54 protein-coding genes, 1 tRNA gene and 1 pseudogene (1 of these 56 only partly in view) are annotated in these 56,388 nt (G+C 65.7%); 23 read left to right on the top strand and 33 right to left on the bottom strand.

The window, feature by feature from the left end:
- On the top strand, positions 1–47 hold the 3' end of the coding sequence (locus ABZ677_RS09520) for a zinc-binding dehydrogenase (protein ID WP_358368685.1). Its footprint begins 808 nt before the window's first position; 47 of the gene's 855 nt are visible here — the last part of the coding sequence; the start codon falls outside the window, past its left edge; its stop codon occupies positions 45–47.
- A 12-nt stretch (positions 48–59) separates the two neighbouring features.
- On the opposite strand, the gene ABZ677_RS09515 is transcribed toward ABZ677_RS09520, so the two are convergent.
- The 3 genes from ABZ677_RS09515 to ABZ677_RS09505 all read right to left on the bottom strand — a co-directional run bounded on the left by ABZ677_RS09515 (position 60) and on the right by ABZ677_RS09505 (position 2,965).
- Entirely contained in the window at positions 60–950 is an 891-nt protein-coding gene (locus tag ABZ677_RS09515) for an alpha/beta fold hydrolase (protein ID WP_358368682.1), read from the bottom strand.
- Between the two features lie 12 nt (positions 951–962).
- Complete coding sequence (locus ABZ677_RS09510) at positions 963–1,982, bottom strand: PDR/VanB family oxidoreductase (protein ID WP_358369169.1); 1,020 nt, start codon at positions 1,980–1,982, stop codon at positions 963–965.
- 83 nt (positions 1,983–2,065) lie between these two features.
- Complete coding sequence (locus ABZ677_RS09505; protein WP_037195510.1) at positions 2,066–2,965, bottom strand: metal-dependent hydrolase; 900 nt, start codon at positions 2,963–2,965, stop codon at positions 2,066–2,068.
- A 115-nt stretch (positions 2,966–3,080) separates the two neighbouring features.
- Here ABZ677_RS09505 and ABZ677_RS09500 point away from each other — a divergent pair, with 115 nt between their 5' ends.
- A complete protein-coding gene (locus ABZ677_RS09500) occupies positions 3,081–3,596 on the top strand; it encodes a hypothetical protein (RefSeq protein ID WP_052048032.1) in 516 nt (171 codons plus the stop codon).
- 141 nt (positions 3,597–3,737) lie between these two features.
- On the opposite strand, the gene ABZ677_RS09495 is transcribed toward ABZ677_RS09500, so the two are convergent.
- Complete coding sequence (locus tag ABZ677_RS09495) at positions 3,738–4,205, bottom strand: alpha-isopropylmalate synthase regulatory domain-containing protein (RefSeq protein WP_358368678.1); 468 nt, start codon at positions 4,203–4,205, stop codon at positions 3,738–3,740.
- A gap of 228 nt (positions 4,206–4,433) precedes the next feature.
- On the opposite strand from ABZ677_RS09495, the gene ABZ677_RS09490 reads away from it, so the two are divergent.
- The gene (locus ABZ677_RS09490; protein ID WP_032378585.1) at positions 4,434–5,636 is read left to right on the top strand and encodes an ATP-binding protein; all 1,203 of its coding nucleotides are present in this window, start codon (positions 4,434–4,436) and stop codon (positions 5,634–5,636) included.
- A gap of 7 nt (positions 5,637–5,643) precedes the next feature.
- On the opposite strand, the gene ABZ677_RS09485 is transcribed toward ABZ677_RS09490, so the two are convergent.
- On the bottom strand, positions 5,644–6,828 hold the full coding sequence (locus ABZ677_RS09485) for an alkane 1-monooxygenase (RefSeq protein WP_358368675.1): 1,185 nt from the start codon (positions 6,826–6,828) through the stop codon (positions 5,644–5,646).
- A 167-nt stretch (positions 6,829–6,995) separates the two neighbouring features.
- Here ABZ677_RS09485 and ABZ677_RS09480 point away from each other — a divergent pair, with 167 nt between their 5' ends.
- Both ABZ677_RS09480 and ABZ677_RS09475 read left to right on the top strand, forming a co-directional pair.
- The gene (locus tag ABZ677_RS09480) at positions 6,996–7,850 is read left to right on the top strand and encodes an alpha/beta hydrolase (protein ID WP_094635037.1); all 855 of its coding nucleotides are present in this window, start codon (positions 6,996–6,998) and stop codon (positions 7,848–7,850) included.
- A gap of 28 nt (positions 7,851–7,878) precedes the next feature.
- Positions 7,879–8,727 (top strand): patatin-like phospholipase family protein, encoded by an 849-nt coding sequence (locus tag ABZ677_RS09475; protein WP_358368671.1) that lies wholly within the window; start codon positions 7,879–7,881, stop codon positions 8,725–8,727.
- Positions 8,728–8,736: 9 nt separating this feature from the next.
- Here the strand turns inward: ABZ677_RS09475 and ABZ677_RS09470 are convergent, their stop codons facing one another.
- Both ABZ677_RS09470 and ABZ677_RS09465 read right to left on the bottom strand, forming a co-directional pair.
- On the bottom strand, positions 8,737–9,645 hold the full coding sequence (locus tag ABZ677_RS09470; protein WP_358368668.1) for an amidohydrolase family protein: 909 nt from the start codon (positions 9,643–9,645) through the stop codon (positions 8,737–8,739).
- Positions 9,632–10,396: a dienelactone hydrolase family protein gene (locus ABZ677_RS09465; RefSeq protein ID WP_358368665.1), complete on the bottom strand. Its 765-nt coding sequence runs from the start codon at positions 10,394–10,396 to the stop codon at positions 9,632–9,634. Before ABZ677_RS09465 ends, ABZ677_RS09470 begins: the two co-directional genes overlap by 14 nt.
- Positions 10,397–10,457: 61 nt before the next feature.
- Here ABZ677_RS09465 and ABZ677_RS09460 point away from each other — a divergent pair, with 61 nt between their 5' ends.
- On the top strand, positions 10,458–11,435 hold the full coding sequence (locus ABZ677_RS09460; RefSeq protein WP_358368662.1) for an NADPH:quinone oxidoreductase family protein: 978 nt from the start codon (positions 10,458–10,460) through the stop codon (positions 11,433–11,435).
- A 35-nt stretch (positions 11,436–11,470) separates the two neighbouring features.
- Here the strand turns inward: ABZ677_RS09460 and ABZ677_RS09455 are convergent, their stop codons facing one another.
- Both ABZ677_RS09455 and ABZ677_RS09450 read right to left on the bottom strand, forming a co-directional pair.
- Entirely contained in the window at positions 11,471–12,841 is a 1,371-nt protein-coding gene (locus ABZ677_RS09455; RefSeq protein ID WP_255137794.1) for an AarF/UbiB family protein, read from the bottom strand.
- Positions 12,838–13,401 (bottom strand): TetR/AcrR family transcriptional regulator, encoded by a 564-nt coding sequence (locus ABZ677_RS09450; RefSeq protein WP_170945814.1) that lies wholly within the window; start codon positions 13,399–13,401, stop codon positions 12,838–12,840. The genes ABZ677_RS09455 and ABZ677_RS09450 overlap by 4 nt, the downstream gene beginning before the upstream one ends.
- A gap of 65 nt (positions 13,402–13,466) precedes the next feature.
- On the opposite strand from ABZ677_RS09450, the gene ABZ677_RS09445 reads away from it, so the two are divergent.
- On the top strand, positions 13,467–14,123 hold the full coding sequence (locus ABZ677_RS09445) for a DUF998 domain-containing protein (protein ID WP_094635042.1): 657 nt from the start codon (positions 13,467–13,469) through the stop codon (positions 14,121–14,123).
- On the opposite strand, the gene ABZ677_RS09440 is transcribed toward ABZ677_RS09445, so the two are convergent.
- The gene (locus tag ABZ677_RS09440; RefSeq protein WP_094635043.1) at positions 14,106–14,885 is read right to left on the bottom strand and encodes an enoyl-CoA hydratase-related protein; all 780 of its coding nucleotides are present in this window, start codon (positions 14,883–14,885) and stop codon (positions 14,106–14,108) included. The two genes, ABZ677_RS09445 and ABZ677_RS09440, sit on opposite strands and share 18 nt — an antisense overlap.
- Positions 14,886–14,964: 79 nt before the next feature.
- Between ABZ677_RS09440 and ABZ677_RS09435 the strand changes: the two genes are divergently transcribed.
- Positions 14,965–15,038: transfer RNA gene (locus ABZ677_RS09435), tRNA-Met, on the top strand.
- A gap of 52 nt (positions 15,039–15,090) precedes the next feature.
- On the opposite strand, the gene ABZ677_RS09430 is transcribed toward ABZ677_RS09435, so the two are convergent.
- From ABZ677_RS09430 to ABZ677_RS09410, 5 genes are all read right to left on the bottom strand, one after another.
- Positions 15,091–15,729, bottom strand: a complete 639-nt coding sequence (locus ABZ677_RS09430; RefSeq protein WP_037194867.1) for an LON peptidase substrate-binding domain-containing protein — start codon at positions 15,727–15,729, stop codon at positions 15,091–15,093.
- Positions 15,726–16,640: an alpha/beta fold hydrolase gene (locus ABZ677_RS09425; protein ID WP_358368657.1), complete on the bottom strand. Its 915-nt coding sequence runs from the start codon at positions 16,638–16,640 to the stop codon at positions 15,726–15,728. The genes ABZ677_RS09430 and ABZ677_RS09425 overlap by 4 nt, the downstream gene beginning before the upstream one ends.
- Positions 16,641–16,739: 99 nt before the next feature.
- Positions 16,740–19,313, bottom strand: coding sequence for an alpha/beta fold hydrolase (locus ABZ677_RS09420; RefSeq protein ID WP_358368654.1), 2,574 nt, complete (start codon positions 19,311–19,313; stop codon positions 16,740–16,742).
- Positions 19,314–19,496: 183 nt separating this feature from the next.
- Positions 19,497–22,019 (bottom strand): FtsX-like permease family protein, encoded by a 2,523-nt coding sequence (locus ABZ677_RS09415; RefSeq protein ID WP_358369166.1) that lies wholly within the window; start codon positions 22,017–22,019, stop codon positions 19,497–19,499.
- Positions 22,020–22,087: 68 nt separating this feature from the next.
- The gene (locus tag ABZ677_RS09410) at positions 22,088–22,822 is read right to left on the bottom strand and encodes an ABC transporter ATP-binding protein (protein WP_037194862.1); all 735 of its coding nucleotides are present in this window, start codon (positions 22,820–22,822) and stop codon (positions 22,088–22,090) included.
- Between the two features lie 75 nt (positions 22,823–22,897).
- On the opposite strand from ABZ677_RS09410, the gene ABZ677_RS09405 reads away from it, so the two are divergent.
- On the top strand, positions 22,898–23,662 hold the full coding sequence (locus tag ABZ677_RS09405; protein ID WP_037195492.1) for a deoxyribonuclease IV: 765 nt from the start codon (positions 22,898–22,900) through the stop codon (positions 23,660–23,662).
- Here ABZ677_RS09405 and ABZ677_RS09400 read toward each other — a convergent pair.
- The 5 genes from ABZ677_RS09400 to ABZ677_RS09380 form a co-directional block, all read right to left on the bottom strand.
- Positions 23,640–24,335 carry a hypothetical protein gene (locus tag ABZ677_RS09400; protein ID WP_141216979.1) on the bottom strand — a complete coding sequence of 232 codons (696 nt, stop codon included), beginning with the start codon at positions 24,333–24,335 and terminating at the stop codon, positions 23,640–23,642. The genes ABZ677_RS09405 and ABZ677_RS09400 overlap by 23 nt on opposite strands.
- Before the next feature lie 106 nt (positions 24,336–24,441).
- Positions 24,442–24,918, bottom strand: coding sequence for a DUF309 domain-containing protein (locus tag ABZ677_RS09395; RefSeq protein ID WP_094635047.1), 477 nt, complete (start codon positions 24,916–24,918; stop codon positions 24,442–24,444).
- 36 nt (positions 24,919–24,954) lie between these two features.
- Complete coding sequence (locus tag ABZ677_RS09390; RefSeq protein ID WP_094635114.1) at positions 24,955–26,127, bottom strand: multidrug effflux MFS transporter; 1,173 nt, start codon at positions 26,125–26,127, stop codon at positions 24,955–24,957.
- A 154-nt stretch (positions 26,128–26,281) separates the two neighbouring features.
- Positions 26,282–27,226, bottom strand: coding sequence for an aldo/keto reductase (locus ABZ677_RS09385; RefSeq protein ID WP_358368649.1), 945 nt, complete (start codon positions 27,224–27,226; stop codon positions 26,282–26,284).
- 51 nt (positions 27,227–27,277) lie between these two features.
- Positions 27,278–28,210: a DNA-3-methyladenine glycosylase 2 family protein gene (locus ABZ677_RS09380; RefSeq protein ID WP_358368646.1), complete on the bottom strand. Its 933-nt coding sequence runs from the start codon at positions 28,208–28,210 to the stop codon at positions 27,278–27,280.
- Between the two features lie 176 nt (positions 28,211–28,386).
- Here ABZ677_RS09380 and ABZ677_RS09375 point away from each other — a divergent pair, with 176 nt between their 5' ends.
- The 4 genes from ABZ677_RS09375 to ABZ677_RS09360 all read left to right on the top strand — a co-directional run bounded on the left by ABZ677_RS09375 (position 28,387) and on the right by ABZ677_RS09360 (position 32,902).
- Positions 28,387–29,580, top strand: coding sequence for an MFS transporter (locus ABZ677_RS09375; protein ID WP_037195488.1), 1,194 nt, complete (start codon positions 28,387–28,389; stop codon positions 29,578–29,580).
- Positions 29,581–29,699: 119 nt separating this feature from the next.
- The gene (locus ABZ677_RS09370) at positions 29,700–30,293 is read left to right on the top strand and encodes a ribonuclease H (protein ID WP_358368643.1); all 594 of its coding nucleotides are present in this window, start codon (positions 29,700–29,702) and stop codon (positions 30,291–30,293) included.
- A gap of 189 nt (positions 30,294–30,482) precedes the next feature.
- Positions 30,483–31,892 (top strand): hemolysin family protein, encoded by a 1,410-nt coding sequence (locus tag ABZ677_RS09365; protein WP_082323828.1) that lies wholly within the window; start codon positions 30,483–30,485, stop codon positions 31,890–31,892.
- Positions 31,889–32,902, top strand: a complete 1,014-nt coding sequence (locus ABZ677_RS09360) for a hemolysin family protein (RefSeq protein ID WP_358368640.1) — start codon at positions 31,889–31,891, stop codon at positions 32,900–32,902. The genes ABZ677_RS09365 and ABZ677_RS09360 overlap by 4 nt, the downstream gene beginning before the upstream one ends.
- 9 nt (positions 32,903–32,911) lie before the next feature.
- On the opposite strand, the gene ABZ677_RS09355 is transcribed toward ABZ677_RS09360, so the two are convergent.
- The 4 genes from ABZ677_RS09355 to ABZ677_RS09340 form a co-directional block, all read right to left on the bottom strand.
- Positions 32,912–33,799, bottom strand: coding sequence for a pirin family protein (locus tag ABZ677_RS09355; RefSeq protein ID WP_037194851.1), 888 nt, complete (start codon positions 33,797–33,799; stop codon positions 32,912–32,914).
- Positions 33,796–34,248, bottom strand: coding sequence for a MarR family transcriptional regulator (locus tag ABZ677_RS09350; RefSeq protein WP_358368636.1), 453 nt, complete (start codon positions 34,246–34,248; stop codon positions 33,796–33,798). Before ABZ677_RS09350 ends, ABZ677_RS09355 begins: the two co-directional genes overlap by 4 nt.
- Positions 34,235–35,326 carry an LLM class flavin-dependent oxidoreductase gene (locus ABZ677_RS09345; protein ID WP_037194848.1) on the bottom strand — a complete coding sequence of 364 codons (1,092 nt, stop codon included), beginning with the start codon at positions 35,324–35,326 and terminating at the stop codon, positions 34,235–34,237. The genes ABZ677_RS09350 and ABZ677_RS09345 overlap by 14 nt, the downstream gene beginning before the upstream one ends.
- An 85-nt stretch (positions 35,327–35,411) precedes the next feature.
- Positions 35,412–35,786, bottom strand: coding sequence for a hypothetical protein (locus ABZ677_RS09340; RefSeq protein WP_094635053.1), 375 nt, complete (start codon positions 35,784–35,786; stop codon positions 35,412–35,414).
- 539 nt (positions 35,787–36,325) lie between these two features.
- Between ABZ677_RS09340 and ABZ677_RS09335 the strand changes: the two genes are divergently transcribed.
- Entirely contained in the window at positions 36,326–37,363 is a 1,038-nt protein-coding gene (locus tag ABZ677_RS09335; protein WP_176460674.1) for a GGDEF domain-containing protein, read from the top strand.
- Here ABZ677_RS09335 and zapE read toward each other — a convergent pair.
- On the bottom strand, positions 37,302–38,357 hold the full coding sequence (zapE, locus tag ABZ677_RS09330) for a cell division protein ZapE (RefSeq protein WP_358368632.1): 1,056 nt from the start codon (positions 38,355–38,357) through the stop codon (positions 37,302–37,304). The genes ABZ677_RS09335 and zapE overlap by 62 nt on opposite strands.
- Before the next feature lie 60 nt (positions 38,358–38,417).
- On the opposite strand from zapE, the gene ABZ677_RS09325 reads away from it, so the two are divergent.
- Positions 38,418–38,978 carry a TetR family transcriptional regulator gene (locus ABZ677_RS09325; RefSeq protein ID WP_358368630.1) on the top strand — a complete coding sequence of 187 codons (561 nt, stop codon included), beginning with the start codon at positions 38,418–38,420 and terminating at the stop codon, positions 38,976–38,978.
- An 11-nt stretch (positions 38,979–38,989) separates the two neighbouring features.
- Positions 38,990–39,488: pseudogene (locus tag ABZ677_RS09320) on the top strand (glycerophosphodiester phosphodiesterase family protein); the annotation flags it as partial.
- Positions 39,489–39,564: 76 nt separating this feature from the next.
- Here ABZ677_RS09320 and ABZ677_RS09315 read toward each other — a convergent pair.
- On the bottom strand, positions 39,565–40,452 hold the full coding sequence (locus tag ABZ677_RS09315; protein ID WP_037194846.1) for an oxidoreductase: 888 nt from the start codon (positions 40,450–40,452) through the stop codon (positions 39,565–39,567).
- A gap of 35 nt (positions 40,453–40,487) precedes the next feature.
- On the opposite strand from ABZ677_RS09315, the gene ABZ677_RS09310 reads away from it, so the two are divergent.
- Positions 40,488–40,697: a DNA-binding protein gene (locus ABZ677_RS09310; protein WP_037194845.1), complete on the top strand. Its 210-nt coding sequence runs from the start codon at positions 40,488–40,490 to the stop codon at positions 40,695–40,697.
- Between the two features lie 12 nt (positions 40,698–40,709).
- On the opposite strand, the gene ABZ677_RS09305 is transcribed toward ABZ677_RS09310, so the two are convergent.
- On the bottom strand, positions 40,710–41,516 hold the full coding sequence (locus ABZ677_RS09305) for a pentapeptide repeat-containing protein (RefSeq protein ID WP_358368626.1): 807 nt from the start codon (positions 41,514–41,516) through the stop codon (positions 40,710–40,712).
- Between the two features lie 32 nt (positions 41,517–41,548).
- Positions 41,549–43,186 (bottom strand): 2-isopropylmalate synthase, encoded by a 1,638-nt coding sequence (locus ABZ677_RS09300; protein WP_358368624.1) that lies wholly within the window; start codon positions 43,184–43,186, stop codon positions 41,549–41,551.
- Between the two features lie 222 nt (positions 43,187–43,408).
- On the opposite strand from ABZ677_RS09300, the gene ABZ677_RS09295 reads away from it, so the two are divergent.
- From ABZ677_RS09295 to ABZ677_RS09275, 5 genes are all read left to right on the top strand, one after another.
- Positions 43,409–44,062 (top strand): FCD domain-containing protein, encoded by a 654-nt coding sequence (locus tag ABZ677_RS09295; RefSeq protein WP_358368621.1) that lies wholly within the window; start codon positions 43,409–43,411, stop codon positions 44,060–44,062.
- A gap of 95 nt (positions 44,063–44,157) precedes the next feature.
- A complete protein-coding gene (locus ABZ677_RS09290) occupies positions 44,158–44,940 on the top strand; it encodes a putative protein N(5)-glutamine methyltransferase (RefSeq protein ID WP_037194840.1) in 783 nt (260 codons plus the stop codon).
- Between the two features lie 45 nt (positions 44,941–44,985).
- Positions 44,986–45,687 (top strand): type 1 glutamine amidotransferase domain-containing protein, encoded by a 702-nt coding sequence (locus ABZ677_RS09285; protein ID WP_037194838.1) that lies wholly within the window; start codon positions 44,986–44,988, stop codon positions 45,685–45,687.
- A 108-nt stretch (positions 45,688–45,795) separates the two neighbouring features.
- Entirely contained in the window at positions 45,796–48,123 is a 2,328-nt protein-coding gene (gene lon, locus ABZ677_RS09280; protein ID WP_358368617.1) for an endopeptidase La, read from the top strand.
- A gap of 111 nt (positions 48,124–48,234) precedes the next feature.
- Positions 48,235–50,100, top strand: a complete 1,866-nt coding sequence (locus tag ABZ677_RS09275; RefSeq protein WP_037194833.1) for an ABC transporter ATP-binding protein — start codon at positions 48,235–48,237, stop codon at positions 50,098–50,100.
- A 36-nt stretch (positions 50,101–50,136) separates the two neighbouring features.
- Here ABZ677_RS09275 and ABZ677_RS09270 read toward each other — a convergent pair whose 3' ends face one another.
- The 3 genes from ABZ677_RS09270 to ABZ677_RS09260 all read right to left on the bottom strand — a co-directional run bounded on the left by ABZ677_RS09270 (position 50,137) and on the right by ABZ677_RS09260 (position 54,959).
- On the bottom strand, positions 50,137–51,129 hold the full coding sequence (locus tag ABZ677_RS09270) for an iron-siderophore ABC transporter substrate-binding protein (protein ID WP_358368615.1): 993 nt from the start codon (positions 51,127–51,129) through the stop codon (positions 50,137–50,139).
- Positions 51,130–51,215: 86 nt separating this feature from the next.
- Positions 51,216–52,430 (bottom strand): lipase family protein, encoded by a 1,215-nt coding sequence (locus ABZ677_RS09265; RefSeq protein WP_358368612.1) that lies wholly within the window; start codon positions 52,428–52,430, stop codon positions 51,216–51,218.
- Between the two features lie 225 nt (positions 52,431–52,655).
- Entirely contained in the window at positions 52,656–54,959 is a 2,304-nt protein-coding gene (locus tag ABZ677_RS09260; protein WP_358368609.1) for an ATP-dependent DNA ligase, read from the bottom strand.
- 59 nt (positions 54,960–55,018) lie between these two features.
- On the opposite strand from ABZ677_RS09260, the gene ABZ677_RS09255 reads away from it, so the two are divergent.
- On the top strand, positions 55,019–55,447 hold the full coding sequence (locus ABZ677_RS09255; protein WP_032396781.1) for an SRPBCC family protein: 429 nt from the start codon (positions 55,019–55,021) through the stop codon (positions 55,445–55,447).
- Positions 55,448–55,544: 97 nt separating this feature from the next.
- Here ABZ677_RS09255 and ABZ677_RS09250 read toward each other — a convergent pair whose 3' ends face one another.
- Complete coding sequence (locus ABZ677_RS09250) at positions 55,545–55,958, bottom strand: HNH endonuclease signature motif containing protein (protein ID WP_358368606.1); 414 nt, start codon at positions 55,956–55,958, stop codon at positions 55,545–55,547.
- On the bottom strand, positions 55,915–56,388 hold a 474-nt coding region (locus tag ABZ677_RS09245), incomplete at its 5' end, for a DUF222 domain-containing protein (protein ID WP_358368603.1). The genes ABZ677_RS09245 and ABZ677_RS09250, both read right to left, overlap by 44 nt.

Here is a 56,388-nt window from a genome sequence, read left to right as displayed (position 1 = left end):
GGGAGCGAGCCCCACGCACCCGTCACAAGCTGGTACTGGTCCCCTGACCCACCAGCCCATCAGCCCAGCGAGTCGATAAATTCCTTTGTCAGTCTGGCGATGTCGTCGGCATGGGAGATCGGCGACCAATGCCCCGCCGGAATGTCGTTGCGCGTGAGGTTCTTCACCCACTTGCCGGTGTCGTCGTAGTGATACGGACTCACTGCGACGTCCTCGGTGTTGACGATGAGGTGCACCGGGATGTCGATGTACCGCTCGCGTGGATTGCCCAGGAGCGGAATGATGTTCGCGCGGTACAGTTTGGTGCCGTTGGTGGCATCCGACCACAGCGTGGGGTTCTGAGTGACGAGCTTCGGGTCGACTCCCGAGAACTCCTGGAGGAACGCAGGCCAACCCTTGGCGAACTGCCGCTTGATCCGCAGCGTGGAGAGCCCGGGGATATGGAAGGTGACGGTGTACCACGACGCGCGGACCTGGGCGAGCACCTGCTTGATACCGGTGAGCGTGGGTCTCCGAAGCCGCGACTGCGACCACTTGCCGAGGTGATCGAGGTTCGGACCGGAAATGGATGTGTAGGAACGAATTCGGTCCTTCGCCTGCGGTTGAGCCGCGGCTTCCCAGACCTCCACGGCACCCCAGTCGTGAGCGAGCACGTGAACCGGGGCGTCGGGGCTGACGGCGTCCGCGACAGCGTAGAAATCCGAGGCCAGACGCGCCAACTTGTACGCCGACTGCTCGGCGGGAACCGAGCTTTCGCCTGCACCGCGGGAGTCGTAACTGATCACCCGGAAGCGGTCCTCGAGCTGGGGCACGATGTGGCTCCACAGCTCGTGGGTATCGGGCCACCCGTGGACGAGGACGATCGGGTCACCCTCGGGGTTGCCGCTCTCGAACACCGCCAGTCGGATTCCCTCGTTGACGACCGTCGTACGAACCGCATTGCTGCTCAACAGTTTTCCGTTCTATAGATCGAGTACGAGGCGCGCGCTGCGTGCGCGGGAGACGCAGATGAGCATGTGATCGCGTTGCTCCTCCGGCGTCAACCGTGTTTCGAGGTGCTCGGGTTCGCCCGAGAGCACACGAACCTTGCAGGTGCCACAGAAGCCCTGCTGGCACGAGTACGCGATGTTGGGCTTCTGCTGCTTGACCGCCGTCAGCACGGAGGCGTCGGCGGCGACGTCGAGCACGGCACCCGTGCTGATCAGCTGCACCTCGAACGGCGTGCCGTCGAGGATCGGCGGCGGGCCGAAACGCTCGAAATGCAGTGCGGTGGCGGGACTCTGGCGGAAGTCGCGGCGGACGGCGTCGAGCATGGGGGTGGGGCCGCAGCAATAGACGGCACCGCCTGCCGGGGCGCGCTCGAGCAGTTCGCCCTCGGTCGGGTAGCCGTACACATCGTCGGTGCGAACGAACACGCGGTCCGATTCCCAACTCTCGATTTCCTCGAGGAAGGGCATCGTGTCGCGGGAGCGACCGCAGTACACGAACTGCCAGTCCATGCCGAGAATCCGTGCCGCACGGACCATTGCAATGATGGGGGTGATACCGATTCCGCCCGCGATGAACAGGGCGCTGCCCTCGCCGACGAACGGAAACCCGTTGCGCGGCCCGCGGACGGTGACCTCGGTGCCCGGCTGCAGCCCGTGCATCTCGATGGATCCGCCTGCGCCGGTGGGGATTCGGCGCACCGCGATGCGATAGGAACTACGGTCGGATGGGTTGCCGCACAAGGAGTACTGCCGGCGGCGGCCCGAGGGTAGGTGCAGATCGAGGTGACAGCCCGGATGCCAGATCGGCAGCTGCTCCCCCGTCGGCGACGCGAGGGTGAGAGCGGCGACATCGTTGTCCTCCGCGATGATCTCGCGCTCGGTGACGACCAACTTCAGCGCGGAATCGGGATTGTGGCCTGCCACGGCATCGTTGTACTCCGCACCGGCAGCCGCCTGCATGTACCCGTTGAGGAACGTACCGAGCAGCTGCATCGAGCGGTCGGGACGTGCTCGTCCGCGCAGGTCGGGCGGTGCATCCTTGGGAAGCAGCCGCGGGACGCGTCGTGCGTTGAGCTTCACCGTGCCGCAGCCTGCGCGGCAGGCGAGGACGCGAGGTACCGGACTGCCTGTGCGGTGGAGCCTTCCTGGCTGGGGTGGTACGACTTCTTGAGGTAGCGCGACATGCTGCGGCCGACGTGCGTCAGCGCGGGAAGGGTGCCGCGTTTGACCGACTTCCGCCACAGAGCCGACCGAGGCTTGCGCACGGACTTGGGTGCAGACTGCAGCTCCGGATCGTTCTTCATCAGGAAGATGATCCCGCGCATCCAGATGTAGGCCATCAACGGCACGACCACCACGAAGGTGCGCAGGCGACGGACCTCGCGCTTGTCGAAGTAACGGAGCGTGTCGTATGCGACCGAGCGGTGCTCGACTTCTTCGGCACCGTGCCAGCGCAGCAGATCGAGCATGGTGGGGTGAATGCCCGCGCGATCGAGACCGTCGGCGTTGAGCACCCAGTCGCCGAGAAACGCCGTCACGTGCTCGATGGCGGCGATCAGGGCCAGTCGCTCGACCAGGTTGTTCTTCGAGCGCAGGCTCGTCACCGAGTCGGATCCGAGGACCTTGCCGAAGGCCCACTCCATCTGATCGGTGAACGGTGTCGGGTCCAGGCCCTTGGTCTGGAGGTGCACGAGCACGCCGGTGTGCGCCTCGGCGTGAACGGCTTCCTGCCCGATGAAACCGATGACGTCGTCGCGCAGCTTCTCGTCGTCGATGTACGGCAGAGCTTCCTTGAAGGTGTCGACGAACCAGTGCTCGCCGGCCGGAAGGATCAGGTGCAGCACATTGAGTACGTGCGTGGTGTACGGATCGCCCGGCACCCAGTGCATCGGCAGGTCGGTCCAGTCGAACTTCACGTTCCTGGCCTGCAGCATCACTTCGCCGGGATCCGACGCGACGGTGTTCCGTTCGGTCATCGAGCCCACCTCCTCCACATCCGCATGTGTGGCCGATGCCACAGTGCGCGCTTTAGTATAAACACCAGTTACAGGTAAAAGGAACCGTGTCGGCGTCGAGTGAGAGACTGCTGTGATGACCGACCCCTCCCCAGCGGCTGTTCCCCCGAGCACCGTCCCCATCACCTGGCCTGCCGAATGGCCCGCCGAGGTGCGACGGATCGCCGATGCCACGAACGATGCCCTCGCCGCTGTGGCGGCGCGGGCTCCGATCGCGTTCGACGACGCCGTCGAACTTCTGGGCCGCTCGGACTCGGCACAGGCCGGTCGAGTGCATGCCGAAATGGTACGCACGTTGCTCGAAGAGGTATACAGCGATGGATTGACCGGCGAGAACGTTCAGGAGGTGCTGGGCCGAACCGTGCGCGCCGCGGACTGGCTGCCGAATCTGGACATCGCCGGGTTCGTCGAGGTGCTCACCGGGGCCCTGGGTGTTTCCGACGTCGAAGAGCAGTCGCGCATGAGGCCGCGTCCGGCGCATGCGTTGCTGGTGGTCGCGGACCTTCTCGCGGTGCGCCGCGGCCGCGCCGAGACCTATCTGCGGTACGCACTGGCCGAAGTGCGCCGAGCCGAGACAATCGAGATGCCCTAGCGAGATCTTCGCCTGTATTGCGTAAGTGCTAGACAGGCGAAGAAAGCGCTACCGATGCAGGACGTGTCGTCGAACTCGAAGTAGTGGACACTTTCTGGCGGTTTTTCGTCCCCAGCTTCGAGTTCGCGGCGTCGGTCGGGGCTACCGATGCAGAATGTTCGCTCCGGCGATGACGGCCCGGACGGCCGACAGGGTTGCGTCGGCCTCGATGGCCATCGACCATTCGCGGCGACCGTCGTGCTCGGCCAGGACGAAGGTGGCGGTCTCGTCGCCGATGATCTGCTGGTGGAACGAGAGGATCTCGATGCGGAATCCGGCGTCGTGGAGCATCGACGTCAATGCTTCGATCGGCCCGTAAGTCGTTGCCGCACAAGCGATGATCGTGTCGCCGACGCCGAAGGTCGCGTCGAAAGCAGTCCTCCCGCCAGTTGCACTGTCGGCAGTCCATGACCCCAGTCGCAGCGGTCCGGTGGTGGGCGAGAAGCGGTCGGCGAAGTGTGCCCACGACATATGTTGCCAGGTGATCTCGTCGCGCATCGTGCGCGGCAGGGCACAGCCGAAGCGGGCATGGAACGGATCTGTGTCGAAAGTGGAAGCAAGTGAATTCATGAGGGTGGTCTTCCGAATGTGAAGGGAGGACCGAGAGAGCACGACGACCCGCAGCGAGGGGTCGGTCCGAATCAGACCCCGCTACGGCGGCGTACTACGAGAATGCGCTTCACACCCCAGAAAGTAGCCCTTCGTCGCAGCCGCGCGCAAGTATCGAGTGAATTCCGATCTCTAGGACACGAACTAGATGTCCGCATATATCGCACGATTCGTTGTAACTTTGGCCCCATGGACCCCGTGCGTAACCCCTACGCTCCCGGCGCCGGCCAGCGCCCACCCGAGCTCGCAGGCCGAAAGAAGCAGCTCGACGCCTTCGACGTCGTGCTCGAACGCATCACCCGCGGCAGACCGGAGCGCAGTGTCGTACTCACCGGGCTGCGAGGCGTCGGGAAGACGGTATTGCTCAACCAGCTCCGATCCGCGGCCATCGCCCGCGGATGGGGCACCGGCAAGATCGAGGCTCGGCCGGACCAGGAACTGCGTCGACCGCTGTCGTCGGCGCTGCACATGGCGGTCCGCGGCATCGCGGCCTCGCATCGCGATCCCGAACGCGTCGACGAATTCCTCGGTGTGCTCAAGGCCTTCGCCCTGCGCTCCACGGCCGACAAGGGCATGCGGGAGCGGTGGCAGCCCGGCATCGACGTTCCGGCGAAGACCGGCCGTGCCGACTCCGGCGACATCGAGATCGACCTCGTGGAACTGCTGCTCGACGCCTCCGCGCTGGCCGGAGACGTGGGCGTGGGCATCGCCATCTTCATCGACGAGATGCAGGACCTGGGTCCCGCGGACATCTCCGCACTGTGCGCCGCCTGCCACGAGCTCAGTCAGGACACCGCGCCGCTGATCATCGTCGGGGCGGGGCTGCCGCACCTGCCTGCGGTGCTGTCGGCGTCCAAGAGCTACTCCGAGCGCCTCTTCAGCTACCACCGGATCGGCCGACTCGAACGAGCCGCGGCCGACCTGGCCCTGATCGCCCCGGCCGATCGCGAGGACGTCGAATTCACCCCCGACGCGCTCGACGCGCTGTATGCGGCCGCCGACGGTTACCCGTACTTCGTGCAGGCCTATGGCAAGGCGACGTGGGATCTCGCGGCCGACACCCCGATCACCGTCGAGGACGTGCGCGTCGCCGCTCCGACGGCGGAAGAGGAACTGGCCGTCGGATTCTTCGGTTCTCGCTACGAGCGTGCGACGCCTGCCGAGCGCGAATACATGCGTGCGATGGCCGAACTGTCGGTGGACGACGGCTCGGTGCCGACCTCTGCCGTGGCGACCGAACTGAAGCGCAAGCCGGCGTCACTGTCTCCCGCCAGGGACGGACTGATCAAGAAGGGCCTGATCTACTCGGCCGAGCGGGGCACCATCGCCTTCACGGTGCCGCACTTCGGCCGCTATCTGCGCGCACAGACCGACGAACCAGCAGCGGTCTGACGGCCGCCTAGTGTGCCTCGGCTCGCTCGACGCACAGTCGCTCGAGTTTCCGCACTGCCTTGGGGTCGGAACGGTCGACGTTGACGAGCTCCGGGTCACCGTCGTAGAAGTCGATCAGTCGCTGATCCATCACCTTGCGCCACAGTGGCGGTACCAGCGCGCAGAAGATCATCACCGCGTAGCCGGCCGGTAGCTGCGGGGACTCGTCGACGGTGCGCAGAGCCTGGTAGCGGCGCACCGGATTCGCGTGATGATCGCTGTGACGTTGCAGGTGATAGAGGAACAGGTTGCTCCAGAGGTGATCGCTGTTCCAGCTGTCCCGGTGGGTCGGCTTTCCGTATCGACCGCTGGGGCGCTTCTGTCGCAGCAATCCGTAGTGCTCGAGGTAGTTGGCCGCCTCGTACAGGACGATGGCGATCGCGGCCTGAATCAACAGATACGGCACGATCACCGTGCCGAAGACGGCGATCAGTACGCCGAACAGCAATACGCTCATGGCACCGGCATTGAACAGGTGATTCTTGTGGGTCCACCTCGACATGCCCTGCCGAGCGAGGCGTCGGGACTCGAGGTCCCAGGCCGAGTGCAACCCGTGGACGATCGTGCGCGGCAGAAACTTCCAGAACGACTCGCCGAACTTCGCCGATGCCGGATCGTCCGGGGTGGCAACGCGGAGGTGGTGGCCGTGGTTGTGCTCGACGTAGAAGTGGCCGTAGAGCGTCTGCGCCAGCGTCACCTTGGAGAGCAAACGCTCGCGGAGCTCGCGCTTGTGCCCCAGTTCGTGGGCGGCATTGATGCCGACGCCGCCGACGATGCCCACCGTGATGGCCAGGCCGATTCGCTCGGGAACGCCCAATGGCCCGTGCGCCCACAGATAACAGGCGGCGACGAGGCCCGCGTACTGCAGCGGCAGGAACAGGTACACGCACCAGCGGTAGTACGGATCCTTCTCCAGTGCGGCGATCGCCTCGTCCGGGGGATTGCTGCGGTCCACTCCGGCGAACTTGTCCACCAGTGGCAGTGCGACGCCCATGATCATCAGGCCGAGGGTCCAGAACGCGCCGGGGCCGAGGAGCGACACCAGACCCCAGGCCAGGAACGGGCTGAGGGGAATGATCAACCCCAGCGGCCACAGGTAGCGCTTCGGGTCGCGCCACCGCGGCGACGTTCTAGTGGCGTACTCATCACGCATTCTGGATTCTTCACTCCTGGTCGGTGCCGTGTCCCGATGTACGAGGACAATCGGTAGTGGGGTGTCACAACTACATCGCCCGTCCCACCAGGATAGTTACCCAAGCAAATATTTGTAGGTTGTCCGATGGACCGTCGCACGACCCGCTGCCCTTGTACGGTGACCGAATGAAGCATGTCGAGTCGTCGTTCGTCGGAGTCCACGGAACCCGAATCGTCTACGACGTCTGGACCCCCGAAACCACGTCAACCGGGATCGTGGTGCTGGCCCACGGCCTGGCCGAGCACGCAGGCCGGTACCGGCACGTCATCGAAAGGCTGGGCTCGCTCGGTCTCGTCGTCTACGCGCCCGACCACCGCGGACACGGGCGATCCGGGGGCAAACGGGTGTCGCTGGAGAAATGGTCCGACTTCACCGACGACCTCCACACGCTGTTCGGCATCGCAGCTGCTGAGCATCCCGATCAGCGCACCTTCCTGCTCGGCCACAGCATGGGCGGTGCCATCGCACTGTCGTACGCACTGGACCATCAGGGCGACCTCGACGGTCTGATGCTGTCCGGGCCCGCGGTGGCTCCCAGCGTGGGACAGCCGAAAGCCCTGGTGGCGGTCGGCAAGGTCCTCGGACGATTCCTACCGGCAATGCCCGTACTGAAACTCGACCCCAAGCTCGTCTCGCGCGACAAGAGCGTCGTCGACGCCTACGTCGCCGATCCGCTGGGCTACCACGGCACCGTTCCTGCGGGCCTGGCCGCAGCGATGCTCGGCGTCGGGGAGACCTTCCCCGCGCGGTTGCCGTCGCTGAAGATTCCCGTGCTGCTCCAGCACGGGACTGCAGACGGATTGGCCGATGTCTCGGGCAGCGAACTCGTCGCCGAACTTGCCGGATCCGACGACCTGACCCTGAAAACGTACGACGGGCTGTTCCACGAAGTGTTCAACGAACCGGAGAAGGAGCGCGTACTCGACGATCTCATCGACTGGCTGCGTCCACGTGTACACACCGGCGCTGTAAGTTCCTGACGGATCTTTTCGAAGAAGGAGTACGACCATGACCAGGCGAGCACTCGTATTGGGCGGCGGCGGAGTCGCAGGTATTGCGTGGCAGACGGGTGTCCTACTGGGATTGGCAGAATCCGGAGCCGACGTCACAGATGCCGAGATGCTGCTGGGAACATCGGCAGGCTCCTCGGTGGCAGCGCAGATCTCGAGCGGAACCGCGTTGGCCGAACTGTTCGAGCGTCAGGCAGACGAGGCGAAGCAGGACCACGAACCGCATGCCGAGGCGACCATCGACGAACTGGTCTCCATGTTGGCTCGAGCGGCTCAGAACTCGGACGGCAGTGCCATCGACACTCGCAGGCGCATCGGTGCCGAGGCACTGGCGGCCTCGACGATCACCGAGCGTGAGCGCAGGGCCATCATCGAACGACGGCTGCCGTCGCACTCGTGGCCAAGCCGCGATCTGCGGATCGTCACCGTCGACGCGCTGACGGGCCGGCATCGAGTTCTCGATCGTGGCTCGGGCGTTCAACTGGTCGACGCAGTGGCCGCGAGCTGCGCCATCCCGGGAATGTGGCCCCCGGTGACGATCGGCGATCATCGTTACGTCGACGGAGGTATCCGCGCGAGCGAAAACGCCGATCTGGCAGTCGGTTTCGAGAAGGTGCTGGTGTTCAGAGTCGGCGCACTCGACCTGGAGCACGATCCCTTCGACATCGAACGAGAGCGGCTGGTCAAGGGTGGCTCGAAGGTGGAAGTGATTGCACCCGACGCCGATTCGTCGGCTGCCATCGGACCCGACGCCACCGACATCGCCGTCCGATCGGCCGCGGCCGTGGCCGGACGTGCGCAGGGCAATGCCATCGCCGAGCGTATTGCCGAGTTCTGGGGCGGCTAGAGAACTGCTCTAGCCGAACAGTGCAGCCCCGTTCTCCCAGCACACTGCGCGAACCCAGTCGTCTCCCAGGTCGAGTCGGCTTACTGCCTGCAGGGCGTGCAGATACGGGTACGGAATGTTCGGGTAGTCGCTGCCGAACAGAATGCGATTCTGCAGATCGAGCAGTCGTGGCAGCTCGTGTCTCGGAAACGGTGCGCCCGCCTCCGAGAAGTCCGTGAACGACATCGTGGTGTCCAGTCGAACGTTCTCGTAGCGATCGGCCAGGTCGAGGAAGTCGACGTACTCGGGCATGCCCATGTGCGCGATGATCAACGGGAGCTGGGGGAATCGTTGCAGCAGTGCGGCAATCGGTTCCGGTCCGGTGTGGGTGCCGGGTGCCGGGCCGGATCCGCAGTGGATCACCACGGGTACCTGTGCGTCCGAGAGTGCGCCCCAGACGCCGTCGAGCAGGGGATCGTTGGGCGCATAATTGCCGACCTGTATGTGCGACTTGAAGATTCGGGCACCGTTCGTCAATGCCTGCTCGACGTACTCGGTGGCCCCGTTCTCGGGGTAGAACGTGGCGGTCTGCAGGCAGTCGGGGGTGCGCGCCGCGAAGTCGGCACCCCACGAGTTGAGCCACGCCGCCATCGACGGCTTGTGGGGGTAGATCATCGACGTGAAGTGCCGTACCCCGAATCCTCGAATGACCTGCAGCCGTCGGTCTTCGGCGAAACGATACGAAATGGGCCAGACGCTGCCCGTCAGCGGCCCTGCGCTGTCGAAGTAATTCCACACCTTGTCCATCACGTTCTTCGGCATGAAGTGCGTGTGGACGTCGAACAGTCCGGGCAGCGACAGCTCGGTCCAGAAGGCGACGATACGTTCCGTCTCCTCCGCGAGTTCGGCGTCGGAACGGGGTGGCTCAGCGTGCGACATGGGCGTCGAACCACTCGAGAGTCTTGCCCCAGGCGTCGGCCGCCGCATCGGCGTCGAACACCGCGGGGCGATCGTCGCAGTGAAACCCGTGCTTGCCGTGGGCGTAACGGGTTATCTCGGTGTCGACCGGGGACGTTGCGGTGATCTCGCGCAGCGTTTCCACCTCCTGGAAGGGGATGCCCTCGTCCAGGTCTCCGAAGAAGCCGTGCCAGGGTGTCGCGAGGGCGTCACCCACCGACGCCATCGCGGGGTAACCGAAGCGGCCCTGGGCGATTCCGCCGCCGTAGAACGTCGCTGCCGCACCGAGTTGCCGTCGGACAGCGGTGTGGAACGCAACGGTGCCGCCCATGCAGAAACCGACGATGGCGATGGACGAGGGCTCGAATCCGAGCTCGGCGAGCGTACTCGCCGCCGCGTCGACGTCGGAATCGACCTCGTCCGCGTGCAGCCGCCCGATTGCCGCCATCGCCGAGTCCATGTCCGAGTAAGACAACACGGTCACGCCCTCCTGCCGGTGGAACAGATGCGGTGCGACCGCGACCCAACCGGCGGCCGCGAGGCGGTTGCAGACGTCGACGATGTGATCGGTGACCCCGAAGGCCTCCTGAATGACGATGACGCCGCCGCGGGCGTCACCCTCGGGCCGCACGACGGTGAGGGGAGTGGTGTTCATCCGTCGATTGGAGCACAGCAGGAGTGGAGCCTGCGGAACGACCCATTCGGCCAGCTCTTCGCGCATGCCGGTAGCCACGGTGAGTTCTGTTGTTTTGTACGGTGGCGTGAGGGAACGATCCCGACCGAGAGGACCATTCATGCGCGCGGTACAGATCTCCAGCCTCGACGGACCCGACTCGGTGAGTGTGGTGGACATCGACGAACCCGCCCCGCGTGACGGGTCGGTGGTCATCGAGGTCCATGCTGCGGGCGTCGCCTTTCCCGACGCGTTGCTCACCCGCGGGCTCTACCAGTACAAGCCCGAGTTGCCGTTCGTACCCGGCAGCGAGATCGCCGGCATCGTTCGGTCGGCACCGCCGGAGTCCGGCTTCTCCGCAGGTGATCGAGTAGCCGCACTGACGGGCCTGAGCGACGGTATGGCCGAGGTCGCCGTCGTATCCCCGGACACGGTGTTCGCGCTGCCCGAGTCGGTGTCCCTCTCCGCAGGCGCTGGGCTGTTGTTCAACGACCTGACGGTGCACTTCGCGCTCCGGGAACGTGGCCGTTTGGCGCCGGGCGAGACGGTTCTGGTGCACGGCGCAGCAGGGGGCATCGGAACCTCCGCGCTGCGAATGGCTCCGGTGCTCGGCGCATCTCGCGTCATCGCCGTCGTGAGCACGGAGGCCAAGGCCGACATCGCGCGATCCGCCGGAGCCACCGACGTGGTGCTGGTCGACGGTTGGAAGGACGCGGTCAAGGAACTGACCGGCGGCCGTGGCGTCGACATCGTCGTCGATCCGGTGGGTGGTGATCGGTTCACCGACAGTATCCGCTCGCTCGCACCGTCGGGCCGAATCCTGGTGCTGGGCTTCACCGGTGGCGAGATCCCGACGGTCAAGGTCAACCGATTGCTGCTCAACAACGTCGATGTCGTCGGTGTCGGTTGGGGTGCATGGTGGATGACGCGCCCGGGTTACCTCGCCACCCAGTGGGCCGAGATCGAACCGCTCCTCGCCGACGGATCGCTCAGTGCGCCGGAGCCGTCGGTGTTCCCGGCCGCCGATGCGGCTGCCGCCATCGCATCTCTGGAAAACCGCACTGCGGCAGGCAAAGTGGTGCTCGACTTCACTCACTGACTCAGCACCCGTTGACGCTGTGTCGAGCTGCCGGTTCACTCCGGCAGCTCGACGCCCCTCGCCTCGGCCAGTGCCGCGATCTCGGCGGGGAAAACGTTCTTGAACACGAACGGATCGGTCCCGAGCGCCCAGTTCGGTGCGAGTTCGATGGCGTATCGCTCGAAGTAGCCGAGTTGTTTGGCCACCAGGATCAATTCCTCCGGGCTCGATGTCTTGTACTGCTTGCCCATGTTCACCAGCGCTCGGATGAAGTCCGCCAGGCTGAAGTGCGCGAGAGTTGCCGAGAGCATCGGAGCGAACACCGACTGCAGGATCGCGCCGACCTCGGCGTCCGAACCCATCTGCGGGGCAACGATTCCCAGCCGCTTGACGGTACCGGCGAGCCGGGTGAAGTCGCCGTCGATCACGGTGGCGTGAAACAGATCGAGCAGAAGCGCGCGCCACTGCTCGTCCACCTCGCCCATGACTCCGAAGTCGAGGAATGCCACTCTGCCGTCGTCGAGGACCCACACGTTGCCCGCATGCACGTCGCCGTGGAAGAGGCCGTGCAGCACAAGGGCTTCCATCCAGACCTTGGCGGCGCGGCGGACGATGAGCTCGGACTGCTCTCCTGGCTCGTAGCGGTCGAGTGGGGAGCCGTGCATGCGTTCCATGCAGATGACGCGCCCACCGCAGTAGTCGAGAAACACCTCGGGCGCGGTGACGTGGGCGTTGTCGTCGAACGCACCGATGGCCGCGCGAAAGCTGTCCTGGCGCTTGGCTTCCACGGCGCTGTCGAGTTCGGCGAAGGTAGCGGCGTGCAGGTCGACGATGATCGCCGACGCGTTGGCCGTGGCGAAGAACGGAATGAACTTCTCGAGTCCGCGGGCGATGAGGTACGCGATGCGCAGGTCGATCTTCATGCGGTGGTAGATGCCTCGCCGCTGCACCTTCATGACCACTTCACGGCCGTTGTCGCGGCGCACGCACAGATGCACCTGAGCGACCGAGGCGGACGAGAGCGGTACGTCGTCGAACGAGGAGAACAGGTCGTCGATTCCGCGACCCAGATCGGCCTCGATCACCGCGCGCGCCTGCGAACCGGGGAACGGTGGCACCTCGTCGAGGCAGCGCAGACAGGTATCGGCGAGAACCTTGGGAAACAGTCCGGGCGAGGAGCCCATCAACTGACCGACCTTGACGAAGGTGGGTCCGAGTACGAAGAAGGCGTCGACGACGGCCTCCGAGGCGTGCAGTGGCCACCCGCGCCGTGGCGCGCGCACCCAACGGCCGATCGCGACGAGCTGGAAGTACGCCAACACCGATCCGATGACGATGAGCCGCAGCAGTTCTCGTATTCCGAAAGTCTTCAGCTCGGGTGCCGGCTTCGGTGTCATGGGCTCGGGTGTCACGGCCTCGGGGGTCATACGTGCACCCCCGCAGGCACCCGTGCTGCCGAGGCTTCCAGGCGTGCCAGCAGTCGATCGAACCGCGTTGCATCGTCCGAGGCGCGTGAGAGCACCAACGCGCCCTGAATCCCGGCCACGATCTCCTCGGCCAGTTCGGCTGCCGAGTCGCCGTGTCCCAGCCGGCGCAGTACCGGCGTGAGTGCGTCGATCCAGTGGGTGAAATGCGCTGCGACGCGGCCCGAGAACACCGCACGTTCGAGACCGAGCGTGAACGCTCCGAACAGGCACACCAGACGATTGGACCGGAAGTATCGCGCGGTCTGCTCGAACATCTCGTGGGTGGTCGACGCGGCATCGGTGCCGTGTCGCAAGGGCTCGAACACGTTGTGGTGGAACCACTGCTCGACGTCGTCGAGGACGGCCTCGGCCATCTCCTGCTTTCCACGCGGAAAGTAGTGGTAGAGGCTACCTTTCCCCAGGCCGGTCTGTTTGCTGATGACCGCGAGGGTTGACCCGTCGAATCCGTGGTCGCGGAACACCCCTGCGAGTACCGGCACCACGTCGTGGCGATCGCTCATGAGCCGGTACTGTACCAATCGGTACACGACGGGTGTATCGGGGCTCCGGGAGTGGAGCCTGCGAAATGACCCATCGGGGTCGAGCCGAGATGGGTCATGCAGCTGTGAAGAGAACTACCGTCCTGGCAGCCGGAGCCTTCCTCGTCGGCGGGGTGACGTATCTGGCCGCCGAAGCCGTGGCCGCGCTCGGTTGGACGGACCGGCCGTACAGCTACGCCCGCAACAACATCAGCGACCTCGGAATCCCCGACATCTCGCCGCTGCACGCGGTGATGAACACCGGCTTCGTCGTCGACGGCACGTTGTTCCTCCTGGCGGGGCTGGGACTGTCCGTGCTCTTCGAAGGCCGGGCGCGGTGGATCCTGGCCGGCACCTCCGTTGTGCACGGTGTCGGCAGCATCGTCGTCGGGCTCGCCCACGCCTCGGTCGACGGGGCATCGACGCCCCATGCGGTGGGTGCAGGCATGGCGATCGTCGGCGGCAATCTGGTGCTGCTGGCCGCGGGACGATACGGCGGCCGCGTCGGTGCGCCGCGCTGGTACACCGTGGGCAGTGCGACTGCAGGAGTGGCAGGACTGGTGGGGCTGGCGCTGTTTCTCGCCGACACCGGAATCCTCGGCGGCGGAACATTCGAGCGCATCTCGGTCTACACCATCATCGGATGGGAGATCGTCACCGGCGCAACGATTCTGGTCAAGCGCCGCCTATCCGAACTCGGGTGACTCCTTGGCGAGAAAGGCGCGCACGCCTTCCTTGCCGTCGGCCGACTCGAACGCCTCCTCGAACACCGGCAATGCCCGTCGTGCAGGCAGGCCTGGGGACTCGCCGAACGTGAGCGCGAGGGCGCGCTTGTTCGCCCGAACAGCAGAGCGGGATTTTCGCGCCAGCGCCTGCGCCAATCCCAGAGCCACCGACAAAGACTGTCCGCGCGGAGCGACCCGATTGATCAGGCCCCACTCCAGAGCGGTCTCGGCCGGGATGGGCTCGCCGAGCAACACCAGTTCGGCGGCGCGCGCCTGACCGACCCGCCGCAGCGCACGCATGGACCCGCCGCTGCTGGGGATCACACCGAGGTCGATTTCCGGGAGTCCGAGTCGAGCCCCCTCGTCGGCGACGACGAGATCGCAGCACAGCGCCAGTTCGAGGCCGCCGCCCAACGCGAATCCGTCGATTGCCGCGACCGTGGGCAGCGGTAGATCGTCGAGCATCTCGAGGGTGGCGTTCTCGAGAATGCTCTTGCGGGCGAGTACGTCACCGCCGTCCTGCATCTCGGGCATCTCGGAGATGTCCGAGCCGGCACTGAACACCCGGTCGCCGGTGAGAACGACCGCCCGGACCGCAGCATCGTCGATCAACTCGAGAAGGAGGGCGCGCAGTCGCCGCGTCGCCGGACGGGTCAGTGCATTGACCGGTGGGTTGCTCAGCGTGATCTGCGCGACGCCGGCGTGCGGAAAGGTCAGGACGGGAGAAAGCGCGGTGGTCATACTTCGGAACCGTAGAGCCTGCGGCTGACCTGGCGATTGGGAGACTGCCGAGATGGCATGTAGCGTGGTGAACACCCGACGCGGGGTGGAGCAGCTCGGTAGCTCGCTGGGCTCATAACCCAGAGGTCGCAGGTTCAAATCCTGTCCCCGCTACTACGTACGTCAGGCCCGACATCGATGATGTCGGGCCTGACGTGTTTCTGTCTCAGGGTTGCAATCGGAATTGCACGACGGCGGTGACATTCTCGATGGCGTCGTCGAGAGCGGTCATGCGTGCTCTGGCGTCCGGCGCGGACAGGATGTCGAGTCGATCGGACTGACCCATCGGAATCAGTGCTGCCAGCGACCAGATCTTCTCGGCGGCCGAGATCGGCAGGCCCAGGAAGTCCGGAACACCCGGTGTGGCAACGTTCTCCGCCGATTCGAGTCGGCCGATCAGTTCGTAGAGATCCTCGATCCGCGCCCAGGTGGCGTCGAATTCGGTGTCGGCGATCACCGCGTCCGTGTCTTCGTCCGGCCATGCTCGAACGTCGGCCAGTGGGTACGGGTCGTCCGGCAGCCAGGCGTCGATCCTGATCCGTTCACCGCCGACGCATTCGAGTAGATAGCGGCCGTCGCCGATGGACTCGTGACCGATGATGTGTGCGGTCGTGGCCACATCGTGCCGGACGTCGCCGCCGCCGGCTTCGTGCCCGCGCGCGATGAGTACCACGCCGAAGCTCGGATCGTCCTGCTTCAGGCAGTCGTGCACCAGGGCTTGGTAGCGCGGCTCGAAGATGTGCAGTGGTAGTCGTTCGCCGGGGAGCAGCACGCTGCCGAGCGGGAACATCGGTGTCACGCTCACGGGTGCTGCGACGGAACAGCCGCCGGGGTGATCGCCGCAGGCGCGCTCTTCTCGGTCCGGTTGGAGTCCAGGAATTCGTCGAGCAGTCGGAAGAAGAAGTCCGGCTCGTCGAGCTGGGGAAAGTGGCCGGCGTCGGGAAAGATCTCGACGCGACTGTTCGGAACCTCGCGTCGAATGTTGTCGGCGTGCTTGGCGGGAATCATCCGGTCCTTGCCGCCCCAGACCAGCAGCGACGGAATCGACTCGAACTTCTCGAAATGTTGCTTGGCGCTGACCGTCTGCCCCCGCGGGCCCACCACGGCCCGCGTCGACGCCAGGAACGCCCCACGGGTGGAGCGGTCTGCGACCGACCGGAACGACCTCCAGGTCTCGGCCATGCTGGGTCCCGGCGCGACCGGCAGACCCCATTTGCCCAACTGCGCCAGCGCGCTTTCGGTATTCCTACGGAACCAGTCCGATGCGAGCAGTGGCAACACCAGCTCACTGCCGGGCAGCGTCGCTGCCTTGAGCACCAGGCTCACCTCCGGACCGAGGCCGCCACTGCTGACCAGCGCCAGGCGATCGACTCGCTCGGGAAAGAGATACGTCAGCTGCATGACGATGCCGCCGCCGAGAGAGTGACCGACCATCGGTGCGGAGTCGATGCTCAGGTGGTCCATCAGGTCGCGAATGGTGGCCGCGTGCGAACTCAGCGAGTAGTCGCCGGTCGGCTTGTCGGAGTCTCCGTGCCCGAACAGGTCGGGCGCGATGACCCGAAATTTGTGCGACAGACGTTCGAGCTGCGGGCCCCAGGACCGATGCGATCCGAGCAGGCCGTGCACCAGAATCACGGGCGGGCCGTCGCCCATGTCCACGTATCGCAGGACGTCCTTGTGTAGTTCTACCGACTGCAATTCGTACGATGAACTCATGGTCGACCTCCTCGTCGTGTGATTCCCGGGTCGTCGCGTGGCTCGGTGAGCCTCGGTCACAAACGTACAAGCTGAGCCGACACTGCGACAGACCGTCGGTCAGCGTGCGAGGCCCGCGTCGTCGAAGGTGTTCGTGATCGTCTCGGCCAAGTGCGCGGCCATCGGTTCACGCAACATGTCGACGTGATCCCCGGAGATGTCGACGAAGGTCAACTCACCACGACCGACCGTCTGCCACGACCTGAGTTCCTTGACGTTCTCTGCCGTGCGAACCACGGTCATCGAACCCGACCATGGTGTCGGCACGTGCTTGTTCAACGCCACGTACCCGATGCTTGCGAAAACCAACCATTCCATCGTCGTCGGGTACCTCAGCAACCCGGCGAACTGCATCCGTAGCCAGAGGGCAGCGGTGCCGATGCGGCCGAGGTGGAAGCCTGCGTCTTCGCGCGTCTGAGCCGGCGGAGCAGCCGGAACTTCGCGACCCCCGGGCAACCTGTCCAGCAGATGCCGAAACAGTCGCGTGTCGAGGAGCAGCAGGTGGGGAGTTCCGAGGCCGGAGTCTCGGATCTCCTCCGCCATCGCGATGGCAATCCAGCCACCGAGCGAATGACCGACCAGATGGAACGGGCCCTCGGGCTGGACCGTGCGAACAGCGTCGACGTAGCGCTTCGCGGTTCGCCGAATCGTGCGGTCCGGGCGTCCGCGCTTGCCGCGGCCGTGCGCCTGCAACGCATACACGGGGCGGTCGTCGTCGATGTGTTTGACGAGATTCAGAAACGCCATCGCACCGACGCCTGCTCCGCCGACCAGGAAGATCGGTGCCTTGCTTCCCTCCGTGCGCAGCGGCACGAGCACATCGTGTTCGCCGGTCGTGCGCCGACGCGCAGTTGCCGCGTCCTCGAGGCGGGCATCGACTGTCACGGCCAGCGCTCGAACAGTGGTCGCCGCGAACACGTCCTCCGGCGTCAGATCGATCTTCAGGCTCTCGCGAAGTTGGGACAGCATCGCCGTGGTGGTCAGCGAGTTGCCGCCCAGCGCCAGGAAATCCTCGTCCCGGCCGATCGTGTCCAGCCCGATCGCGGTGCGCGCGGCCTCGGCCACGATGTACTCGGTCGGGCCGACCGCTGTGCGCTCGACGCGTCGATCGGCGGGCTCGGGCAGTGCACTTCGGTCGACCTTGCCGCGTTCGTTTCGCGGCATCGCGTCGAGCGCGACGATGTGGGTGGGCACCATCCATTCCGGCAGCGTCCGGCGCAGTGACGCTCTGATCTCGCCCACGGAGGGTCGCCGACCGGAACGAGCCGAACACACGTAGGCGACCAGGTCGGTATCGGTGCCGGAGGTCCTGCCGATCACCGCTGCGTCGTCGATCTCCGGCATGGCGCGCAGCGCTGCCTCGACCTCGGCCGGCTCCACCAGGTAGCCACGCACCTTGACGGCGTCGTCGATGCGTCCCGCCAGATGCAGTGTCCCGTGTTCGTCGAGTCGTCCCAGATCGCCGGTGCGGTACCGGAACAGACCGTCGCCGAGCGCGGCGAATCGTTGGGAGTCCAGACCGGCACCGCCGAGGTAACCGTCGGCCAAGCAGCTCGACGTCACCCGTACTTCGCCGATCACGTCGGGTGCACACGTCGAACCGTCGGAGGCGACGACCTCGACGAGCTTGCCCGGGATGGGTCTGCCTGCGGGGAGAAAGCCCGACGGCAGCGCTCGCTCGAGCGGGTATTCGCCGTAGGCGACGGCACCGGCCTCGGTGGTCGCGTACCAGTTGACCACCGTCGCTCGGCTGTCGAACCGCCGCCGGAAGCCGTCGGCATCGTCGGAGTGCAGGGATTCCCCGTAGGTGATTACCACCCGCAGCGTCGGTACGGCCCCGCGCCCGCCTGCTGCGTGTTCGGTGGGTCCGTGATCGACTGCGGAGACTGCGCGCAGCAGCGACGACGAGCAGTGCAGCGTCGTCAGGGAATGCGCGGCAGTCCACTCGACGGTGCTGCTGGGGACACCCGACCTGGGGTCGCGGCAGTGCACGGCGGCACCGCTGAGCAGGCCGGCGAACAACGTGTTCAAGCCGGCACCGAAGCTGACCGGAAGCGAGTTTCCGACGCGGTCGTGTGGGCTCAGTGCCAACGCGTTGGCAACCTCGTATGCCTTGGTCAGACACATGCGGTGGCTCAGGATCACGCCCTTGGCGGTGCCGGTGGATCCCGAGGTGTAGTTGATCACCGCGGTGTGGTCGCCCGACAGTGTCGGCAGCGGAACACAGGAGTCCATGGCTGCGGCAACGGTGGCGGAGTCGATCGCCGTCGCGGCTGCTTGGTCGATGATCGTGGCGCGGCGCTCGGCCGGAAGCATGGAGTCGAGCGGCACCAGGGGATGGCCCGCGGCGACGACGGCCAGCATCAGCACGATCGAATTCGTCGTTGCGTCGGTGTCCACGGCGAGCGGCCGAGAATCGGCGGGGAAGAGAGTGGCGATCTTGCGAGCCAGAGAGTAGGCGCGGTGGAGGAGCTCGTCGAAGGTCAGCGAGGTGCCGTCGACGTCGAGTGCGACGGCATCGGGCAGGGCGTGAGCCACCTCGCGGTAGCGGGCCATCAGGGTGTCGCGGCGTTCGGGCCGGCACAACGGGGCCAGAGAAAGTCGGGTCGGCGCATCGATGTCCTGAATCGACATGATTCTCCTTGCACGAGCCCGACCCGTGATGACGGAGTCGGTTTGTGACTCACAAACCGTCTCTGAGACTGTTTTACCGACTCAAAGGTAGACGCGCATGGCCTTTTTACGCAAGCGGAAAACCGGACATTCCACAACAATCGGGTGACGTTGCGGAATGCCCGGTCTGTTTCGGGCCTGTCCCTACAGGTCCGCGATGGCCTCCAACGGCTTCGTGCGTGCGGCTCGCACGGCAGGCCACAGCGCCGCCAACACACCGACGACGGCCGATCCGAGCAGCATCGCCACCACCTGGCCCCACGGCACGGTCATGGTGCCCAGGCCCTCGTCGCGCAGAGTCTGCACGAATCCCCACCCGAACGCGATGCCGAGGACGACGCCCACGATCGCGCCGAACAGTGCGATGAGCAGCGACTCGAGATAGATGATGCGACGAACCTGTGGACGCTGCATTCCTATGGCCCGCAGCATGCCGATCTCCCGACGCCTCTCCACGACCGACAGGGCCAGCGTGTTGACGATGCCGAGCACGGCGATGACAACGGCCAGAGCCAGCAATCCGTACAGCACGGCGAGCAGGGTGTCGATCTGCTGACCCTGGCTGCCCTTGAACTCCTCGACGTCCTGAACCTGGACGACGACGAACGGCGTGGTCGCCGCTTCGAGATCGGTTCGCAGCGTGTCCAGGTCGGTACCGGGCGTGGCCTTGATCAGAACCAGGATGTCGGACCGGGTGATGGACGGCGTCACCTCCTGGTAGATGTCGCCCGAGACGATCCAATTCCCGATGAGCGGATTGTCGGTGAACACACCGGTGACGGTCACGGGGACCGACGCCCCGTCCACGGTGTCGAAGGTGACCTCGGTTCCGACCGTCCATCCGCGGTTGGCCGCTTCGGTTTCCGACACCGAGAATCCGTCGCTGTCCAGGTCTGCCGTGCCCTGGACCATCGACAGCTCGAGCAGTCCCTCGGGAGAGCCGTCGATGGCGGCGCCGTACTCCTCCTGGCCCGCGATGGTGACGAACACCGGGTGCAGTACCGCGGTGCGGTCCACGCCGGTCACCTCTTGTGCAGCGGTCGTGGCACCGGTCGGAACGCCGATCGACTGCGGACCGGAGAGGATGTAGTCCGCCTCGACGCCGGTGTCGACGAGTGAGTCGACGCTGGCCTTGGCAGTGGATCCGAGCACGCCGATGACGGTGACGAGCATGAGGCCGAGCATCAGGGCGAAGGCGGTGGCCGCGGTGCGTCGCGGGTTGCGTACCGAATTGGTCCTGGCCAAGCGCCCGATCGCTCCGAACGGACGGGTGATGACGGCACCGAGCGCGCCGACAACCGGCCGGGACAGCGACGGCGCGGCCAGTGCGGTGGCGACGATCAGTGCGACGGCTCCCGCGCCGACCGTGGCAGCGGCCGCCCCGCCGGTCGACTGCGCGCCGATGATCAGTGCGGCCGCGCCTGCGATTCCCAGGCCGACGCCCACGAACGTCCTGGTGCGCAGGGTGTCGCCCGCAGAGGCGAACTCCTCGCGCATCGCGGCGACCGGTGGAATCTTTGCCGCCCGCCGGGCCGGGGCGTACGCGCTCAGCACGGTGACGACGATGCCGACGGCGAACGCGACGACAACGGTGCGCGGCTCCAGTGCCAACGGTCCCGACGGTAGGCCCAGGTCGAATGCGTTGAGCAGCGCCCGTAGCCCGTAGGCCAGCCCTACTCCGCCGACGAAGCCGAGGACGCTGCCGATGACGCCTACGACCAGAGCTTCCAGGACGACCGATCGGCTGACCTGTCCGCGGCTGGCTCCGATGGCGCGCAGCAGTGCCAGTTCGCGGACGCGCTGAGCGACGATCATCGAGAACGTGTTGTAGATGATGAAGGTGCCGACCAGCAGGGCGATCCCGCCGAAGGCGAGCAGGAAGTAGTTGATGAACGACAGTGCCGACTCGACCTCGGCCTGAGTCTCGGCCTGTACGTCCGCGGCGGTCTGGACCTTCAGATCGGGAAACGCCGCGGCGATCTCGTCACGAAGATCGCTCTGAGTCAGCCCTTGCGCGGCCAGATCGTTGCCCGCGACGTCGATGTACTGCACGTGGGCACCGTCGGTGAACAGCTCGTTCGCCTGGCTCTGCACGAATTGGATTCCGATGTAGCCACCGGATTCGGTTGCCGTCGAATAGATTCCGCTGATCGTGACGTCGGTGATGCCCTTGGACGGCACGAGGACCTGGGTGGCGTCGCCCACCTTCAGTCCCGCGCGCTCGGCACCACCTTCGTTGATCGTGACCTGACCGGGAGCGGTGGGAGCCGAACCGTCGACGAAGGTGGTCGGATCACCGAGTCGTTGGTCGTCCGGGAGGTACGACTCACCGATGGTCGGTGCGCCGCCGGACTGTACGGCGGCACCGTCCGAGCCGAGCAGCACCAACTGCCCGCCGACGTACGGCGACACGGCGCGCACGTTCGGCAACGTCGAGATCGCCGCGATGTCCTCGTTCGGTACGCCGGACGAGCGTGCGTCCTCGGGGCTCACGCGAACGTCCGCGCCCTGCGCGGTATCGGCGAACAGGGAGGAGAAGGTGCGCTGGAGGGTGTCGGTGAACACGAAGGAACCCGCGACGAATGCCGTGCCGAGCACGACGGACAGCACGGTCAGAGCAAGGCGAACCTTATGTGCAGCAAGGTTTCTCAGCGAAACCTTGCGCATGGGATTGCCCGACGCGGCCCGACGTGGGGCCTTGTCGGCGACCGAGTGTTTGGAGGCCGAGTGCGCCATTATCGGACCGTCTCCAGCTTCTTCATCCGCTCGAGTACGGCGTCGGCCGTGGGCGCGTTGAGCTGATCGATGACTGCGCCGTCGGCGAGGAACACGACGCGGTCGGCGTAACTGGCCGCGCGCGGATCGTGCGTGACGATGACGACGGTCTGATCGAATTCGTCTGCGGCAGTGCGCAGAATCGACAGCACCTCGCCGGACGAGCGGGAGTCCAGGTTGCCGGTGGGCTCGTCGCCGAACACGATGTCGGGTCGACCTGCCAGTGCGCGGGCGCACGCCACTCGCTGCTGCTGTCCGCCCGAGAGCTCGCTGGGGCGGTGATCGAGGCGGTCGCGCAGGCCAAGTCGGTCGACCACGGTGTCGAGCCATCCCTGATCCGGCGTGCGGCCGGCGATGTCGAGGGGCAGTGTGATGTTCTCGAGCGCGGTGAGCGTCGGCACCAGATTGAAGGCCTGGAACACGAATCCGATTCGGTCCCTTCGTAATCCGGTCATCTCCTTGTCGGAGAGTGCCGTCAACTCGGTGTCGCCGATGGTCACCGTTCCCGAGGATGCGTTGTCCAGGCCGGCCAGGCAGTGCATGAGCGTGGACTTCCCCGAACCCGACGGGCCCATGATGGCGGTGAATTCTCCGCGAGCGAAGTCGACGCTCACCCCGGACAGTGCGTGGACCTGGGTGTCCCCTGATCCGTAGACCTTCGATACGTTGACCGCACGTGCGGCGATGTCGCTCATGGGTGCCAGTGTTCCAGCGTTCTGCGCCCGTCGCTATCAGGGGAGACCCTGAACACCACCCCTATGATGGGCGTCATGCGCATCGGAGCCCACGTCCGCGACAGCAGCGACCCTCTCGGCACGGCCGAGGCCCTCGGCGTCGACCTCGTCCAGATGTTCCTCACCGATCCGCAGAAGTGGAACAAGCTCTCCCCGCACCCTCAGGGCGAGGCGTTGCTGACCGGCGACGTCGACGTGGTGGTGCACTCGTCCTACGTCCTCAATGTGGCGAGCCTGAACAATCGGATCCGTATTCCGTCGCGCAAGGCCGTCATCGAGCAGGCCGCTGCTGCGGCCGAGATCGGGGCCATCGGGTTGGTCGTCCACGGCGGCCACGTCCGTGAGGGCGAGGACACTGCCAAGGGAATCGACAACTGGCGCAAGCTGTTCGAGCGCCAAGCGGAGCAGGGCGGCTTCGCGGTGCCGATCTTCGTCGAGAACACCGCGGGCGGAGACTCCGCGATGGCGCGCCACTTCGACGACATCGCCCGGTTGTGGGACGCGATCGGTGAGTTCGGTGCCGGATTCTGTCTGGACACCTGTCACGCGTGGGCCGGGGGCGAGGATCTCGTCGACGTGGTCGACCGAATCAAGGCCATCACCGGACGAATCGATCTGGTGCACCTGAACAATTCGCGCGACGAGTTCGACTCGGCGCGAGACCGGCACGCGAACCTCGGCACGGGAACGATCGACGCCGAGATTCTGACCGCCGTCGCACTGGCTGCCGACGCGCCGGTGATCCTCGAAACTCCCCCCGAGGGGATCGAGGACGACGTCAGGCTGCTGAAGAGCCTGTAGTGGCGAGTGCGAGGCTGTGCACGGCCGCCGACCACAGTCGGATCAGTTCGTCGACGCCGTGCAGGTTCGCAGCCCAGGTGATGCGCGCCGTCGCGGTACCCGCATCGGTCACGGAGATCCCGAAGTCGATGGCGTGATCGCGGCTGGGCTCTGCCAGTGCATCCTCACGCACGATGATCTGAGCTCCTGCGCGCGAGGCCAGCGCGGGATAGTTGCGAGTCAGTGCGTAGTCGCGGCCGCCGTTCGGCACCGAGCCCAGCCGCCTCGAGACGTCGTCGACGAGGTGCTCGCGGAGAGAGGGGACGGCGAGAGCGTCGGTGCGAAGCGCAGGAAGCCGGACCGGGTGCACTGCACCGGTGTTCTCGAGATCGAGGTCGACCAGCACGCCGGCCGAGGAGCCGCGGTGGTTGTTCGCCTGCCACGTGGACACGGCCGAACCCAGGGCCGCGAGCAGCAGAACGCGGCGGCGGTGTGCGCCGTCGGGCAACGCGAACGTCACCGATGCCTGCTCGAATTCCGTCGACCGTTCGGTGAGCAACGGTCGCTCCGCCGGGGTCAGGACTGCGACCCAGTACGGAACCTGTTCGGCTACCTCGGTGCAGAGAGTGCGTCCGAGCTGGGCCGGGCTGATCGTCTCGCGGTGCACGAGTCTGAGCGGTGCGAACACGGTCACGCCGACGAACCCCACTTCCGAAGCAGATTGTCCTAGCCTTACCTAACCTTCACCAGGCTAGCTCGAGTCGGGATCGGACGCCAGGACGCCCCCTGTCGGGATCGGTTCAGTCGATAGCGCGCAGCGCCGGAATACCGGGGGCCACCGGCAACCGTCCGGTCTCGAGCTCGACGAGCAGGCCCTCCGACCAGGTCAGCAGGCCGGTGACGTCGACGTGATGCGGAGGATCGCACTCGAATCCGATGAGTCGGTCGTGTCCCTGCCGGAGCAGCGAACCGGCACCGACGCGATTGCCGCGCATCAGATGAGTCAACCCGACGGCGAGTTGGGCGAGGCCCTGCCACAACGGACGCTCGTCGGGCGAGCAGCTTTTCCACGTGCCCTCGAGTACCTCGTGCGCATGGAACGGCATGTCCGCGTCGAGGAATCTCTGCGCTTCGACCAGAGCAGCAGTGGGAGGAAGCCGGAGGTCGTCGGGCACCCGTGGGGTTCCGTTGCCACCGCGCGCGAGGGGCCGCCCGAGACCGTCACGAGGCCTGGCATTGAGGGGTTTACCGTGCGCATCACGTTCGCGTTCGGCCATGGCGAAAACCCTAGTGTGTGGTGGCCCCCACCGAGCTCATAGGCGCGAAGACGAGCGCGCGGTGATGACACCCAGTGCTACCAGTGCGGCGGCGGAGGTCGCGACCATCGTGGTGGACACGGCCACCGCGTCGTTTCCGAGTGCGCCGACGACAGGCGCAACGATGGCACCGAGCCCGAATTGCGCTGCCCCGAGGAGGGCAGCGGCTCCGCCTGCAGCCTCACCGTGCCGGGACAGCGCGAGCGCAGGCGCGTTGGGCATCACGAACCCGACGGCCCCGAGTACGAACCACAGCGGGACGACGAACCCGGCCATGCCGCCGACCCCGGTGATCGCCAGGACCGTCATGACGGCACCGGCGAACACCGCGAAGGACAGCGCTGTCAGCACGATCTGCACCGGTGCGAAGCGTCCGAGCAGAAGGACGTTGAGCTGGGAAGCCCCGATGAGGGAGATGGCACCGGCGGCGAAGACGATCGCGAACTGCTGCTCGTCGAGGCCGAACTCCTCCTGCAGAACGAACGACGACCCGGCGATGTAGGCGAACAGCGAGGCCATCGCCAGTGCGGCCACCAGGACGAGAACGACGAACTGGGCGTCACGCAGCAGTGAACGGTAGGTGCGCAGTACCGGCAGCACTCCACTGGCGCGGCGACGCTCGGGTGGAAGCGTTTCGCGCAGCGACACGATCGCCAACGTCATCAGAGCAACACCCATGATCGCCAGAGCCGCGAACACGAGACGCCAGGATCCGACCAGCAGCACGGCACCGCCGAGCGATGGGGCCAGCACGGGAGCGACGCCCATGACCAGCATCAGGCGTGAGAGGACGGTCGCGGCGGCGCGGCCACTGAACAGGTCGCGCACGATGGCCATCGCGACCACGGCTGCGGCTGCAGCACCGAGACCCTGGACGACGCGGAGGCCACCGAGAACGGCGATGTTGGGAGCCACGATGCACGCGACCGAGGCCAGGATGTGCACTCCGGTGCCGACGATCAGGGGCAGGCGTCGGCCGACGATGTCCGAGAGCGGCCCGATGATCAGCTGCCCGAGGGCAAGACCGACGAGGGTGCCCGCGAGGGTGAGCTGCACAGCGGACGAGGACGTGTTCAGGTCGTCGGCGATGGCCGGAAGGGCCGGCAGATACATGTCGATGGTCAGTGGGCCGAGCGCGATGAGCGCGCCGAGCACCAGGATCACCCGCAGGCGTTCCCTGGACGTCGGCTCGGGGGACGTGTTCGTTGCCGGTGCTTCGGCTACGGCTGTCTCGGCTGCTGACGTGTTCGGTGCTTGGGCCACCCGAGGTTCAGCAACCGGGGCACACGTTCTGTTCCCGGTTGCTGACTACAACTTTCGTGTTCTATGCCACGGCGTCGGACAGTACGGTCAGCTTCTCGACTTCCCGGCTGGTCAGAGCCAGTGCCGGTGCGTCCAGCAGAGCCGGTAGCTGAGATATCTTGCTCGCGCTGGCAATCGGCGCGGTGACTCCCGGCCGGGCCAGCAGCCAGGCCAGCGCGACGCTCGAGATCTCTGCCGAACGGGATTCGGCGATCTCGCGCAGACCCTGCACGACATCCAGACCGGCGTCGGAGAAGTATCCGGTGGTCAGTCGTTCGCGCTGTTTGCCCGCGAGGTCCTCGCGGGTGCGGTACTTGCCGGTCAGGAAACCTGCGGCGAGGGAGAAGTACGGGAACACCCCGAGGTCGTTCTCGACGGCCAGGTTCTGCAGCTCGCCCTCGTAGTCGCCGCGGGCGACCAGGTTGTAGTGCGGCTGCAACGCGATCGGGGCGGCGAAACCGTTCTCCTTCACCAGCTCCAGCCACTCGCGCACCCGCGCGGGGGTGTAGTTCGAGATGGCGACGTGCCGGACCTTGCCCGCTGTCACCAGCTCGTCGAACGCGGCGAGAGACTCCACGAGCGGGGTCTTCTCGTCGTCGTAGTGCGCGTAGTAGACGTCGATGTGGTCGGTTTGCAACCGGCTCAGCGACGCGTCGGCGGCGGCTCGGACGTTGTCCGCGGCCAGTCCGCGGAACTCGGGATGCTGGCTGACCTTGGTGGCGATGACGACGTCGTCCCGGTTTCCGCGGGCTCTGGTCCAGTTGCCGATGATGGTTTCGGACTCGCCGCCGGAGTTGCCGTCGGCGAATGCCGAGTACGAATCCGCGGTGTCGACGAAGTTGCCTCCGCCCTCGACGAAGGCATCGAGAATCTCGAAGGACTCGGCCTCGTCGCTGGTCCAGCCGAAAGTGTTCCCTCCTAGAGCGAGCGGAAAGACATCCAGATCGGAACTACCGATGGCAACCACAGACAAACCCCTTACGTCGGCGAACAACTCGACTGTACGAGCAGTGAGGGCTCAGTGCCACGTGTGATCCACCAGCGCGGTTCGCGGACCGAACTTGGGCTTGGTGGCCTTGCCGCTCAGGTACAGCAGCCGAATCGCGCGATGCCTGTGCGGTGCCAAGGGCTGCAGATACTCGACCATCTCCGCGTCGTCGATCGGTCTCCCCAACAGCGACCAGCCCACCACCGACGCCAGGTGGTAATCGCCCACCGACAACGCGTCGGGATCCCCGAGGGCGCGTTGCGCGGTCTCGGCCGCCGTCCAGACACCGACGCCCGGGATCGCCCGCAGCCTGCGTTGCGCGTCCTCGGGTGTCATTCCCGACGCCTCCTCCAGCCGTCCGGCTGCGCAGGCAGCGCGGACGATGGTCTTGGACCGGGCCGGGTCCACGTTGGCGCGGTGGTACTCCCACGACGGGATACGACGCCACACGTCGGGTGTCGGAAAGACGAACATCGGCTTCGGCGTCGGCCCCGGTGCCTTCTCGCCGAACTTGCTCACCAGGTGGCGCCACGATCCGAAGGCCGAAATTCCGTGGACGCGTTGCTCGATGATCGCCGGGATCAGGGCCTCGAGGACCAGTCCGGTTCTGCCCAGACGCAGGTGCGGTAGTTGCCGATGGGCTTCCTGGAGAATCGGATGCTCCGGTGCGAAGGTGGCTGCATCGTCGTCCGTGCCGAGCAGAGCGGGCACCGCGTCCAACAGTTCGGGTGCGCCGGGGCCCCAGGCTCGAACCTGCGCGCTCGTCGGCGACACCTGCGTCAGGCGGTATGTCACCGGGCCGGAGCTTATCCGCGACGTGCGCCAGATCCCGCCGTCCGGCGTCGACTCGTAGGTGGGATCGCCGCGGCCACGGCGTAGCGGCGACACCGACATCCGCACGTCGAGTCGTTGCTCGGACGTGACCAGGCGCGCGATCCCGTCGGAACCGGCATCGTCGGGCATCGGTTCGTCACCTCCGAAACGGTCGTGGCCATGCGGACCGAGTGGGTCCCCTTCAGGGCTCGGTCGACACTGTTGCAGCGCCGACGGCAAGATACATAGTGCCTCGCTGAGCGCAGGAGTACCGCACGGACTCTCTTGCCGCCTCTGGTCAGGTCGACAGCATCAGGAGGATCTTCGTGGCTCGATCGAGTGCAGCATCGTTCGTCGGAGTCGCCTACGCGTTCGTCGTGGCGATGATGGGTACGACCATGCCGACGCCGCTCTACGCGTTGTACGAGGTCGAATTCGGCTTCTCGGTATTCGTCGTCACGCTGGTGTTCGCCGCGTACGCCGTGGGTGTGCTCGGAGCCCTGCTGGCCTTCGGGCGGTGGTCCGATTCGCTCGGTCGTCGTCCGATGCTGTTGGCGGGGATTGCTTTCGGACTGATCAGTGCCGTGGTGTTCGTGACTGCGGATTCGCTCACGGCCCTGGTGATCGGGCGAGTGCTGTCCGGGTTGTCGGCCGGGATCTTCGTCGGAACGGCGACGGTGACCCTGATCGAACTGGTACCGGACGCGTGGCGGGATCGTGCTCCGGCGATTGCCACGGCGGCCAATATCGGCGGCCTCGGCCTGGGCCCGCTGGTGGCCGGGTTGCTGGCCGAATACCTTCCGCAACCGCTACGCCTGACCTTCTACGTCGACATCGGCCTGCTCGCGGTGGCTGCCCTGGCGGTGTTTCTCGCTCCCGAAACCGTTCGGGTCGCAGCGGGGGCGCGCCCGCAGATGCAACGATTGTCTGTTCCGGCGGACGTCCGTGGCACTTTTCTGCGCGCGTCGATCGGTGGTTTCGCCGGGTTCGCGGTGCTCGGCCTGTTCACCGCGGTATCGCCGGGTTTCATCGCGGGTGTGCTGCAGATCGACAACCATGCCGTCACCGGAGTTGTGGTGTTCGCGGTCTTCGCTTCGTCCGCGACCGCGCAGATATCGATACGCCGGGCCGATCCGACGTCGGCGCAGCGCTGGGGTTGCTTCGTTCTGACGGTCGGGCTGGTGGTCCTGGCTCTGTCGTTGGTACTGACGTCGCTGCCGGTCCTGGTGATCGCGGCACTGCTGTGCGGCATCGGGCAGGGCGTGACGTTCAGCAACGGTATGGCGGCCATCGCCGCGGGGCTTCCGCCGGAACGTCGAGCAGAAGTGACCTCGACGTTTTTCGTGGTGCTGTACGTGGCCATCTCGGTGCCGGTCATCGGGGCCGGGGCTGCGGCGAACGAATGGGGATTGGTGACCGCGGGACTGGTGTTCTCCGCGCTCATCGCAGCGCTCGCGGCGGTGGCGTTCGTGCTGCTCACCCTCGACGGCAGGAAGGCCGGGGCGTCCCACTACTCCTGACCCGGGTGGCGTTGCGCCGGAATCGATTCGCGGTGCCGCACAGTCGATCGTGAAGTACCTCGGTGTTCGTGCGCGAGTCACCCGGAGTTTGTCGGTGCCCCGAAGTAGGGTCTGAGACCGTGATCATCGTGAGTACGGACGGCTCGTGTCTGCGTAACCCCGGCGGAGCAATCGGGTGGGCGTGGGTCAACCACACGGGGCCGAGCAACTCCGGTGGTGAGCCCTCGGGCACCAACCAGGTCGCGGAGCTCAGGGCCCTGCTGGAGGCGGTTCTGGCTCACCCCGGCCCCGAGCCGCTGTTGATCGAATCCGATTCGCAGTACGCCATCAAGTGCGCGTCCGAGTGGCTCGCGGGCTGGAAGCGCAAGGACTGGAAGACAGCGGGCGGTACCCCGGTACGCAACCTGGAGCTGGTGCAGAGCATCGAGCGGGCCATCACCGAACGTGAAGGCCCGGTCCGGTTCCGGTGGGTCCGCGGACACGTCGGCAATCACTTCAACGAAGCAGCCGACGCCTTGGCCGGGGAGGCCGCGCGAGCCGTGGCTGCAGGGGGTGCGGTGTCCCCTGCCGCAACAGCACCCGCGAAGAAGGCACCTGTGAAGACGGCACCTGTGAAAACGGCACCCGCCCCGGCAACTGCCGCCCCGACCGCCTCGGCCCCGACGGCGCGTGAGGCGTCGACGTCCGACGACGCGGTTCCGACGCTGTTCTGATCGCTCATTCCGCCTGGTCGTGAGAATTACGCGCCGGCAGTCGATAGAATCACGACATTCCACTCAATTCGGATTCTCTGACACCGGAGGCGTCGAGCGCACTGTGCACGCCATCGATCCCCCTCGGCCGCCCATGGCCACTGCTTCGTCGGAGGGCACTGCTCCGGCCGTTCGTTGTCGAGTGATCGCATGGTGATCACCGCGATACTCTCCTTGCTTCTCGGCTTCGTGCTCACCGCCGCGATCATCGCGGCCAACGGATACTTCGTGGCCCAGGAGTTCGCCTACATGTCCGTCGACCGGGCGACGCTGCGTACCGGAGCCGAGAAGGGCGACGCGTCGGCCGAGCGAGCACTGAAGGTCACCAAGCGCACCTCGTTCATGCTGTCGGGCGCGCAGCTGGGCATCACGGTCACCGGTCTGATGGTCGGCTACGTGGCCGAGCCGTTCATCGGCGAATCGTTGGGCGAGTTGCTGAGCAGTGCCGGAGTTCCCATCGCGGTGGGTATTTCGATCGGCACGGTGGGCGCTCTTGTGCTTGCGACCGTCGTGCAGATGATCTTCGGCGAGCTCTATCCGAAGAATCTCGCGATCGCCAGCCCCGACCCGCTGTCCCGACGCCTTGCCCGCTCGACGCTGATCTACCTGGCCGCCTTCGGTTGGCTGATCACCTTCTTCGACAAGTCCTCCAACGCGATGCTGCGTCTGCTGCGCGTCGAGCCGGTGCACGACGTGGACAGCAGCGCCACCGCGAAGGACCTGGAGAGCATCATCGAGGACTCCCGCGCGAGCGGGGATCTCACCGAAGATCTCTCGTTGTTGCTCGACCGCATCCTGGATTTTCCGGAGCGCGATGTCGCACACGCGATGATTCCTCGCACTCGGGTGGACGCGGTCACTCCCACCACTGCCATCGGTGAGATGCGGGCGCGGATGGTGCGTGCGCACACCCGGTATCCGGTGATCGGTGACCGTGAAGAGCCGATCGGTGTGGTGCAGCTGGCCGAGGTGTTGGCTGCCGCGCCCGACGACCGGCGTCCGGTCACCGAGATCATGCGGGCACCGCTGATCGTGCCGGAGCTCATGCCCCTGGAGGATGCCCTGGAGTTGTTGTCCAGCACCAAGAACGAGCTGGCCTGTGTCATCGACGAGTACGGCGGATTTGCCGGGGTGCTCACCATCGAGGATCTCGCCGAGGAACTGGTCGGCGAGATCACCGACGAGCACGACGACGAGGACATCGCAGGCGTGCACGATCAGGAAGACGGAGTGTGGCTCATGGACGGCGACGTCCACGTCGACGAGGTCGAACGCACCATCGGTCGCGACATGCTGTTGCCGAGAGGTGATTACGAGACGCTCGCCGGCCTGCTGATCGCGGAGGGCGGGAATCTGCCCGAGGTCGGAGACACGGTGCGTATCGACCTCGCGGTGTTCGGGGCCGACCTGATGGAAGACGAACCGCCGCGTCCGTCCCTCGAAGTGGAGGTGCTCGAGGTGGATCGGCACGTGCCGAGTGAGCTGAGAATCAGACTGCACGAGAACTCACCGGACGGCATCGAGGATTCGCCGGAATCGGACGAGGAGACGGACCGATGAACGCGTGGGTCGTCGTCGCGGTGACGGTACTGCTCATCGCGCTGAGTGCGTTCTTCGTCGTCATCGAGTTCGCGCTGCTCGGTGCCCGCAGGCATCGACTGGAGGAGAAGGCAGGCACGAGCCGATCGGTGCGGGCGGCGCTGCGCGGAATGAACGAGTTGACGATCATGCTGGCGGGCGCGCAGCTGGGCATCACGGCCTGCACCTTCGCGCTCGGTGCCGTCACCAAACCCGCCGTCGATTCCTGGCTCGGTCCGGTGTTCACCTCGTGGGGTGTGCCGGGTTGGTTGGCCGGAACCGCCGCGTTCGCGCTGTCGCTGTTGGTCGTCACCTTCCTGCATCTGGTGATCGGTGAGATGGCCCCGAAGTCCTGGGCCATCGCGCACCCCGAACTCGCTGCCACCATCATCGGGTTGCCGTCTCGGGCGTTCATCCGCCCCTTCCGGCTGTTCCTGGTGTGGGTCAACAAGATCGCCAACACGCTCGTCCAACGGTCGGGAGTGGAGCCGGTCGAGAACGCCGCGGTCGGCGGTCGCGATGCGGAGACCATCCGCAACCTGGTCGAGTACTCGTCGCAGGTCGGTGTGCTGGAACCGGAATTGCAGACCCAGATCACCCGGGTGATCGAACTCGAGACACTGACCGTCGACAAGATCACGGTGCTCGACTCCGAGGCGACCTCGGTGCCGCACGGTGCCACTGTCTCCGATGTGCAGGAGGCGGCGTTGCGCTCAGGTCACCTTCGGGTACTGCTCTCCGACAGCTCCGGCGCGACGCCCGGCGTCGTCCACGTGCGGGACACGTTGCTGGCCGACGTCGGTGAACCGGCCGCCGATTACGCACGGGAGGCCTACTCGGTCGACGGATCGACACCGGTGTACGAATTGCTACGGCAGATGCGAAACCGCAGCGTGCAGCTCGCGGTCGTCGAGACCGGCGGGCAGTTCCTCGGCATCGTCACGCTCACCGACGTCATCAAACGGGTACTGCCCACGGCTCCTGCTGCGTAGCAGAACAATTCAGCCGCGCGGTTGCATCCGGCTGTTGGGTAGCGGAGGTGCGTGCAGTCGAGATCCCGGATAGCCCTCGACGGTGCCGAACTGTTCGCTGCCGCGCTCGTAGGCGGCCCGATACTCGACGACGTCCTCGTGGCTGCGGCCGACGAAGTTCCACCACATGACGATCTGCTCGCCGAACGGCGGTCCGCCGAGCAGCAGCATCCGCACCGGCTCACGGGTCGGATTGTGCAGATCGAGCGTCGAACCGCCCGGTTCGCGGTAGCCGAGATCGGCTGCGGCGAGCACTGTCTCGTCCATCGTCACGGTGCCCTGATCGACGATGACGCCGTGCTCGAACGTCGGGTCGACGTCGAGGGTGACGCGGGCTCCTGCGTCGAGCACGATCTCGGCTCCGAGGAGTGGGGTGAACGTGGCCACCGGCGAGGTCTCGCCGAGCAGTGAGCCGAGGAACACTCGTGCGGTCAGCCCCTGGCTCGTGTGAGTCTGTGGCACGTAGTGCTCGAAAGTCGGTGCGGTGAAACGAGATCGAGCCGGAAGTGCAACCCACAGTTGCATACCGTGCAGAATTTCCGTCTGCGGGGTCGAGGTCTCGGAGTGACTGATGCCGTGGCCGGCCGTCATCAGGTTCAGCTCGCCGGGCCGGACCATGGCGTGTGATCCGACGCTGTCGCGGTGTTCGATCTCGCCGGAGAAGAGCCAGCTGACGGTCTGCAGCCCGGTGTGCGGGTGTGGCGGCACATCCATCGGTGAGGTGTCGGGACCGTAGTGGTCTGCGAAGCACCACGCACCGATCAGCGAACGCTGCCGCTGTGGGAGCGTACGCCGAACCTTCAGTGCGCGTGGACCGCCCAGGGGAACCTCGCGTGGGGTGAGAATCTCGATGGTCATTCGATGCCTGCCTGTGTGGTTCGGAGCTTGGTGCAGAGCCGGTCGAGCTCGGCGAGTTCGTGGCCGTCCAGTGCGCCACCGACCAGTCGTGCGATCTGTGTCGCATGCTTGCGGCCGATCGATTTCTGCAGGTCCGCCCCTGCCTCGGTCAGGCAGATCACCGTCCCGCGCTTGTCCGACGGATCGCTCTGTCGGACAACATAACCCATCGCCGTGAGCCGGTCGCACATCCTGCTCAGCGACGGTTGGCTCAGGAGGATCCGCTCGTTGAGTTCGTGCAGTCGGAGTGCGCGAGTGGGGCTGCTGCTCAAGGTGAACAACACGTCGTACTCGCGCACGCCGATCGGCTTCCAGATGTCCTCGGCGGTGAAGCGTCGCATCAGCGTCACCTGGGAGCGAAAGAGTGACTCCCAGGCATCGACTGCCGCCTCGGTTCTAGATCGAGACACGGGCGTTTCGTTCGGCCAGGGTGCTCGCGTGAGTCGGAGGATTCTCCGGAACACCCTCCGGGCGTCGGGCAGCGAACTCCTTGCGCAGCACCGGCACCACATCTGCGCCCAGGATGTCGAGCTGCTCGAGCACGGTCTTCAGCGGCAGTCCGGCGTGGTCCATCAGGAACAGTTGGCGCTGGTAGTCGCCGAAGAAATCCGCGAAGGCCAGGGTCTTCTCGATGACCTGCTGCGGAGATCCGACAGTCAGCGGAGTCTGTTCGGTGAACTCCTCCATGCTCGGGCCGTGGCCGTACACCGGAGCGTTGTCGAAGTACGGTCGGAATTCGGTCACCGCGTCCTGGCTGTTCTTGCGCATGAACACCTGTCCGCCCAGGCCGACGATCGCCTGGTCTGCGCGCCCGTGCCCGTAGTGCTCGTAGCGTTCGCGGTAGAGGTCGATCAGCGCGATGTAGTGCTCCTTCGGCCAGAAGATGTTGTTCGCGAAGAATCCGTCACCGTGATAGGCGGCGATCTCTGCGATCTCGGGGCTGCGAATGGAGCCGTGCCAGACGAACGGCGGAATGCCGTCGAGCGGTCGCGGCGTGGAGGTGAACCCGTCGAGCGGGGTGCGGAAGTTGCCCTTCCAGGTCACGACGTCCTCGGTCCACAGGCGTCGGAGCAGTTGGTAGTTCTCGAGCGCCAGCGGGATGCCCTGACGGATGTCCTGGCCGAACCACGGATAGACCGGACCGGTGTTGCCGCGGCCCATGATGAGGTCGACGCGTCCCTCGGCGAGATGCTGCAGCATCGCGTAGTCCTCGGCGATCTTCACCGGATCGTTGGTGGTGATCAGCGTGGTCGATGTCGAGAGAATCAGCTTCTCGGTCTGCGCGGCGATGAAGCCGAGCATGGTCGTGGGAGACGACGGCACGAAGGGCGGGTTGTGGTGCTCGCCGGTCGCGAAGACGTCGAGCCCGACGTCTTCGGCGTGCTTGGCGATGGTGACCATCGACCGGATGCGCTCGTGTTCGGTGGGCGTCACTCCCGTCGTGGGGTCGGTGGTGACGTCTCCGACGGTGAAGATTCCGAACTGCACAGTGTGCTCCTACCCGAACAAAGTTCATGCGTTTGCATCGACTGCGTCGTACAACGGTGGGCCGTCACGCGCTATTCCACGTCGTTCACCGGACGAGTGACGCGGTTCCGCTCAGCAGTCGCACGTCGTAGGCCTCGACCGCACCGTGTACCTCGGTCGATCCACCGTGGACCGTGTACAGCACCGCGTAGGAGGTGAAAGTGACGGGTTGGCCGTCGTCGGGGTCGATCGTGACGCGCGGCAACACGACCAGCAGGTGGGTCCGATTACCGTCCGACAGATTTTCGACGACGGTGCGAACCTCGAATCCCAGGTCCGATCGGGTGACGTCGGTGGACTCCAGCGTCTGCCCGCTCAGAACGAGTTGCGCCGCCCAGACGCCGGCGGATCGGTGGGCATCGAGGGTCCCGGTGATGTCGTCGCCGGTGAAGTCGTAGTGGTTCGCTGCTGTGAAAGGCATGGTCACAGGCTATTCCTCGGGTCGTGAAAAATCTTCGGAAAAATTTCCCATCCGGTACCCATCCACCTCGAGGGGGGCTGCGAATGAACAATGAGACACCCGCTACTGCTGTCGCCCCCGACCGCCGTCAGTAGTGGGTGTCTCCCTTTGTCTGTAGGGGGGAAGGCGTGCATCGGTCGTGGAAACGACGGGCGAGCGCTCCGCAGGCCGGGCGAGACCGGATCAGGGGATTTCGGGCGAGCCGAAACGGTGATCGGTACGCTTTCGGACCTGGGCAGTTCGTTTCACAAGGGAGCCCCATGCACGAAGACTTTCGATCGCCCGTAGCGCGGCACAGCGAGCGATCGAATGCGTCCCTACGACCACGTTCGGTGCGGGCGCACGGCGCGACACGGAGTCGCCACCGCAAACGGTCGACCCCACTCCTGCCGCCGAGGTCGATCCCGAGTACCACCGTTCCGCCGCTCGGACCCCAGCCCAGTGCAGCTCAGGTTCTTCGCCACTGGTTCGCTGCTCCGCACGATTTCGACTGGATCTTCGTGCACAAGTCGACTCGTCCGCTGCACCGATTGATCCGAGTCGTGTTCGCCAGCTGTGTGGCCCTGTACGCCGTCGTGTCCATCCTTATGCTGGCCTCGCCGAACGGGCCGACCGGATCGGGTCCTGTTGCCTACGTACTCTTCATCCTGGTTCTGCAGTTCGCCACGATCGTGTGGTTGCTCGTCGGGCCGCTGCCGGATCGTAAGTGGCAGTTGGTGGCGTTCCTGGTGTTCGGCGACGTCGGGCTTGCGTCGGTGATTCTTCTCGATGTACCCACGTCGGCGCTGATCGGCACGTTCCTCTTCGCGCTGACAGGGTCGATGTGCACCTTCTTTCTCGGACCGAGGCTGCTTGTCGCTCACCTGGTGTTCGCCAATCTGGTGATCGTCTACATCGGGGTGGCCGCGTACACGCAGGGTTTGTGGGGGCCGTGGGATGCGATCGCCGCAGTGCTGGTTGCAGGAGGTGCGACGTCGGGTGTCCCGATCTTCGCCCAGATCGCCTGGTCGTTGGTGTGCGAGGACGCACGGCAATCCGAGATCGATCCGCTGACCCGCTTGAAGAACAGACGCGGACTGCAGAATGCCATCGAAGACCTGTGGACGGTCGCTCACGGCGAGCAGCTGGCGCTCGTCCTCGTACTCGTCGACATCGATCGGTTCAAGAGCGTCAACGACCGCTACGGACACGACCAGGGCGACGCCGTCATCGTCCTCGTTGCCGACCGTCTCCGCGACCACCTCGGCACGTCGGGGGTGGTGGCGAGAACAGGGGGCGAGGAGTTCGTAGCCGTCCTCGTCGGCGAGGCAGAACAACTGTGTGAGCTGGTGGCGGAGGTGAGCGGCACTCTGACGAATCGCTCGGATCCGATACCGGTCACAGTGAGCGCCGGCGCCGTCGTGATCGCTCCCGATTCCGATGCGTGGACCGCAGGGGTCGACGTGGTCAACGATGCGACGCGCGTGGCGGACTCCCTCATGTACCGAGCGAAGGCGGACGGCGGAAATCGAACGATGCTCGAGACGATGTGGCCGTAGCCATGTCGGTGCGCACGGAAGATCCCAATTCACTGAGCCTGCTGACCAATCGATCGGTGTCGAGACCCGAACATCCGACGGCGAATTCATCCAGCGGGACGAGGGCGTGGAAGTCGACCCGCACATCGCGGTCGTAGGCGACGTCCACCAGATTCGCGAACCGCTGAGCAGCGAACTCGTCGACAGTCGACAGTGCGGGCACCTCGGTGACGGTCAAGCTGGTTGTCTCCTCGAACAGTCGAAGGTAGTCACCCGTCGAACGAGCGGTGCAGCACAGATCGGCAAAGGTGCGACCGCCGATGCCCGACTGCGGGCCAGTTCGGTCACTCCGCAGGCTCCGCTCCTGCTTTTTCTGGTCACTCCGCAGGCTCCGCTCCAGCTTTTTCTGGTCACTCCGCAGGCTCCGCTCCTGCAGACTCCAACTTCCCGACGCGAATCGCGAACCGCTCGTGCCGGCGGCACGGTAATCGACGGGACCGTCGACGCAGATCACCTCGAGATTTTTCTTCAGCTTCTCGATCGTCGGAACGAAGGTCGGGTGGTACAGCGGATTGGGCAGCAGATCGTCGGGGGCGTAGTTGGAGGTGACGACCAGAGCGACCCCACGGACGAACAGGGCGTCGAGCATCCGCGTGATGAGTCGGGCGTCGCCGATGTCGTGAACGTGGAATTCGTCGAAGCACAGCAGTTCGGCCTGCACTCCGGTGTCGTCCGTCGAGAGGATGTCGTCGATGGCCGCGTCGATCGAGAAGCGGTGCCGAAAGTACGCAGCGTGCAGGTCGCGAAAGAAGGCATGGAAGTGGACGCGCTTCTTCGCGGTTGTCTCGGCACCGGCGAAGTAGGCGTCGAGCAGCCAGGTCTTGCCGCGGCCGACCGGGCCCCACAGGTAGACGCCCTCTGTGCCGGGGGTCGAGAGTACGTCGGCGGCCGATGCTTGGGCGTCGTCGAGGGTGAAGTCGGCGTCGAATGTGTGTGGCGGGGCGATCGGCCTCATGGCTCGAACCGTACGCCGCCATCCTCTACTTTTGTAGAGTGAGTGTGTAGGGTCACGATCATGGATCGCCGAACCGCAATCGCAGATACGGCGCTCGAGGTCATCGCCCGAGACGGCCTGCGCGCACTGACGCATCGGGCGATCGATTCGGCGCTCGACTACCCGGCAGGGTCGACGTCCTACTACTTCCGCACGAAGTCCGACCTGCTGGCGGCGGTTGCCGCCCGACTCGTCGAGCGTTCGCGCGAGACGTTCATGGATATCGCCGGAACCGAGAGTGATGTCGCCACGGTCGTCGCGCGGTATCTTCACGATGCGCTCACTCATCGCATGATCGACCTTCGGGCCCGGTCCGCGTTGATGCTGGATCCTGCTGTCGCGCATGATGTTCGGGACCTGCTCGCTCGGTCCTTCTTCTCACTCGAACGGGCGCGGGCGTTGTTCGTCGATCCCGCGCACGGAGACGGTCTGGTCTCGCTCTGCGAGGGTCTGATGGCCGATGTGATGTTCGGCCGTCGAGTATCGAAAGATGTTGCAGCGCTGCAATTACCGATCTCGGTCTACCTGCAGGGTGCCGGGAGCTCACTGCGAGGGGCCCGGGTGGACACCGACCTTCCGTAGCCTCGTCGAGCATGCGATTCGGTCGGTACTTGCCCCTGGTGTGCGTTCCCCTCGCGGTGTTGACGGGGTGCGGAACGGACTCGGCGGCGGACCCGACCCCGCTCGGGTCGTTCGATCTGCAGGCCCATCGCGGCGGTCTCGGCTTGGTCACCGAGAGCACGATCGAATCGTTCACCAACGCACTGTAACTCGGGGTGAGCACCCTCGAACTGGACACTCGGATCGCCGAGGACGGCATCGCGATCGTCACCCACGACCGCAGGGTCTCGGACAGCAAATGCGTCGATACCGGGTTCGCTCACACCGGGGGATCCCGAGTTTCCGTACGTCGGGAAGTTCGTGAACACACTGACACTCGCGCAGATTCGTACTCTCGATTGCGGAGCCCTACCGCTCACGGACTATCCGGAGCAACGACGCGTCCCCGGCGCTCGCATGCCGACCCTCACCGAGGTGTTGGATCTGGTGAAGTCGGCCGACGCGCCGGGAGTGAAACTCAACGTCGAAACCTACCCCGACCGGGTGCGTGCCGTCATGAGCGAGCGCGGACATCCTCTGCCCGAGCCCGCCCGGTGACGGTCCCTCGTCAGAACGGGTAGCCGACTCCGGTCAACTTCTCGCTGGCGTCCCACAGCTTCGCAGCCAGAGCGGGGTCCTGTGCGGTCTTGGTCATGCTCGCCGGGCCCGGCTTACCGCGCGTCTCGAACAACGACTTGGGGCCGCTGTACGTACCGCCACCCGCAACGTCGACGGCGTAGAGCGTGGGACGTGCTCCGGCACTGGCAGATTGCGAAAAGATCTTCAGTCCGATCGGAGCGAGAGTGGCCAGGATCTTGTTGCTGCCCAGACCGTCGGGGCTCGAGTACAGCTCGGTGGCCGAGATTCCGGGGTGCGCGGCATTGCTGGTGATCTTCAGTCCGGCCTTGTCGATCCGGCGCTGGAGTTCGAGCGCGAACAGGATGTTCGCAAGCTTGGAGTTCGCGTACCCGCGCTGGGGGTTGTACCCACGCTCGAGCTGGAGATTGTCGAAATCGAGCTTGGGGCCCTGCCGGTGCGCGACGGAAGCGATGGTGGTGATCTTCGCGTCCGCAGCGAGCTTGGGGAACAGCAGGCCGGTCAGGGCGAAGTGGCCGAGGTGGTTGGTGCCGAGCTGGAGCTCGAACCCGTCCGCCGTCTCGTTCCGCAATGCAGGCATCATGACGCCCGCATTGTTGATCAGCACGTCGATCGACTCCGGTGCCGACTCTGCGTACGCACGCACCGAGGCCAGGTCGGCGAGGTTCAGGGTGGCGGTGTCGACGGTTCCGCGGGGTGCCTCCGCCGACATCTTCGCCGCGGCGGCATCGGCCTTGTCCTTGTTGCGGCAGGCGAGCGTCACGTGGTCGCCTCGCTTCGCCAACTCCAAGGCGGTGTAGTAGCCGATGCCGGTGTTCGCACCGGTGATGACAACGCGTCTCTGCTTGGTTTCGGGCACGCCGCCAGGCTACCGGTCTGTTTTAGACTTCGCCCGTGAGCAGAGCAGAAGCCGATGGGCATGCGGACTTTCCGAAGGGCACCGGACTTCCCGCGTCTCGGGCATTCCGCGCGGCGGGGTACGCGTGCTTGGACGATCTCGCAGGGGTGCCCGCGGCCGAGCTGACGAAGTTGCACGGTGTCGGCCCGGCATCGCTGACGGTCATCCAGGCTGCGTTGGAGCAGACCGGTCGATCGCTCGGCTGAACCGGTCGAGTCTCAGGCCCAGTGACTCGGACGCGTCACCGATTGTGGGAGTCGCGTCGCCTCGTCACCCTTCGCCGCATCGATCTGGAACTGTGTCGCGAAGATGCTGCCGCGTAGATCCGTACCTCGGAGGTCGGCACCCCGGAGGTCTGCACCGATCAGGTCGGCCAGGCGCAGGTCGGCACCACGCAGGGTGGCCCCGATGAGGTACGTGCCGCGCAGGCTCGCGCCGCGCAGATCCGCGTCGGCCAGTTGTGCGCCGATCATGTCGCGGCCACGGTAGTTCTTCTTCTCGCCCGTCACTTCGGCACGAACCAGATTGCTTGCTGCGAGCAGCAACTCGTTGATCCGCGAACGCAGACCGGAGACGTCGACCGAGCGCAGAACGTCGGGTGCCGACTCGGTCAGCGCATCCAAGTCTGCGTATTCGCCGGACAGTCGATCGTGCAGTGTCGCGGTCGAATCCCGGTCACGCGCATCCGCCAGATACCAGAGCAACTCGTGCAGATCACGCATGATCGGGAACACCGCGAACATCTCCGACGAGTTCGACGGCTGCTGCCGCCAGTCCCGTCCGGCGAACGTGGACTGCGACACCTTCTGGCCCGCACCGAAGCAGTCGTACACCGTGCATCCGGGAAAGCCCTTCTCCCGCAGCGTCGAGTGAATGCCGCACCGTGAGTCCTGCCGAAGATTGCGGCACGGCTCACCGGCGGCCTTGTCGACGGCGAAGTCCGAGGACTTCGCGAAGGGCAGAGCGACGCAACAGAGTCCGAAACAACTGCCGCAGTCGGCCAGTAAGTTCTCGGGCGCGTGCATGCGTCCACTCTGTCCCTCGGCGCGGGGCAGCGTCAAACGAGATTGTTCGCGGCCGACAGCAGTGCAATCAACGAGGAGGCGACGACGGATCCGTCGATCCCCACTCCCCACGCCGACTTCCCGCCCCGACGAACCTCGACATACGTTGCCGCTCCACTGTCCGAGCCGTGAGTGGCGGAGTGCTGAGACAGACCGAGCACCTCGACTCCGAGAATCTGCGCCAATGCGTCGACCGGCCCGGTTCCGGCGGCGCTGTGGTGATGCTCGCCGTCGTCGTCGGCGAGGGTGACCGACAGGGTGGAGTCCGCATCTATCGACCACGCCACCAGTGTGCGACGGCCGGTGCGAATGTAGTTGTCCTCGAACAGGGTCCAGATCTCCTTGGAGCTGATCTCGGTCCCCGTCGAGTCGGTGTCGTGCTGGACCACCCGGGCGAAGTCGATCTGCAACCTGCGGGGGAGTTCCAGGCCGTGGTCCACCGACAGCAGATATGCGATCCCACCCTTTCCGGATTGGCTGTTCACCCGGATGACTGCGTCGTAGTCGCGTCCCACGTCGGCGGGATCTATCGGCAGGTACGGCACCGCCCATGGCGCGAGGTCGGGGTCGACGCCGAGGCGGTCGGCCTCGATGCGGTGGTGAACCATGCCCTTCTTGATCGCGTCCTGATGCGTTCCCGAGAACGCGGTGTAGACGAGGTCGCCCGCGTACGGGTGCCGTTCGTGCACGTCGATTCGGTTGCAGTACTCCACCGTTCGGCGAATCTCGTCGATGTCGGAGAAGTTGATCATCGGGTCGATACCCTGGGCGTGCAGGTTGAGGGCCAGCGTCACCAGGTCGACGTTCCCGGTCCGCTCCCCGTTGCCGAACAGGCACCCCTCGACGCGTTGCGCGCCGGCCAGCACCGCCAACTCTGCGCACGCGACTCCGGTGCCTCGGTCGTTGTGCGGGTGCACCGACAGGATCACCGAGTCTCGGCGGTCCAGGTGTCGATGCATGTACTCGATTTGGTCGGCATAGACGTTCGGGGACGAGATCTCCACTGTGGCAGGGAGATTGTGTATAACCGGTCGATCGGCGCTGGCATCCCAGATCCGCGACATGCCGTTGCAGATCTCGAGCACGTAGTCGGGTTCGGTCAGGTTGAACACTTCCGGCGAAAACTCGAAGCGAACCCCGCTCCTGTCTCCTGCTGTTCGTGCTATCCGCTCCCCGGCCTCGAAGATCAACCGGCGCAGTGCATCACGGGAATGTCCGAGCACCACCTCGCGCCAGGTCGGTGCCGTCGCGGTGTACATGTGCACCACCACGTCGGGTAGTCCCTCGATCGAGGCGAAGGTCCGTTCGATCAGGTCGGCTCGGGCTGCGGTGAACACGACGATCGTCACGTCCTCGGGCACGGTGCCGACGAGCGACCGAACGAAGTCGAAGTCGGCGCGGCTCGCGGACGGGTACCCCACCTCGATCTCCTTGTAGCCCATGCTGACGAGCAGGTCGAACATGCGGCGTTTGCGGTGCGGATCCATGGGCTCGGCGAGCGCTTGGTTGCCGTCCCGGAGATCGACCGGAACCCACAGCGGGGCAGCGGTGAAGGTGGCTGCGGGCCAGCACCTTTCCTGATCGACGACGGTGACACGGCGGTGCACGTCGCGGTAGCGGTGCGAGGGCATCGGGCTGGGTTGTTGGCGGTTGCTTAACACGGTGATCGTCGTCCTCGGGTGTGTGGGTCTCTGCTATCGGCGACCGGCGCAGTGTCGTACCCCGCGACGGGGTGCCGGTCGGCGATCGACCCCGTCGCGGCGTGGAAGGAGGAGCACGCACCCGAACATGTCCGAGGACTGTAATGCAAAGGTTACTTCTCAGACAAGTGGCGACGCGGGATACTGGTGTTCGTGTCCACCGAACATCTCCGTCCCGCAGACCGCGCAGTCACCGAACTGGGTCGACGCATCGGTGCGGGCGAATGGCCGGTCGGCGCGAAATTGCCGGGTGAGACGTCCCTCGCGCAGGAGCTGGGGGTCGGCCGATCCACCGTGCGCGAGGCCGTGCGGGTGCTCGCTACCCGAGGGCTGGTGAGATCGCGGCAAGGCGCCGGGGTGTTCGTCGTCGCAGACTCGGTTCCGATCGACGTCTCCGCATCGGTACAGCGTGCCGGCCTGGCGCAGGTGCAGGAGGTGCGTCGCATCGTCGAGATCGACGCCGCAGGCTTGGCCGCCGAGCGTCGTACGGATGCCGACGTCGAGCGGATGCGGCGCGCACTCGACGCGCGGCACGCCGCCGCGAGCGAGTCCGACGCGGCGTTCGTGAACGCGGACATCGACTTCCACGTCGCAGTGGTGGCCGCCGCCCACAATTCCCTGCTCTCGGATCTCTTCGAGTCCTTCCTGCCACGACTGCGGGCCGAACTGCTGGCCTACACCTCGGAGGTACTCGCACGGCCACGTGGAACCGAGCCCGACGTGGACCTGCACGAGGCCCTGTTCGACGCCATCGCGGCGGGAGACCGGGCCGCGGCGGTCTCGGTGGCACGCGAGCACCTCGGCTGAGCTACTGCCCCGTCCTGTCGTGCGACATACCGCGCTACAGTGTTTCCGCGGGCGAGTGAGCGGGCGGGCGAACAGCACTCCGGAAGGCATGATCGATGTCGGAACTCGAGTACGGCCAGGTGGTGTCCGCGTTGCGCGGTGCCGGGTGCGTGTTCGCCGAAGAGGAAGCCGACATCCTCGTCGAGTCCGCGTCGACGCCGGCAGAGCTGACCGCGATGCTCGCGCGCCGCGTCGCCGGTGAACCGCTCGAGCATGTCGTCGGCTGGGTCGCGTTCTGTGGTCGACGCATCGCCGTCGCACCGGGCGTGTTCGTACCTCGCCGTCGAACCGAGTTTCTCGTCGAATGTGCTGCGGCGCTGCATCCTTCGGTGTTGCTCGACCTGTGCTGCGGTTCGGGGGCGATAGGCCTGTCGGTCGATGGTGTCACCGAGTTGCACGCTGCCGACGTCGACGCGGTGGCGGTGGAGTGTGCATCGCGCAATGTCGCACACGTAGGGGGCGCGGTCCCGGCCGGTCACGTTCATCGCGGTGACCTGTACGACGCCGTGCCGCCGGAGATGCGCGGCAGATTCGATGCGATCGTCGTCAACGCGCCCTACGTCCCGACGGGCGACATCGGGTTGATGCCACGAGAGGCGCGCATCCACGAGCCGCACATCGCACTCGACGGCGGTACGGACGGTGCCGAGATTCATCGTCGTGTCGCCGTCGGCGCTCCGCAATGGCTGGCTCCGGGTGGCCATCTGCTCATCGAAACCAGTGCAGCACTGGCGCATTCGACGTTACGTGCCGTGATCGACGCCGGCTTCGCCGGTCGTATCGCCGAATCCGAGGCGCTCGATGCCGTCGTGGTGATCGGTTCGATGGGCGAGCAGTGATCGACCGGGTGTTTCGATCGTGGGTCGCCGTGGCATTCCCCCGGCATGACCACATTGCTGTTTGCGGTAACCGCTGCCGACCACTGGACCCTGAACGACGGAACGAAGCACCCCACCGGGTACTGGGCCGAGGAGCTCGTCGAGTCCCATCGCACGTTCGTCGACGCAGGCTGGGACATCACCGTCGCGACGCCGGGCGGTAAGGCTCCGGTCGTCGACGAGGGCAGCCTGGCCGTCGATGCCAACGGCGGCGACGAGGAGAAGGTGGCGGATCAGAAGAGCTACCTCGCCTCGATCGAGTCGATCCTGTCCTCACCCGCAAAGTTGGAGGACCAGAAGGCGTCCGACTTCGACGTCGTCTTCGTTCCCGGCGGTCACGGACCGATGGAAGACCTCGCGGTCTCCGAGAGCTTCGGGGCACTGGTGGTCGACTTCCTCGACTCGAACAAGGTCGTCTCGGCGGTATGCCACGCGCCTGCCGCCTTGCTGCCGGCCGTCCGTAGCGACGGAACCTGGGCGTTCGACGGGTACGAGCTCACCGGATTCACCGACGAGGAGGAGACCCAGGCCGGTCTCGCCGAGAAGGCCCCGTGGTTGCTCGAATCCCGGTTGCGCGAGAACGGCGCGAAGTTCGATTCCACTGACGCGTGGGCACCGAACGTCGTCGTCGACCGAAACCTGTACACCGGCCAGAACCCGGCATCGACGCGTCCCCTTGCGGAGAAGCTGGTCAGCTCGCTGAAGTAGCGGGAGAGGGCGGTCGGCGTTCTGCCCACGGAGAACAGCGGACGTTCGAGGGAACATCACTACTGCTTTCGAAGTTGAGCCCGTATAGCTCAATCTTTTGGAGGAGAAGTGACCGAAACCGTTCGTGTCCCCGTACTGTTCCTGACCGACCCGATCGTTCTGCCCGGCATGGTGGTGCCCGTAGAACTCGACGAAGCAGCGCGTGCCGCCGTCGACGCCGCGAAGGCGAGCAACGACGGCACGCTGCTCGTCGCGCCGCGTCTCGAAGACCGCTACGCCGCGTACGGAGTCCTCGCCACGATCGTCCAGATGGGACGCCTGGCGGACGGGCGACCGGCCGCTGTCATCAAGGCCGGTCGCCGCGCGCACATCGGCCACGGCGTCAGCGGCCCCGGTGCCGCCCTGTGGGTCGAGGCGGAGCCCGTTCCGGATGTACTCACCGGCAGCCCCGCCGACGACGGTCTCGATGCGCTCGCGGCCGAGTACAAGCGTCTCGTGGTGGCGATGCTGCAGCGCCGCGACGCGTGGCAGGTGATCGACTCGGTCAACAAGCTCACCGACCCAGGCGCGATCGCGGACACGGCCGGTTACGCGTCGTATCTCACCGACGTGCAGAAGCGGGACCTTCTCGAAACCCCGGATGTGGCAACGCGTCTGACGTCGCTCATCGAGTGGACCAAGGCCCATCTCGCCGAAGTCGAGGTCAACGACAAGATCTCCGGCGACGTCCGCGAGGGTATGGAGAAGACTCAGAAGGAGTTTCTGCTCCGGCAGCAGTTGGCGGCCATCCGAAAGGAACTCGGCGAGGACGAGCCCGACGGTGCGGACGACTACCGTGGCCGCGTCGAGGCTGCGGACCTGCCCGAGAAGGTACGCGAACAGGCGCTGCGTGAGGTCGGCAAACTCGAGCGGGCCAGCGATCAGAGCCCCGAGTCGGGCTGGATCCGCACCTGGCTCGATACCGTGCTCGATCTGCCGTGGAACAACACCACGACCGACAACAACGACATCGACTCTGCACGTGCGGTTCTCGATGCCGACCACCACGGGCTCGACGACGTGAAGGATCGGATCGTCGAGTACCTGGCCGTCCGGGCGCGTCGCTCCGAGCGTGGTCTGCAGTCGGTCGGTGGGCGTGGGTCCGGTGCCGTCATGGTGCTCGCAGGTCCGCCCGGAGTCGGCAAGACCTCGCTCGGTGAGTCGGTGGCCCGTGCGCTCGGTCGGAAGTTCGTGCGCGTCGCGCTCGGCGGCGTCCGCGACGAGGCCGAGATCCGTGGGCACCGTCGTACCTACGTCGGCGCGCTGCCGGGTCGGATCGTGCGGGCCATCGGTGAGGCGGGATCGATGAATCCCGTTGTCCTGCTGGACGAGATCGACAAGGTCGGCTCGGACTATCGCGGTGACCCCAGTGCCGCTCTGCTCGAAGTGCTCGACCCCGCGCAGAACCACACGTTCCGCGATCATTACCTCGATCTGGATCTCGACCTGTCCGACGTGGTCTTTCTCGCTACGGCCAACGTGATCGACCAGATTCCCGGGCCGCTGCTCGACCGCATGGAATTGGTGACCATCGACGGCTACACCGAGGACGACAAGGTCGTCATCGCCCGGAACTATCTGCTGCCCCGTCAGATGAACAGGGCGGCAATCACATCCGAGGAGGTGACGGTCACCGACGCCGCGCTGCGCAAGATCGCGGCCGATTACACCCGTGAGCCGGGAGTGCGGCAACTCGAGCGACTGCTGGCCAAGGCGCTTCGCAAGGTTGCGACGAGGTTGGTGGGCACCACGGATGTCCTGGAGATCGGCGAGCCGGACCTGGTGACGTACCTCGGTCGCCCACGGTTCACGCCCGAAGCGCACGAGCGAACCGAAGTACCGGGTGTGGCAACGGGTCTCGCGGTCACCGGACTCGGCGGCGATGTGCTGTTCATCGAGGCTGCGGCGACCGAAGGTGACTCCAGGCTCGAGCTCACCGGCCAGCTCGGCGACGTGATGAAGGAGTCCGCACAGATCGCGCTGTCCTACGTGCGCTCGCACGCAGCACAATTCGGCGTCACGCAGGAATCTCTCGATCGCCGCATTCACGTGCACGTTCCGGCGGGCGCGGTGCCGAAGGACGGTCCTTCGGCCGGTGTGACGATGGTGACGGCCCTGGTGTCGATGGCCACCGGGCGGCCGGTGCGCTCGGATGTCGGGATGACCGGTGAGGTCACGTTGAACGGACGGGTGCTGCCGATCGGCGGGGTGAAGCAGAAGTTGCTGGCTGCGCAGCGTGCGGGACTGAAGACGGTGTTCATTCCGGCGCGCAACGAACCGGATCTGGACGACGTACCCGCAGAGGTGTTGGAGGCGTTGGATGTTCGCCCGATGACCGACGTCGCCGACATCCTGGCGCTCGCGCTGGAGCCGGCGGAGGCAACTGCTGCGGCGTAGTACCGCGGTGAGCGCCCAGGGAGGGGCAGGCGGCATCGGTCGCCTGCCCCTCCCGTCGGTCTCGGGTGCCGCGCTTGACCTCGAGCTATGTCGAGGTTCTACGTTGGTGGGATGAGTATGGAGATGACCGCCTGGAACCAGATGTATCGCACGATGAACAGGCCCGACACCCAGTCGTCGTTCTCCAAGGAGACGGCTCGCAGGATTCTGACGTTCGCGGCACCGCATCGCCGCGCCCTCGGTGGATTCCTGGTGCTCAGCGTGGCCCTGGCCGTCCTTGCGGTGGCGACGCCGGTGTTGGCGGGCCGGGTGGTCAATGCCATCGTCGACGGGCGAGAGCTTCGTGTGGTGGTGCTGCTGGCCCTGGCGATCGCGGCGATCGCTGTGGTGGACGCAGTGGTCGGTCTGATCAATCGATGGCTCTCGGCGAACATCGGCGAAAGCTTGATTCTGGATCTGCGGACGGCAGTGTTCGACCACGTGCAGCGGATGCCGATCGCATTCTTCACGCGAACTCGCACCGGTGCGTTGGTGAGCCGACTCAACAACGACGTGATCGGGGCGCAGCGCGCATTCAGCACCACGCTGTCCGGTGTCGTCAGCAATCTCGTGACCCTGGTGCTGACGTTGGTGGTGATGATCGGAATCTCCTGGCAGATCACCCTTCTCGCATTGGTCCTGCTGCCGGTGTTCGTGCTTCCCGCGCGTCGGATGGGTCGACGCCTCGCGCGGCTGCAACGTGAAGCGGCAGCGCACAATTCGGCGATGAGTACGCAGATGACAGAGCGGTTCTCGGCTCCGGGAGCAACACTGGTCAAACTGTTCGGTCATCCCGACCAGGAATCGGTCGAGTTCGCGGTACGGGCGGCCAGGGTGCGCGACATCGGAGTGCGCAGTGCCATGGTGCAGACGGTGTTCGTGACGGCGCTGACGCTCGTCTCGGCACTGGCTCTCGCCGTGGTGTACGGATTGGGCGGCTTCTACGCCCTCAGTGGGAGCCTGGACCCGGGTTCGGTTGTGGCACTGTCACTTCTGTTGGCTCGGCTGTACTCACCGCTGACGGCGCTTGCCAGCGCGCGCGTGGAGGTCATGAGCGCGTTGGTGAGCTTCGAGCGGGTCTTCGAGGTTCTCGATCTCGTTCCGTTGATCACCGACAAGCCCGACGCGAAAGCTCTACCGCCCGGTCCGGTGGCCGTCGAACTCGACGATGTCAGGTTCGCGTACCCGTCCGCGGACAAAGTGTCGCTCGCGTCGCTCGAGGAGGTCGCAACCCTGGATTCGCGCGGGGGAGAGGAGGTTCTGCACGGGGTGTCGTTCCGAGCCGAACCCGGCCAGATGGTCGCGCTGGTCGGTACGTCCGGCGCGGGCAAGTCCACGATCGCGCAGTTGATCGCACGGCTGTACGACGTCGATGGCGGTGCGGTCCGGCTCGGGGGCGTCGACGTGCGGGACCTGACGGCCGAATCCGTCCGCGGCACAGTGGGAATGGTGACCCAGGACGGGCATCTGTTCCACGAGAGCATCCGGTCGAATCTGCTGCTGCCGCGGCCCGAAGCAACCGACGACGAACTGTGGGACGCGCTCTCGAGGGCGCGGCTCGCGGACCTCGTGCGCTCCCTGCCCGACGGCCTGGACACCGTCGTCGGCGAGCGCGGGTACCGACTCTCCGGTGGTGAGCGTCAGCGACTGACGATCGCACGGTTGCTGATCGCGCAGCCACGGGTCGTCATCCTCGACGAGGCAACGGCATCGTTGGATTCGACCTCGGAGGCCGCTGTGCAGGCCGCGTTGGCCGAGGCTCTGGAGGGTAAGACGTCGGTGGTCATCGCGCATCGGCTGTCGACCATCAGGGCTGCGGACGTGATCCTGGTGATCGAGGACGGGCGAGTAGCCGAACGCGGCACGCACGACGAGCTCCTCGCGGCGGGTGGCCGCTACGAGGAGCTGCATCGGACGCAGTTCGCGCAGGTGGAGTGACCTTATGAAACCGGGAGCGGAGCCTGCGGAGTGACCTTATGCCGGGTCGGGGACGACGGTCGCTGGGTCGTTGTCGGTTGCGGCGGCGAGCATCGGGGTGAATCCGTCGATCGCGTAGTCCAGCGACAGTGGGCTCGAGTAGCCGAGGGCCGAGGGTAGGTCCGTACTGAAGGAGCCGATGTAGACGGTGCGGTCCTGCCGAACGACGTCGAGGGCGGCGAGTAGTGGGTTGGCCTGCAGCTGTTCGCGGCCCTGGCCGGCGATGACGAGGACGTCGGTGTCGAGTCGGTCGAGGTTCTCCGGGCTGATGTTCTCGGAGGCGTCGGGAATCTCGAAGCCGAGGTCGGTGAAGAACAGGGCGCGGATGTCGTCCTTGCCGAGAAGCAGGTAGCTGCCGTCGTCCATGACGAACGCGAGGGACAGCGACTTGCCGGTGAACTGAGGGTTCTCGGCCTCGGTGGTGGCGAATTTCTGCTCGAGCTCGGCCGTCTGGTCCTGGGCTTCCTGCGACTTGCCGAGCGCTTCGCCGACGACCGCGAACTCCTGCTGCCACGTTGCCGCGGGCACGTTGTCGTAGCCGCCGATGTCGGCGATTGTGGGAGCCATCCCGGAGAGGGTGTCGTACTGGCCCTGGTCGATGAAGGAGTACGGGCCGAGAATCAGATCGGGTGCCTGTGCGGCGATCTGCTCCAGGTTGAGATCGGTGCTACCGACTTCGGGAATCTCGGTGCCGCCCAGCGCCTCCTGCGCCCAGGGGCGCTGCCGGTAGTCGTAGCTCAGGTTGCCGCGCGTCGCGACGGGCTTGACGCCCAGCGCGAGTGCGAAGTCCTGTTCGTTGAATCCGATCGTCACGACGCGGGTGGGCTCGGTGTCGATGACCGTCTCACCGAATCGGTGATCGATGGTGACCGGGAAGCCGGCGGCGCTACCGGGGCTACCGGATGCGTCGGTGTCGGCATCGGACGAACAGCCGGCAGCCAGTGCCAGAACGGAGGCACCGGCGGCGACGAGCTGGACGGTCTTCTTCATGGGATCTCCTCGCAGCAGAACTTAGCGAGGTTAGCCTAACCGACCCATCGAAGCTTTTGTCAGGTGCCAGGCGTCGGGCGACCCGATCAGCAGTTGGAGGTAGCCGGTACTCCGGCGAAGCGCTGGTCGATCCACTCGAGCGCCTGAGGCAGGCCGAGCACTGCCGCAGTCAGGTGATCGTTGCTGGGCACCTTCACCTCGGTCACCAGCACTCCGGCGCGGCAGTATCGGGCGATCGTGTTGTCGATGGCGCTGACCGGGATCAACGCATCGGAGGGGCTGTGCCACTCGAAGTACGGTGCCTTCGGTACGCCGGGGTACAGCTCGACGCTGTTGTCGTTGACTGCGGCGATCGCCTCCGGGCTGCTGATCAGGTCCAGCCTGCCCGCGACCTCCATGGCACTCTTGCCCGCGCCTGCCGCGATGATGTCGTTGGTGCACCCGTTCTGGATCTGGCTCTCGATCTGCTTACCGAGCGGGTTGAGCTGAGAGCTGATCGGGATGCGGGTGGGGTACTCGCGTTCGATACCGAGCGCGGCGGCGAACGCCAGACCGAACATGGGGTGCGGGGCGAAACCGAGATCACGGGCCATGCGCTCGAGGTTCATCGGAGCACCACCGTTCGCGCTGCCGACGATGTTCAGCTCGGGGGCGTAGTCGTTCTGAAGCGCAGCAGCCCATGCCGTGGCCATTCCGCCACCGGAGTAGCCGGCCAATGCAACCGGGCTCTGCTGAACCTGGATGGGATCGAAGCGCTGAGTGGCGCGAATGCTGTCCAGCACGATCTGCCCGCCGAGCTTGGCGGCACCGTACGCGCTGTTCGGTCCGAGGTGATCGGCGATCACTACCGTCCAGCCGCGCTGCAGCACCGCGTTCAGAGCTGGTGCTTCACGAATCTGAAGATTGGGGTCGTTCGACCAGAGTGCTTGTGAAGGTGCACATTCGAGACCGAGTGCATTGATGATGTGTTGGTAGGAAAGTAATGGGCCATTCGGTGCTTTGTTCTGCGGAACCAACACGGTATTGATTGCGGCGATGGGATCACCGGCCGAATTTGTGGAGCGGAAATTCAGCTGCCACACGTCCACGCCGAAGAATCCGGGGGGCGGTGGCATCGGGCGGCTGGAGATCACGTCGCCCGGTGCGAGCGCGTCGAGATCCACGGGCGGAGAGTAGAAGCCGTCCGCGATAGGCGTCGGGTACAACGGCGCAGCAGCAGCGTGACCTGCGCCGACGAGCGACGAACACAGAACTGCAACCGCCGTCATGCTGACAGCGCCTGCCAACTTGAGAACCCGCATGTCGAAAACCCCTCCGTGCCTGAACCGAAGCGACGAGCGCTGCGGCGATCTGGCAAGCCCCCGTAGAGCCGGCCCGCAAACCGATATAGCTGATGATGCGTGACTTGTTACGCTCCCCCAGAAACGATGGGCGCAACGGTACGCATCCGCTCATTTTATGGCAACCGTACGTTCCCTATCCTTGTTTCTTCGATCGGGTCCAAGTTTTTCACCCGGGCATTCTCGTCATTCCTGACGCACCGCCTTCGGTTCCTTGTCCGGGCGCAGACCACGCCAGCTCGGATGCCGCAGATGGCCCGATTCCGTCGCCTCGTAGAACCGCACCTCGCCGACGAGTACAGGCTCGACCCATACTGCTCCGTTCCGATCGGCCGCGGGCAGTACCGAAGAGAAGGGACTGTCCGACGCCTCGAGCGGTGCGAGGAGGGCAGCGAGTGTATCGAGCGCACGGTCGTCGAACCCGGTTCCGACGCGTCCCACGTAGCGCAGTCGCTCACCGTCGGGTATCCCCATCAGCAGGGAGCCGAAGCCGCCCGCACGACGACCCTGGCCTCGACGCCACCCACCGATCACGACCTCCTGCGTTCGCCAGTTCTTGTGCTTGATCCACGTATGGGCGCGCTTGCCGGGTTGGTAGACGGAGTCGGTGCGTTTGGCAACGACGCCTTCCCAGCCCCGTTCTCGGCTCTCCGCGACGGCGTCCGCGGCGGAACCGGTCAGTCGCGGAGGCACCAGCACCGAGTCGAGTCCGGTGGTCAGTAGTTCGAGCAGCCGTCGTCGATCCGAGTACTTCTTGCGCAGCAGTGACGTGCCGTCGAGGTAGAGCAGATCGAAGGCGATGAATCGGATGTCGTCGCGGGTGGCGTTCTGCAGTTTCTCGAAACTGCTGACGCCGCTGTCGTCGAACACGACGACTTCCCCGTCGACGACGGCGTCGTGCTCGGCCAGGTCGTCTGCGAAAGATTGGAGTGCGCCGAACTTCTCGGTGTAGTCGTTGCCGCTGCGCGTGCGCAGCGTCATCGAACCGTGCTTGAGTTCGGCGACGATGCGGAACCCGTCCCACTTGCCCTCGAACGACCACTCGTCATCCGGGAGATCGAGGACGTCGCCGGCGGTCGCGAGCATCGGTGAGATGTTCTTGGGTGTGGGATTGTCCGGCGTGTGTTCTTCAGGAGTCGCTCGGGCGTCGGGTGCGTCTTTCATCAGATGCATGAGCCACTGATTGCCCTTGGTGCGGATCAGGGCGAAGCGCCCGGTCGCCTTCTTTCCGTGCAGGACGACGATGACCTCGTCGTCTCGCCACTTCTCGAGTTCGTAGGTTCCGCTGTCCCAGATCGAGACGTCGCCGCCGCCGTACTCGCCCTTCGGTATCCGACCGGAGAACGTCGCGTACTCGAGCGGGTGGTCCTCGGTGTGAACGGCCAGCCGGTTCTGCTTCGGATCGTCCGGGATGTTCTTGGGGACGGCCCACGAGACCAGGACGCCGTCGTGTTCGAGTCGAAAGTCGTAGTGCAGGCGTCGGGCATGATGCTCTTGGATGACGAACGTGTCGTTGTTGCCCTGCGGCTCGGCGGTGGTCGGTATCGGCTCGGGTGTTCTGTCGGCGCTGCGCATGCTGCGGTACTTGCCGAGTTTGTCTGTGACAGAACTGCTTTCGGGGGCCGAGTCCACGCTGGGGTCGAGCTGTGCCAGTAGATCGCCGAGGTCCTGAAATCGCTCCAGGACCTCCTCGAACCGAAGCTGTTGCAGCCCCGACGCTTCCAGCTCGTCCCAGGTACGTGGTGCCGCGACGGTGGGGAGCGTTCGCCCGCGGAGCGAGTACGGGGCGACCGTCGTCTTCTTGCCGTTGTTCTGGCTCCAGTCGACGAACACCCTCCCGGTTCTCTTCGCCTTCGCCATCGTGGCCGTGACCCGGTCCGGGGAGCGCTCTTCGAGCAGCGTGGCAACACGTTTGGCGACCGTGGATGCGCCTGAGGTCGACAGTGGTTTCTCCAGCGGCACGTACAGGTGGATTCCCTTGCTGCCGCTGGTGACCGGATATGCGGTCATCCCGATATCGCCGATCAGATCCCTTATCTCGCACGCCACTTCGGCGCACCGGGCGAGGTCCACGTCGTCACCGGGATCGAGGTCGAAGACCATGCGGGTGGCAGGTCCGGGTTCGGTGCCGTCGAACCGCCACTGCGGCACATGCGTTTCGATGGATGCCTGTTGACCGAGCCACGCCAGATCGGCAGCGGTGGAGAACAGCGGGTAGGTGACGACGCGGTCCGAATGCTGCATCGAACGCCGATCTAGCCAGTCGGGGGCGGACGCGGCGAGGTTCTTCTCGAAGAACGACGACTGGTCGACGCCGTTGGGCCAACGCTTGCGGGTCACGGCTCGGCCGACGAGGTGCGGCAGCATGGCGGGTGCGATGGCAACGTAGTACTCGATGATGTTGCCCTTGGTGGTGCCGGTTTCGGGGAACAGCACTTTGTCGAGGTTGGTGACGGAGACCTTCCGACCTTCGATCTCGAGCGTGGCCATCGTCTCAGGTTAACGGCCGCCGTCTGAAGATGCGGGAGAGTTGTGACAGGCTCGATTCCATGGCAACGATCAGTGTCTCGGTACAGATGCCCGAGAATCCGCAGGGCGCATGGGACAAAGCGTCCGCGCTCGACCGGTTCGACGAGTGGATGACCATCCACGGTGGGTGGTGCAGTCCACCGCCGAAAAAGGTCGGCAAGGGTACCGAGGTGGAGTCACTGGTGAAGGTGAAGGGCTTCAAGAACACGATCAACTGGACCTTCACGGAGTACGACGAGCCGAAGCTGATCGAGATGTCCGGCCGCGGCAAGGGCGGGGTGAGGATTTCGCTGACTGTCCATGTGCGTGAGGCCGAGGGCGGTTCGGAGCTGACGCTCGATGCGAAGTTCGGTGGGGGTGTGCTCTTCGGTCCGGTGGGATCGGTGGTGGCGCGGGCTCTCGACACCGATGTGAAGAAATCCGTCGCGAACCTGGCGGCGTTGAGCTGATAGGTCTTAGCTGAAGTAGCTGCACGACAACCTCTTCCAGCCCCGCACCGTGTTCTCGGTGCGGGGCTGGAGTCGTTGTGTGGACGGTGCGCTCGGTTCAGGCGATGTGGGGGCCTGCGCGGGCGTGCGATGGTCTCGGTTGTCGGTACGGGTCGACGGTTGCCGGTGGGACGAACCAGGGGTGGTTGTCGGTGCCGATGAACACTTCCCAGTCACTGTGGTGGATGAGGCGGTGGTGGAAGCCGCACAGTAGGACGAGGTTGTTCATGTCGGTGGGGCCACCGTCGCCCCAGTGCCAAATGTGGTGTCCTTCGGTCCAGGCGGCAGGTTTGCCGCAGCCGGGGAACGCGCAACCGTGATCGCGGGCGGTGAGAGCTGTGCGTTGTTTGGCAGTGACGGTACGGGCGGTGCGGGCGAGGTTCAACGGGTTGCCGTTCTCGTCCATCACGATGGCAGTGAGGACACAATCACACGCCAACTGACGGGAGGTGTTGCGGGAGAGCGGTCCCATCCACGGCACCCAGCCGACAGTGGTGCCGTCGCCGAACAAGTCGCGATACGTGCCGCGATCGGCGGTAGGCCCGGCAGCGGGTTCGGTTGCAGTGCTCGTCGTCGGTGATGTCGTCTTCGTCGCCGCGGCTCTGGAGGTCGGTGAGGTCTTGCAACCGGATGTGCAGGTTCACGTGCGGGCGTTCACCGCCTTCGATGGGGCGATCATTCGAGGCGAGGTACTGGTCGAGGATGTGCCCGAAGGCGTCGGCTCTGCGCCGGGCGGGGCTGCGATCGTCTTGGCTGCCGTCGACTGCGGGGTGGGGTTCGGTCAACGGTGAGAGTGCGGTGAGCAGCTTCTCGCCGGTGATCGCATCGAAGTCGCCTTTGAGTACCAGCCGACCGTTCAGGGTTGTGGAGGCGAAGAGTTCGTTGCGGTCGGTGTTCTCGGC

Origin of the sequence: Rhodococcus sp. NPDC006774, from assembly GCF_040636045.1 — a bacterium.
Classification (GTDB): domain Bacteria; phylum Actinomycetota; class Actinomycetes; order Mycobacteriales; family Mycobacteriaceae; genus Rhodococcoides.
Note: the sequence above shows the minus strand (reverse complement) of the source record. Positions and strands in the feature narration are given on the sequence as shown.

Bases quoted from the DNA above. Each gene is read 5' to 3' on its own strand.
- ABZ677_RS09510 (WP_358369169.1), bottom strand. From the start codon at position 1,982: ATGCAGCTGCTCGGTACGTTCCTCAACGGGTACATGCAGGCGGCTGCC.
- ABZ677_RS09505 (WP_037195510.1), bottom strand. From the start codon at position 2,965: ATGACCGAACGGAACACCGTCGCGTCGGATCCCGGCGAAGTGATGCTG.
- ABZ677_RS09500 (WP_052048032.1), top strand. From the start codon at position 3,081: ATGACCGACCCCTCCCCAGCGGCTGTTCCCCCGAGCACCGTCCCCATC.
- ABZ677_RS09495 (WP_358368678.1), bottom strand. From the start codon at position 4,205: ATGAATTCACTTGCTTCCACTTTCGACACAGATCCGTTCCATGCCCGC.
- ABZ677_RS09490 (WP_032378585.1), top strand. From the start codon at position 4,434: ATGGACCCCGTGCGTAACCCCTACGCTCCCGGCGCCGGCCAGCGCCCA.
- ABZ677_RS09485 (WP_358368675.1), bottom strand. From the start codon at position 6,828: ATGCGTGATGAGTACGCCACTAGAACGTCGCCGCGGTGGCGCGACCCG.
- ABZ677_RS09480 (WP_094635037.1), top strand. From the start codon at position 6,996: ATGAAGCATGTCGAGTCGTCGTTCGTCGGAGTCCACGGAACCCGAATC.
- ABZ677_RS09475 (WP_358368671.1), top strand. From the start codon at position 7,879: ATGACCAGGCGAGCACTCGTATTGGGCGGCGGCGGAGTCGCAGGTATT.
- ABZ677_RS09470 (WP_358368668.1), bottom strand. From the start codon at position 9,645: ATGTCGCACGCTGAGCCACCCCGTTCCGACGCCGAACTCGCGGAGGAG.
- ABZ677_RS09460 (WP_358368662.1), top strand. From the start codon at position 10,458: ATGCGCGCGGTACAGATCTCCAGCCTCGACGGACCCGACTCGGTGAGT.
- ABZ677_RS09455 (WP_255137794.1), bottom strand. From the start codon at position 12,841: ATGACCCCCGAGGCCGTGACACCCGAGCCCATGACACCGAAGCCGGCA.
- ABZ677_RS09450 (WP_170945814.1), bottom strand. From the start codon at position 13,401: ATGAGCGATCGCCACGACGTGGTGCCGGTACTCGCAGGGGTGTTCCGC.
- ABZ677_RS09445 (WP_094635042.1), top strand. From the start codon at position 13,467: ATGACCCATCGGGGTCGAGCCGAGATGGGTCATGCAGCTGTGAAGAGA.
- ABZ677_RS09440 (WP_094635043.1), bottom strand. From the start codon at position 14,885: ATGACCACCGCGCTTTCTCCCGTCCTGACCTTTCCGCACGCCGGCGTC.
- ABZ677_RS09425 (WP_358368657.1), bottom strand. From the start codon at position 16,640: ATGAGTTCATCGTACGAATTGCAGTCGGTAGAACTACACAAGGACGTC.
- ABZ677_RS09420 (WP_358368654.1), bottom strand. From the start codon at position 19,313: ATGTCGATTCAGGACATCGATGCGCCGACCCGACTTTCTCTGGCCCCG.
- ABZ677_RS09415 (WP_358369166.1), bottom strand. From the start codon at position 22,019: ATGCGCAAGGTTTCGCTGAGAAACCTTGCTGCACATAAGGTTCGCCTT.
- ABZ677_RS09410 (WP_037194862.1), bottom strand. From the start codon at position 22,822: ATGAGCGACATCGCCGCACGTGCGGTCAACGTATCGAAGGTCTACGGA.
- ABZ677_RS09405 (WP_037195492.1), top strand. From the start codon at position 22,898: ATGCGCATCGGAGCCCACGTCCGCGACAGCAGCGACCCTCTCGGCACG.
- ABZ677_RS09395 (WP_094635047.1), bottom strand. From the start codon at position 24,918: ATGGCCGAACGCGAACGTGATGCGCACGGTAAACCCCTCAATGCCAGG.
- ABZ677_RS09380 (WP_358368646.1), bottom strand. From the start codon at position 28,210: ATGCCCGACGATGCCGGTTCCGACGGGATCGCGCGCCTGGTCACGTCC.
- ABZ677_RS09365 (WP_082323828.1), top strand. From the start codon at position 30,483: ATGGTGATCACCGCGATACTCTCCTTGCTTCTCGGCTTCGTGCTCACC.
- ABZ677_RS09360 (WP_358368640.1), top strand. From the start codon at position 31,889: ATGAACGCGTGGGTCGTCGTCGCGGTGACGGTACTGCTCATCGCGCTG.
- ABZ677_RS09355 (WP_037194851.1), bottom strand. From the start codon at position 33,799: ATGACCATCGAGATTCTCACCCCACGCGAGGTTCCCCTGGGCGGTCCA.
- ABZ677_RS09340 (WP_094635053.1), bottom strand. From the start codon at position 35,786: ATGCCTTTCACAGCAGCGAACCACTACGACTTCACCGGCGACGACATC.
- zapE (WP_358368632.1), bottom strand. From the start codon at position 38,357: ATGAGGCCGATCGCCCCGCCACACACATTCGACGCCGACTTCACCCTC.
- ABZ677_RS09325 (WP_358368630.1), top strand. From the start codon at position 38,418: ATGGATCGCCGAACCGCAATCGCAGATACGGCGCTCGAGGTCATCGCC.
- ABZ677_RS09305 (WP_358368626.1), bottom strand. From the start codon at position 41,516: ATGCACGCGCCCGAGAACTTACTGGCCGACTGCGGCAGTTGTTTCGGA.
- ABZ677_RS09300 (WP_358368624.1), bottom strand. From the start codon at position 43,186: ATGCCCTCGCACCGCTACCGCGACGTGCACCGCCGTGTCACCGTCGTC.
- ABZ677_RS09290 (WP_037194840.1), top strand. From the start codon at position 44,158: ATGTCGGAACTCGAGTACGGCCAGGTGGTGTCCGCGTTGCGCGGTGCC.
- ABZ677_RS09285 (WP_037194838.1), top strand. From the start codon at position 44,986: ATGACCACATTGCTGTTTGCGGTAACCGCTGCCGACCACTGGACCCTG.
- ABZ677_RS09275 (WP_037194833.1), top strand. From the start codon at position 48,235: ATGAGTATGGAGATGACCGCCTGGAACCAGATGTATCGCACGATGAAC.
- ABZ677_RS09270 (WP_358368615.1), bottom strand. From the start codon at position 51,129: ATGAAGAAGACCGTCCAGCTCGTCGCCGCCGGTGCCTCCGTTCTGGCA.
- ABZ677_RS09265 (WP_358368612.1), bottom strand. From the start codon at position 52,430: ATGCGGGTTCTCAAGTTGGCAGGCGCTGTCAGCATGACGGCGGTTGCA.
- ABZ677_RS09260 (WP_358368609.1), bottom strand. From the start codon at position 54,959: ATGGCCACGCTCGAGATCGAAGGTCGGAAGGTCTCCGTCACCAACCTC.
- ABZ677_RS09255 (WP_032396781.1), top strand. From the start codon at position 55,019: ATGGCAACGATCAGTGTCTCGGTACAGATGCCCGAGAATCCGCAGGGC.
- ABZ677_RS09250 (WP_358368606.1), bottom strand. From the start codon at position 55,958: ATGGGACCGCTCTCCCGCAACACCTCCCGTCAGTTGGCGTGTGATTGT.